Source organism: Cytobacillus sp. NCCP-133 (assembly GCF_026011715.1).
Classification (GTDB): domain Bacteria; phylum Bacillota; class Bacilli; order Bacillales; family Cytobacillaceae; genus Cytobacillus.
The window spans coordinates 3,297-60,967 of the sequence record NZ_BRVM01000003.1; the positions used below are offsets into that span (position 1 = coordinate 3,297).

Annotated in this window: 39 protein-coding genes; 11 read left to right on the plus strand and 28 right to left on the minus strand. The window is 41.1% G+C overall.

From position 1 onward, the window contains the following. Window positions 1-96: 96 nt before the first annotated feature. From recF to NCCP133_RS05775, 6 genes are all read left to right on the plus strand, one after another. Window positions 97-1,215: a DNA replication/repair protein RecF gene (gene recF / locus NCCP133_RS05750; protein ID WP_264803987.1), complete on the plus strand. Its 1,119-nt coding sequence runs from the start codon at window positions 97-99 to the stop codon at window positions 1,213-1,215. A 9-nt stretch (window positions 1,216-1,224) separates the two neighbouring features. Beyond that, complete coding sequence (remB, locus tag NCCP133_RS05755; protein ID WP_264803988.1) at window positions 1,225-1,473, plus strand: extracellular matrix regulator RemB; 249 nt, start codon at window positions 1,225-1,227, stop codon at window positions 1,471-1,473. Between the two features lie 99 nt (window positions 1,474-1,572). Further along, window positions 1,573-3,495, plus strand: coding sequence for a DNA topoisomerase (ATP-hydrolyzing) subunit B (gene gyrB, locus NCCP133_RS05760; RefSeq protein ID WP_264804217.1), 1,923 nt, complete (start codon window positions 1,573-1,575; stop codon window positions 3,493-3,495). 276 nt (window positions 3,496-3,771) lie between these two features. Continuing rightward, window positions 3,772-6,294 carry a DNA gyrase subunit A gene (gyrA, locus tag NCCP133_RS05765; protein ID WP_264803989.1) on the plus strand — a complete coding sequence of 841 codons (2,523 nt, stop codon included), beginning with the start codon at window positions 3,772-3,774 and terminating at the stop codon, window positions 6,292-6,294. Between the two features lie 92 nt (window positions 6,295-6,386). Continuing rightward, entirely contained in the window at window positions 6,387-7,472 is a 1,086-nt protein-coding gene (locus tag NCCP133_RS05770; protein WP_264803990.1) for an HD-GYP domain-containing protein, read from the plus strand. A 640-nt stretch (window positions 7,473-8,112) separates the two neighbouring features. Further along, window positions 8,113-8,511 (plus strand): hypothetical protein, encoded by a 399-nt coding sequence (locus tag NCCP133_RS05775; RefSeq protein WP_264803991.1) that lies wholly within the window; start codon window positions 8,113-8,115, stop codon window positions 8,509-8,511. A 205-nt stretch (window positions 8,512-8,716) separates the two neighbouring features. Here NCCP133_RS05775 and wecB read toward each other — a convergent pair whose 3' ends face one another. From wecB to NCCP133_RS05840, 13 genes are all read right to left on the minus strand, one after another. Further along, window positions 8,717-9,811: a non-hydrolyzing UDP-N-acetylglucosamine 2-epimerase gene (wecB, locus tag NCCP133_RS05780; RefSeq protein ID WP_264803992.1), complete on the minus strand. Its 1,095-nt coding sequence runs from the start codon at window positions 9,809-9,811 to the stop codon at window positions 8,717-8,719. Window positions 9,812-9,989: 178 nt separating this feature from the next. Next, window positions 9,990-11,267 carry a nucleotide sugar dehydrogenase gene (locus tag NCCP133_RS05785; RefSeq protein WP_264803993.1) on the minus strand — a complete coding sequence of 426 codons (1,278 nt, stop codon included), beginning with the start codon at window positions 11,265-11,267 and terminating at the stop codon, window positions 9,990-9,992. 50 nt (window positions 11,268-11,317) lie between these two features. After that, window positions 11,318-12,628, minus strand: a complete 1,311-nt coding sequence (locus NCCP133_RS05790) for a lipopolysaccharide biosynthesis protein (RefSeq protein WP_264803994.1) — start codon at window positions 12,626-12,628, stop codon at window positions 11,318-11,320. Window positions 12,629-13,068: 440 nt separating this feature from the next. Next, window positions 13,069-14,247: a hypothetical protein gene (locus NCCP133_RS05795; RefSeq protein WP_264803995.1), complete on the minus strand. Its 1,179-nt coding sequence runs from the start codon at window positions 14,245-14,247 to the stop codon at window positions 13,069-13,071. Window positions 14,248-14,292: 45 nt separating this feature from the next. Continuing rightward, window positions 14,293-15,351, minus strand: a complete 1,059-nt coding sequence (locus tag NCCP133_RS05800; RefSeq protein ID WP_264803996.1) for a glycosyltransferase family 2 protein — start codon at window positions 15,349-15,351, stop codon at window positions 14,293-14,295. A gap of 79 nt (window positions 15,352-15,430) precedes the next feature. Then, window positions 15,431-16,540, minus strand: coding sequence for a glycosyltransferase family 4 protein (locus tag NCCP133_RS05805; RefSeq protein ID WP_264803997.1), 1,110 nt, complete (start codon window positions 16,538-16,540; stop codon window positions 15,431-15,433). 28 nt (window positions 16,541-16,568) lie between these two features. Then, window positions 16,569-17,186, minus strand: a complete 618-nt coding sequence (locus NCCP133_RS05810) for an acetyltransferase (RefSeq protein WP_264803998.1) — start codon at window positions 17,184-17,186, stop codon at window positions 16,569-16,571. Then, window positions 17,183-17,827, minus strand: coding sequence for a sugar transferase (locus NCCP133_RS05815; RefSeq protein ID WP_309298037.1), 645 nt, complete (start codon window positions 17,825-17,827; stop codon window positions 17,183-17,185). The genes NCCP133_RS05810 and NCCP133_RS05815 overlap by 4 nt, the downstream gene beginning before the upstream one ends. Then, a complete protein-coding gene (locus NCCP133_RS05820; protein WP_264804219.1) occupies window positions 17,827-18,942 on the minus strand; it encodes a DegT/DnrJ/EryC1/StrS family aminotransferase in 1,116 nt (371 codons plus the stop codon). Before NCCP133_RS05820 ends, NCCP133_RS05815 begins: the two co-directional genes overlap by 1 nt. A 359-nt stretch (window positions 18,943-19,301) precedes the next feature. After that, complete coding sequence (locus NCCP133_RS05825) at window positions 19,302-19,667, minus strand: type II secretion system protein (RefSeq protein WP_264803999.1); 366 nt, start codon at window positions 19,665-19,667, stop codon at window positions 19,302-19,304. A gap of 197 nt (window positions 19,668-19,864) precedes the next feature. Beyond that, a complete protein-coding gene (gene galU, locus NCCP133_RS05830; protein ID WP_264804000.1) occupies window positions 19,865-20,749 on the minus strand; it encodes a UTP--glucose-1-phosphate uridylyltransferase GalU in 885 nt (294 codons plus the stop codon). Between the two features lie 195 nt (window positions 20,750-20,944). Next, window positions 20,945-22,765 (minus strand): polysaccharide biosynthesis protein, encoded by a 1,821-nt coding sequence (locus tag NCCP133_RS05835; RefSeq protein WP_264804001.1) that lies wholly within the window; start codon window positions 22,763-22,765, stop codon window positions 20,945-20,947. A gap of 394 nt (window positions 22,766-23,159) precedes the next feature. Then, window positions 23,160-23,924: a tyrosine-protein phosphatase gene (locus NCCP133_RS05840; protein WP_264804002.1), complete on the minus strand. Its 765-nt coding sequence runs from the start codon at window positions 23,922-23,924 to the stop codon at window positions 23,160-23,162. Between the two features lie 412 nt (window positions 23,925-24,336). On the opposite strand from NCCP133_RS05840, the gene NCCP133_RS05845 reads away from it, so the two are divergent. Then, complete coding sequence (locus NCCP133_RS05845; RefSeq protein ID WP_264804003.1) at window positions 24,337-25,095, plus strand: SGNH/GDSL hydrolase family protein; 759 nt, start codon at window positions 24,337-24,339, stop codon at window positions 25,093-25,095. Window positions 25,096-25,246: 151 nt separating this feature from the next. On the opposite strand, the gene NCCP133_RS05850 is transcribed toward NCCP133_RS05845, so the two are convergent. The 7 genes from NCCP133_RS05850 to NCCP133_RS05880 form a co-directional block, all read right to left on the minus strand. Continuing rightward, window positions 25,247-25,405 (minus strand): hypothetical protein, encoded by a 159-nt coding sequence (locus NCCP133_RS05850; RefSeq protein WP_264804004.1) that lies wholly within the window; start codon window positions 25,403-25,405, stop codon window positions 25,247-25,249. Between the two features lie 108 nt (window positions 25,406-25,513). Beyond that, the gene (locus tag NCCP133_RS05855) at window positions 25,514-26,215 is read right to left on the minus strand and encodes a CpsD/CapB family tyrosine-protein kinase (RefSeq protein ID WP_264804005.1); all 702 of its coding nucleotides are present in this window, start codon (window positions 26,213-26,215) and stop codon (window positions 25,514-25,516) included. Next, window positions 26,199-26,945, minus strand: a complete 747-nt coding sequence (locus NCCP133_RS05860) for a YveK family protein (RefSeq protein WP_264804006.1) — start codon at window positions 26,943-26,945, stop codon at window positions 26,199-26,201. Before NCCP133_RS05860 ends, NCCP133_RS05855 begins: the two co-directional genes overlap by 17 nt. Window positions 26,946-27,324: 379 nt before the next feature. Next, window positions 27,325-28,092: a hypothetical protein gene (locus tag NCCP133_RS05865; protein ID WP_264804007.1), complete on the minus strand. Its 768-nt coding sequence runs from the start codon at window positions 28,090-28,092 to the stop codon at window positions 27,325-27,327. Window positions 28,093-28,376: 284 nt separating this feature from the next. Then, complete coding sequence (locus NCCP133_RS05870; protein WP_264804008.1) at window positions 28,377-31,559, minus strand: S-layer homology domain-containing protein; 3,183 nt, start codon at window positions 31,557-31,559, stop codon at window positions 28,377-28,379. A gap of 571 nt (window positions 31,560-32,130) precedes the next feature. Further along, a complete protein-coding gene (locus NCCP133_RS05875; protein ID WP_264804009.1) occupies window positions 32,131-34,593 on the minus strand; it encodes an S-layer homology domain-containing protein in 2,463 nt (820 codons plus the stop codon). A 176-nt stretch (window positions 34,594-34,769) separates the two neighbouring features. Next, window positions 34,770-38,231, minus strand: coding sequence for a S8 family peptidase (locus NCCP133_RS05880; RefSeq protein ID WP_264804010.1), 3,462 nt, complete (start codon window positions 38,229-38,231; stop codon window positions 34,770-34,772). Between the two features lie 358 nt (window positions 38,232-38,589). Between NCCP133_RS05880 and secA2 the strand changes: the two genes are divergently transcribed. Further along, window positions 38,590-40,971 (plus strand): accessory Sec system translocase SecA2, encoded by a 2,382-nt coding sequence (gene secA2, locus NCCP133_RS05885; RefSeq protein ID WP_264804011.1) that lies wholly within the window; start codon window positions 38,590-38,592, stop codon window positions 40,969-40,971. After that, window positions 40,971-41,870: an accessory Sec system S-layer assembly protein gene (locus NCCP133_RS05890; RefSeq protein WP_264804012.1), complete on the plus strand. Its 900-nt coding sequence runs from the start codon at window positions 40,971-40,973 to the stop codon at window positions 41,868-41,870. The genes secA2 and NCCP133_RS05890 overlap by 1 nt, the downstream gene beginning before the upstream one ends. Before the next feature lie 367 nt (window positions 41,871-42,237). On the opposite strand, the gene NCCP133_RS05895 is transcribed toward NCCP133_RS05890, so the two are convergent. From NCCP133_RS05895 to NCCP133_RS05915, 5 genes are all read right to left on the minus strand, one after another. Continuing rightward, complete coding sequence (locus NCCP133_RS05895; protein ID WP_264804013.1) at window positions 42,238-42,954, minus strand: WecB/TagA/CpsF family glycosyltransferase; 717 nt, start codon at window positions 42,952-42,954, stop codon at window positions 42,238-42,240. A 21-nt stretch (window positions 42,955-42,975) separates the two neighbouring features. Further along, entirely contained in the window at window positions 42,976-44,265 is a 1,290-nt protein-coding gene (locus NCCP133_RS05900; protein WP_264804014.1) for a nucleotide sugar dehydrogenase, read from the minus strand. Between the two features lie 464 nt (window positions 44,266-44,729). Next, window positions 44,730-46,025 carry a hypothetical protein gene (locus NCCP133_RS05905; protein WP_264804015.1) on the minus strand — a complete coding sequence of 432 codons (1,296 nt, stop codon included), beginning with the start codon at window positions 46,023-46,025 and terminating at the stop codon, window positions 44,730-44,732. Between the two features lie 262 nt (window positions 46,026-46,287). Next, window positions 46,288-46,413, minus strand: a complete 126-nt coding sequence (locus NCCP133_RS05910; RefSeq protein WP_264804016.1) for a hypothetical protein — start codon at window positions 46,411-46,413, stop codon at window positions 46,288-46,290. Window positions 46,414-46,443: 30 nt separating this feature from the next. Continuing rightward, window positions 46,444-47,658 (minus strand): MFS transporter, encoded by a 1,215-nt coding sequence (locus tag NCCP133_RS05915; RefSeq protein ID WP_264804017.1) that lies wholly within the window; start codon window positions 47,656-47,658, stop codon window positions 46,444-46,446. Between the two features lie 308 nt (window positions 47,659-47,966). Here NCCP133_RS05915 and NCCP133_RS05920 point away from each other — a divergent pair, with 308 nt between their 5' ends. Next, entirely contained in the window at window positions 47,967-49,589 is a 1,623-nt protein-coding gene (locus NCCP133_RS05920; protein WP_264804018.1) for an SWIM zinc finger family protein, read from the plus strand. Continuing rightward, window positions 49,582-52,401, plus strand: a complete 2,820-nt coding sequence (locus NCCP133_RS05925) for a DEAD/DEAH box helicase (RefSeq protein WP_264804019.1) — start codon at window positions 49,582-49,584, stop codon at window positions 52,399-52,401. Before NCCP133_RS05920 ends, NCCP133_RS05925 begins: the two co-directional genes overlap by 8 nt. Window positions 52,402-52,793: 392 nt before the next feature. Here the strand turns inward: NCCP133_RS05925 and NCCP133_RS05930 are convergent, their stop codons facing one another. The 3 genes from NCCP133_RS05930 to ssb form a co-directional block, all read right to left on the minus strand. After that, a complete protein-coding gene (locus NCCP133_RS05930; RefSeq protein ID WP_264804020.1) occupies window positions 52,794-56,621 on the minus strand; it encodes a S8 family serine peptidase in 3,828 nt (1,275 codons plus the stop codon). A 241-nt stretch (window positions 56,622-56,862) separates the two neighbouring features. Then, window positions 56,863-57,054 (minus strand): hypothetical protein, encoded by a 192-nt coding sequence (locus NCCP133_RS05935; RefSeq protein WP_264804220.1) that lies wholly within the window; start codon window positions 57,052-57,054, stop codon window positions 56,863-56,865. A gap of 5 nt (window positions 57,055-57,059) precedes the next feature. Then, entirely contained in the window at window positions 57,060-57,428 is a 369-nt protein-coding gene (gene ssb, locus NCCP133_RS05940; protein WP_264804021.1) for a single-stranded DNA-binding protein, read from the minus strand. Window positions 57,429-57,671 lie beyond the last annotated feature (243 nt).

Consider the following 57,671-nt stretch of genomic DNA (forward strand, 5'->3'; position numbering starts at 1 on the left):
CGGGGAAGAAAGCTAAGAACAGGAGATAAGGTGGAAATTCCCTCTGTAGGTGAATTTACGATTGTGCAGCTTATAACCTAAAAGGATGTAGCGTCTATGTATATAGAGCAATTGCTTTTGAAGAATTACCGGAATTACGAAGAGCTGGAATTTAACTTAGAGAATAAAGTGAACGTTATCTTGGGAGAGAATGCCCAGGGAAAGACAAATGTCATGGAGTCGATCTATGTACTGGCTATGGCGAAGTCACATAGAACATCTAACGACAAAGATCTTATTCGCTGGGATCAAGATTATGCTAAAATAGAAGGAAGGGTCCAAAAAAGCAATGGATCCCTTCCCATGCAATTAGTAATAAGCAAAAAAGGCAAAAAGGCTAAATGCAATCATATAGAGCAGCAAAGATTAAGCCAGTATGTAGGCAATATGAATGTTGTGATGTTCGCGCCTGAAGACCTCCATCTTGTAAAAGGGAGCCCTCAAGTAAGGCGTCGTTTTATTGATATGGAGATTGGGCAGGTTTCACCTGTCTATTTGCATGATATCAGCCAATATCAAAAGATTCTTCAGCAGCGGAATCATTATTTAAAGATGCTGCAGATCAAAAAGCAGACTGATCTTACCATGCTTGAGATTTTAACAGAGCAATTCATAGAAATGGCTGCAAAAATTGTTTCCAAGAGATATGAATTTCTCAAATTGCTTCAAAAATGGGCACAGCCGATACATGAAGGGATTTCAAGAGGGCTGGAAACTTTGAAAATTGAGTACAAGCCTTCCGCAGATGTATTAGAAGAACAAAATTTGTCGAAAATGGTTAAAGTATATCAAGAAAAATTCGAAAAAGTAAAAAACAGGGAAATCGACCGTGGAATCACTATGTTTGGCCCTCATCGGGACGACCTTATTTTTCATGTGAATGGACGGGACGTGCAAACTTTCGGCTCTCAGGGCCAGCAAAGGACGACGGCTCTCTCCCTTAAGCTTGCCGAAATTGAATTGATCCATTCTGAAATAGGAGAGTATCCCATTCTCCTGCTTGATGATGTCCTATCAGAACTGGATGATTTCCGCCAGTCCCACCTATTGAACACCATTCAAGGGAAGGTACAGACATTTGTCACAACGACAAGCGTCGACGGAATTGACCATCAGACACTTAAAGAGGCAGCAGCCTTCAGTGTTGAGACAGGAAGAATCAATAAGATTCAGTGAGGTGATCGCATGTATATCCATGTTGGTGAAGATGTGTTAGTCCGGGCAAGTGATATTGTGGCGATTATTGATAAAGAAAGTGCCACTTCTTCTGAATATGCACAAGAGTGCTTAGAACAGGAAGACCATTTAGTTATTAACCTCGCAAAGGGATCTTATAAGTCTGTAGTAGTAACGACTGATAAAATCTATTTTTCCCCGCTGGCTTCCGGTACGTTAAAAAAACGATCGCATAAATTAAGTGTCCAGGAGTTTTAGTAAAGTCTACAGTTTGGTGCATCTCAAAGTTTAGCCAAGCTTTTTAATAGATTATTGAAAATGGAATGCAAATGGAAAGTGTAGGTGACCGATGTGGCAATGGAGCAAAAGGCAGTGGAGGAACAATCCTATGATGAGAATCAGATACAGGTTCTGGAAGGTCTGGAAGCGGTTCGAAAGCGTCCGGGAATGTATATCGGTTCAACAAGTGCCAGAGGGCTTCACCATCTAGTATGGGAAATAGTTGATAATAGTATTGATGAAGCACTTGCTGGATACTGTTCAGAAATCAATGTCATTATCGAAAAGGATAATAGTGTGACAGTGGTTGATAATGGCCGCGGCATACCGGTGGGAATTCATGAGAAGATGGGCCGTCCGGCAGTTGAAGTCATTATGACTGTCCTTCATGCCGGAGGAAAATTCGGGGGCGGAGGATACAAAGTTTCCGGAGGCTTGCATGGTGTAGGAGCTTCTGTAGTTAATGCACTTTCAACGGAGCTGGAGGTAGTTGTCTATCGCGACGGAAAAAAATACTATCAAAAATTTGAACGTGGAGTTCCAAGTGCTGATCTCGAAGTAATTGGAGAAGCTGATCATACAGGAACAACAATTCATTTTAAGCCGGATAGTGAAATTTTCACTGAAACACTTGAATATGATTTTGAAACTCTCGCAAACCGTATCCGTGAATTGGCTTTCTTAAATAGAGGGCTAAAAATTACGATTGAGGACAAGCGTGAAGAAAACAAGAAAAATGAATATATGTACGAGGGCGGTATTAAATCGTACGTTGAACATTTGAATAGAACAAAAGAAGTTCTTCATGAGGAACCCATCTATATCGAAGGCGAACGAGAAGGGATTACTGTTGAAGTATCCATTCAGTACAATGATGGATTTACGAGCAATATTTACTCTTTTGCTAATAATATCCATACGTATGAAGGCGGTACACATGAATCCGGCTTTAAAACGGCATTAACAAGAGTCATTAATGATTACGCCAGAAAAAACGGTGTCTTTAAAGAAAGTGATGCGAACCTTTCCGGAGAAGACGTCCGAGAAGGATTAACGGCGATCGTATCAGTTAAACATCCGGATCCCCAGTTCGAAGGTCAGACAAAAACCAAGCTAGGGAACTCTGAAGTACGTACTGCAACGGACACTATTTTCTCTGAAGCTCTTGAAAAATTCATGCTGGAGAATCCAACGGTAGCAAGAAAGATTGTTGAAAAGGGTCTTATGGCTGCGAGAGCAAGACTGGCTGCCAAAAAGGCGAGGGAGCTTACGAGAAGGAAGAGTGCACTTGAAGTCTCCAGCCTTCCTGGCAAGCTGGCAGACTGTTCTTCGAAAGATCCTTCAATCAGTGAAATTTATGTGGTTGAGGGCGACTCTGCGGGCGGTTCTGCTAAGCAAGGGCGTGACCGGCATTTCCAGGCAATCCTTCCGCTAAGAGGTAAAATTCTAAATGTGGAAAAGGCCCGTTTGGATAAAATCCTTTCAAACAATGAAGTCCGTGCAATCATCACAGCGATCGGAACAAGCATCGGCGAAGATTTTGATATCTCTAAAGCCCGGTATCATAAGATTGTCATTATGACTGATGCGGATGTCGATGGAGCACATATCCGAACACTGCTTTTAACATTCTTCTACCGTTATATGAGACAGATTATTGAAGCAGGCTACATTTACATTGCCCAGCCGCCGCTTTACAAAATTCAGCAGGGAAAACGCATCGAGTATGCTTATAATGAGCGTGAGCTGGAAAAAACACTTGCTGAACTTCCAAGCCAGCCTAAGCCTGGGATCCAGCGCTACAAGGGGCTTGGGGAGATGAATCCCGGACAGCTTTGGGAAACCACAATGGATCCGGATACGAGAACACTTCTGCAGGTGAACCTTGAAGATGCCATTGAAGCTGACGAAACATTTGAAATCCTAATGGGTGACAAGGTAGAGCCGCGCCGTCATTTCATTGAGGAAAATGCGGTATATGTAAAGAATTTGGATATCTAATTGTAAAAGGAAAATTTTTGGGACCAGAAATTTTTATAGCAGTGGCGCTGCATCAGGTGCCTCAGCTTTATTTCAGGATAGGGTTTCTCTATCCTGCTTTTACATAATAAGCCATTCTTATATTTTTAGTTTATGCCCATCCTTTGCGGATTTATTAAATAAATTGCATTGACTGCTGAAACGTCTATTTCTTCAGATTAAACTTAGCAACAGTTAAACGATAAGTAACGAGAGATGCAAAAGCATCCTAAGTTTCTTTAAAGGAGGTTCCTTTAAATGGCCGACACACCTAATTCTCAAGTAAAAGAAATTAATATCAGCCAGGAAATGCGTTCATCATTCCTGGACTATGCCATGAGCGTAATTGTTTCACGTGCTCTTCCAGATGTACGGGATGGATTAAAGCCGGTTCATCGAAGGATTTTATACGCAATGCATGATTTAGGAATGCATTCAGATAAAGCATTTAAAAAATCCGCCCGTATTGTCGGAGAAGTGATCGGTAAATACCATCCACATGGAGACTCTGCTGTTTATGACACTATGGTTCGAATGGCGCAGGATTTCAACTATCGCTATATGCTGGTTGATGGTCATGGAAACTTTGGTTCTGTGGATGGCGACGCTGCTGCTGCCATGCGTTACACTGAGGCGCGTATGTCAAAAATCTCAATGGAGCTGCTGCGTGATATCAATAAAGATACAATTGATTATCAGGATAACTATGATGGTGCAGAAAAAGAACCTGTTGTGCTTCCGTCACGCTTCCCTAATCTGCTGGTAAACGGAACCTCTGGTATCGCGGTAGGTATGGCTACCAATATTCCGCCTCACCAGCTTGGAGAAGTTATTGATGGGGTTCTTGCAATCAGCCAAGAACCAGATTTAACAGTTCAAGAGCTGATGGAAATCATTCCTGGCCCGGATTTTCCTACCGCTGGATTAATTTTAGGCCGGAGTGGAATCCGCAAAGCCTACGAAACTGGACGTGGTTCCATTACATTAAGAGCTAAAGTGGAAATTGAAGAAAAGTCCAATGGGAAAGAAGTTATCATCGTTAACGAACTTCCTTACCAGGTCAATAAAGCTAAACTGATTGAAAAAATAGCAGAACTTGTCCGCGATAAGCGTATTGACGGCATTACGGATCTGCGTGATGAATCTGATCGGAATGGTATGCGTATTGTTATTGAAGTCCGCAAAGATGCCAATGCCAATGTCCTGCTGAACAATCTTTATAAGCAAACAGCCCTGCAGACAAGCTTTGGGATTAACTTGCTTGCACTTGTAGATGGCCAGCCTAAAGTACTTAATTTAAAACAGTGCCTTCAATATTATCTCGATCACCAAAAGGTTGTTATTCGCCGCCGTACTGAGTTTGAACTTAAAAAGGCTGAAGCCCGGGCACATATCTTGGAAGGTTTAAGGATTGCACTAGACCATCTTGATGAGGTTATTAATCTTATTCGCAGTTCCCAAACCACTGATATTGCACGCGAAGGCTTAATGACAAAATTCAATCTTTCCGAGAAACAGGCCCAGGCTATTCTAGACATGCGCTTACAGCGTCTAACAGGTTTGGAGCGCGAAAAGATTGAAGACGAATATTCTGGCCTTGTTGCGCTTATTGCTGAATTAAAAGCTATTTTGGCTGATGAAGAAAAAGTATTAGAGATCATCCGTGAAGAATTAAACGAGATCAAAGAGCGGTTTAATGATAAACGCCGTACCGAAATTGTTGCTGGCGGCATCGAACAAATCGAGGACGAAGATTTAATTCCGCGTGAAAATATTGTCCTCACTTTAACTCATAAAGGTTATATAAAACGGCTTCCTGTCTCGACATACCGTGCTCAAAAGCGGGGCGGCCGCGGAATCCAGGGAATGGGAACAAATGAGGATGACTTTGTGGAGCATCTCATTACCACTTCCACGCATGATACAATTCTTTTCTTCACAAATAAAGGAAAAGTGTATCGCGCCAAAGGGTATGAAATTCCTGAATTCAGCCGTACAGCAAAAGGAATTCCGATTATTAACCTTCTTGGAGTAGATAAAGATGAATGGGTTAACGCCATTATACCGGTTGAAGAGTTTGTCGACGACTGGTTCCTGTTCTTTACCACTAAGAAGGGAATCTCAAAACGCTCGCCTTTATCCTCCTTTGCGAATATAAGGAATAATGGCTTAATTGCATTGAATCTCCGCGAAGATGATGAATTGATTTCTGTACGTTTAACTGACGGCAGCAAGGAAATCATAATTGGTACAAGCCACGGTATGCTGATCCGATTCCCTGAAGAGGATGTTCGTTCTATGGGCAGAACAGCTACAGGGGTAAAAGGAATCAGTTTAAGTGGGGATGACGAAGTAGTAGGCATGGAAGTACTGGAGGAAGGCACAGAAATTCTGATTGTCACAAAAAATGGCTACGGTAAACGTACTTCTGCTGAAGAGTATCGTGTACAAGGCAGAGGCGGAAAAGGAATCAAGACATGCAATATAACAGATAAGAATGGCAGCCTTGTTTCCATGAAAGCTGTTACCGGTGAGGAAGACGCTATGCTGATTACAACGGGCGGTGTATTGATCCGCATGGCTGTAAGCGATATTTCCAAAATGGGCCGAAATACGCAAGGTGTCCGCTTGATTCGTTTAAACGAAGATACCGACGAAGCAGTCTCAACAGTAGCTAAGGTTGAGAAAGAGGATGAAAAAGGCGACGACGAACTAACGAAACCAATAGAAGATGCTGAATCTCTTTCTGAAGAAGAAGTTATTGGAGAAGGCGAAGAGTAATTTTTTCAGGAACACATTATTTGTGTTCCTTTTTTTTGTCCAATTAATGTAAAATAGTAAAAAAGACTCATTTTATATGGAGTGTGGAAACGGTGCGTGTACCTATTCAAGAATTGCAAGAAGGCTGTATTTTATCAGAAGATGTATTCAGTATGACTAATCGTCCCATCGTTAGCCGAAAAACTGTCCTTACAAGTGAACTGATCGGGATATTAAAAGCATTTTTAATTGAGGAGGCTGTGGTTGAGCGAACATTGGTTAACGGAATGGCATTTATCCCTGCTGAAGGAATTGTAGAAAATCCGAACATCTCTGAAACAAAGGAAAATGACTCCAGCTTTTTAGACACATTTTTAATTGGTGTCAAAAAATATAAAAAAGAATTCCAAGCTTGGCAGTCAGGGCTGCCGATTGATATAGCAAAAATAAGGAACATCATGATTCCGCTTATTGATAAGATGGAAAAAAGCCCTTCTGATATTTTTACTTTGCATCATTTTTCTACTAATGAAGATTATTTATTTCAGCATGCGGTTGCTGTAGGTCTTATAAGTTCGTTTATCGGAAAAAAATTAAACCTTAATAAAGGGGAGGTTGTCCAATTAGCTCTTGGAGGCTGTTTAGCGGATTCAGGAATGGCAAAAATCAGCCACGGGATTCTGCAAAAAAGCACTTCATTGAGTTCGGAAGAATTTGAAGAAATAAAAGGGCACTGCTCTCATAGTTTTAAAATGGTACAAAATCTCTCACTTTTAAGAGAGAGTACAAAGATCGGGATTATCCAGCATCATGAGCGTCTTGACGGAAGCGGTTATCCGTTTGGCGAACAAAGCAGTAAAATTAATCAAACAGGAAAAATAATCGCTGTAGCAGATGCATTTCATGCCATGACTTCCCAGCGCCTTTACAGGAGAAAACAATCTCCATTTAAAGTGCTGGAGATGCTTATTCAGGATAGCTTTGGAAAATATGATATTCAATCCATTCAGGCATTAGGATCCGGCATCATGACTTTTTCTATTGGAAGCCGTGTAAAGCTTTCAGATGGGCAAATTGGCGAGATTCTATTTGTGGATGATAAATCTCCAACAAGACCTTTAGTTAAAATTGAAGAGACAGATGAATTGGTCCATCTTGAAAAAGACCGCCAGCTATTTATAGATGAAGTATTAAAATGACCGGTTGATTCGGTCTTTTTTGTTGTTTACAAAATTATAAAATTCGCTATGTGTCATAACTTGTTAAATAGTTTATCTATGTCTAGCGCAAGCAGCCTGCCCCCCTCGTCTTGTGTTTGGGGTTCCCAGAAAAGACGTTGCCGCAGGATGTTGCGCTATTAATCTGCGTTCCTTCGTGTGCAGGGTGCCCTGCGCTTTTCTTAATTTTCGTAGAAAGTAATTCTACGTTAATATGTGAAATTATAATTTATTTTAAAAAAATACTTGCAATAAGTGTGATAGGCTGATATAATAATTCAAGTCAGCAAGAGATGAGTAATGTTAGAAAACAACTTAAAACAACTTGTTGACATTGATAATCAGAAATGATATATTAATAAAGTCGCTTCTGAGCGTCGGATTGATCTTTGAAAACTGAACGAACAAAAACGTCAACGTTAATTCTTTAGTCTTTTTTTAAAAGACAAATCGAGCTTAATCAACTCTTATATGGAGAGTTTGATCCTGGCTCAGGACGAACGCTGGCGGCGTGCCTAATACATGCAAGTCGAGCGGACGGATGGGGGACATTATAATCGACTAATTCTGGACAGGCAATACCGTCAACTTTCGGAAATTTAAGGGTGTCAAAAACAATACTATGATTTATGACGATGGAGTACAAGTTGATGAAAACATGCGTGTAGTGGAATGCCCACGTTGTGAGAATGAAGTGTTCAGTACAAATGCCGGTCACTGCAAGATTTGTGGAATATCTTTGTATAATGTTTGTGAAGGTGAACCCGAGTTTGACTCTAACGGATACCAAATCGATACAATCTATCATCAGAACCCCGGTGACGCTCGCTTTTGTGAATCCTGCGGCCGTCCTACTACTTTTAATAAAACAGGAATTCTAAAGCCGTGGGATGTGGTAAGAGAACAGGCGTTTAGTCAGCAACAACATAATTCAAATGTCATTCCAATTGATCCGTTTGCTAACCAGCAGTACCAAACGTCACCGCCGTTACCTATAAGTGATGATGACTTGCCATTCTGAAAAATTAAAATTACTATTCTCTAAAACGTAAACTTCAAATAAGCCCGCCAAGCCTCTCTAGGCCCAGCGGGTGAATACTAAAAACTCTTACTAAATCACACTATTCTTATAATTCTTCTCAAACCGCCAAACATTCCTGCACATTGCTATAATTTCACATTTTGCAGTCCAACCTAGTTCCTGCTTTGCTTTTGTCAAATAAAAGTTAACCCTCTAACACATCAGCAATTCTCTTGCTTGCGGAACCATCACCATATGGATTGCTTGCTTGACTCATTTTTTCATACTCTGTTTTATCTTCAAGAAGTAATTTAAAGGTCTTATATATATTCTCTTCATCTGTCCCAACCAGCTTTAATGTTCCAGCTGCTATACCTTCCGGGCGCTCAGTTGTATCACGCATTACCAACACTGGCTTACCTAAGCTTGGAGCTTCCTCTTGAATGCCACCACTATCAGTCAATATTAAATAAGATCTTGATAAGAAATTATGAAAATCTAATACTTCCAATGGCTCAATGATTCTTACCCTATCGTTATTTCCTAGTATTTCTTTAGCGGCTTCTCTTACTACTGGATTCATATGAATCGGATATATTGCTTTAATATCAGAATGCTCATCAACAATCCTTTTAATAGCCTTAAACATACTTCTCATTGGTACACCTAGATTTTCTCTTCGATGAGCTGTTATCATAATAAGTCTGCTGCCTGATGCCCAATCAAGTTGTTCATGAGAATAATCATCTCTAACCGTTGTCTTAAGTGCATCAATGGCAGTATTTCCTGTCACATAAATAGTAGAAGGATCTTTTCCCTCTTTTAAAAGGTTTTCTTTTGACATCTCCGTTGGCGCAAAGTTATACCCCGCCACAATTCCTACAGCTTGCCTATTAAATTCTTCTGGATATGGAGAATAAACATTGTACGTTCTAAGTCCCGCCTCTACATGTCCAACAGGAATTTGTAGATAAAAACATGCTAAAGACGTTACAAATGTAGTTGAAGTATCACCATGAACTAAAACTACATCAGGCTTCACTTCTTCTAATACATTTTTCATTTTTTCTAGGATATTTATTGTCACATCGAATAGCGTTTGTTTCGCTTTCATGATCGATAAATCAAAATCCGGGACCACACTAAATGCATCCAACACTTGATCCAACATTTCTCTATGCTGACCTGTAACACAAACAACGGTATCCAATTTATCTCGTGTTTTTAGTTCTTTAACTAAGGGACACATTTTAATAGCCTCTGGCCGTGTACCAAATACAACCATTATTTTTTTCTTCATATATATCAACCCTATCTTATATTTAAAACCTTTGTTTATTGATGACCTTATTTTAATCCTAATTTATATATCGTAATGATTTTTTTGAAAAGTATGGTAATGGTAAAAGATTCACAATAAATTAAAAGGTCACTACTAGGCTCCACAGGAACATAAAAGTGACCTTTGCTTCATATAATTATACTAAGGTTTCTACTTTTCTACTCATCTCGTATAAATTACCATAGTTATAGTATTTAATCGCTTCACTATTAATATTGGTACAATTTTTTGTATCAAAAATTACCGGATTTCTCATTTTTGAATGAATTTTCACTTCGTCTAAGCCTTTAAATTCATTATGATCAGTAAGTATTAAAATGCAATCTGCTTGATCAATTGCCTCATCAAAAGTTGATAATTTAAAGTTAACTTGAGCTTGTTTAACATGGGGATCATAAATAGACAGATTATAATTTCTTTCTTGTAATAAACTTAATACATCCATAGCTGGACTTTCACGAATATCATCAATATTTCCTTTATAAGTTAAGCCAAAAACAGCTATCTTTCCACCGCTCTCAACAATTTTATCAACATGTCGAATTACAAACTCCGGCATAGAGTTATTTATCCTTCTAGCATTAATAATAAGTGGCGACTCATCTGGAGCCTTTTCTATAATAAAATAAGGATCGACAGCCAAACAGTGACCACCAACACCCGGTCCTGGTTGATGTAAATTTACTCGTGGATGTCTATTTGCCAATTCAATTACTTCCAATGCATTTATTCCAAGTTTATCTGATATTTTTGCTAATTCATTAGCAAGAGCAATGTTTACATCACGATAAGTATTCTCCATTAGTTTTGACATTTCTGCAGTAACTGCACTTGTAACAATAATTTCTCCTGTTACAAATGAGTTATATACCTGTGCAGCCTTTTGTGCAGAAATATCATTAATCCCACCAACAATACGTGTATTTTCAACTAATTCAATTAAAATTCTCCCTGGTAATACTCGTTCTGGACAATGCGCCAAAAAGATATCTACTCCTACATTCCAACCTTCAGCCTGAATAATCGGTGCAACAAAGTCATCAATTGTACGAGGAGGAATAGTAGACTCTACAATGACTACATCACCCTTTTTCAGAAAAGGTAGGATACTCTCAGTTGCCGATTTTACGTATTCTAAATTCGCTGTATGGTCGGGATAATTAGGTGTCGGAACTGCGATAATGAAGACATCTGCATGTTCTGGTAAAGTAGCAGCTCTTAATCTATCTTCTCGAACTACTTTTTTAACTAATTCACCAAGCCCTAATTCTTCAATATGAATTTCCCCCCGGTTTAAAAGACTCACAGCATTTTCATTTATATCAACACCTACAACTTCAAATCCTGTTTTTGCAAACATTGCTGATGTAGGTAGTCCAATATATCCTAATCCAACAACACAAATCTTCTTCATATAAATTCACCCCTAGATAAATTACTTATTCATTAATACAGGTCTTAAACTTACCAATCTAGTTTCCTAGAAATGGCCCCTTTTTTTAATTCATCATTTATTACTTTATTAACTAACAAAAATGTTACTAAGTACACTATAGACATAACTAATGTATACAACCCAATTGTTAAATAGGCATTTAAGGAAAATAGTTTAGCAAACCAAAATACCCCTAAGACTAAGATCAATCTAAAAGAATCTAAGATAAGCTCTATTTTTTGCCTTTCAAATACAGAAAAAACTCTTCCAAATGGGGTAAAAATAAATCTAGTAAATACTAAAAAAGCAATTATTCTCGAATAAACCCCTGCCTCGTACCAATTATGTCCAAAAACTAATGAGAACAAAAATGGACCCAATATAATTAGTACTATTAAAGGGACTAAGCCTATAATAAATAATTTTCTAAATAACTTTTTAGTTAAATCTTTAAGCCTTTCCGGATTAGAACGGCCAATTGTGGCAGCTTCTCCATAAAAAACATCTGCGACAGCTCCCCCTATTAAAACCATAGGTAGATTTACTATTGTATGTGCCAGTGCGTAATATCCACTTACAACACTTCCATACATGGATGCTATAAATAACACTGGTAACTGAAGTCCAGCTGTATTTAATAACTGACTTGGAGCTGAGTATACGGGAAAACGAATATATCTTTTAAAACATTCTATTATATCTCTTCTATTGACTTTATTTATAAAACCTTTACTCTCTTTAATTAACGGAGTCGCTAATGTTACCGTCCCAGAACTCTGACCAAAAATGTTTCCCAGAATTAGTCCTATAGGACCAAAATGTAAGAGACCCATTAGAATTTTAATAGCATTTTGTACAACACTTTGGTTTATTTTTGTTTTTGAAAGTGATGTATAATTTTTTTTCCTCAATGCCCATTGAGTAAATATATTATATAAACCCGCGAAAAAAACACCTAACGGAATTAAATATTTATACTTAAGTATTAAATCACCAGAAATAAACCCCAGGAAAAATTCCGCCCAAAAAGTCAATGCAAAAGTAATTATTCCTACAAAAAAAGTCAAAACAAGTAAACTTAAAAAAAGTAGGTTAATCGCTTTTGTATCATTTTCAGCAATCGGAATTCCCCACTCGTATCTAAGTGAACCTATTATAACTACCATTCCTAATATTGCAGCATATACTGTAAAAACCCCATATTCTTCAGGAGTATATATTCTCGTTATTATTGGTGATAGCAATGAATTCAATAACTGTGCTCCAGCGGTACCACTAGCAATAACTGCCACACCTTTTGCAAAACTATTACTTAATATCTTCTTTATATTATTTTTCATTTTTGCACCTTATCTAACAAATTTAATACACTCTTAAAGGCTTCTTAAAAATACTACACTTTATTGCTTTTAAGTGTTTTAACTGCTTTTCTTTTTGCAATACGATTTAAAATAGGTAAAAATAAAGACAATAATAATTAATAACCATGCCACTGGACGGAGACGAGTTGCTGTTCCTACATTATCATTCGTTATGGCAATCAAGCTAATCCATATAAAAGCGTGAAGAAGGATATATGATTGAACAGGTGATAATAGGTTACCAATATAATGAATCCAACAAAATTAAATATCTCATCGGAACTTCACCTACTTAATTATGTTTCCTTTAATAAAAAAGTATAGATTTTAGCATATTTTATTTTGTTAAAAATATCACTATAATTATTTGTTATTTTCATTGAAAGATAAATTATTCTGACCTTATAAGAATTATAAAATTATCCAGTTATTACATCTTTGATAATTTCTGATGCAATTTTATGTCCACTAAAATCTTCAATTGGCTCATTCTTGACTAAATTGTTAAGTTCCTGAATTTTTTCTAGAGCATTTAGAATTGATTGCTCATTATTCTCACAAAAAATGTACCTATTATATTTCATAAATGTTTCTCTCAAATCTTCTGAATCACCATCAAGAATAAATAATATTGGTTTATTAGTTCCTGAATACTGATATATTTTTCCTGGTATTTGTGTCCCTCTTAGGTTGCTCAAATGAATTAATACGTCACTATTAGCTTCAATTTCTTTGACTTTTTTAAAATTAACTCTTCCATTTATTTTGACATTTGGAGTATCTTCTAACTTGATATCACTATTACCACATATGATTAGCTTATGTTTTGACTTATTAATACCGTTGTATAATGGTAAAATATCCCTTATCTCCTTGGAATATTCACCACAATAAGTAAGTGTCTGCCCACTATTTTTTATTTCCTTCTCTGGATAAAATTCTTTTTTAACAAAAGGTATCGGAATATACATCATTTTACCGGCATATTTTGAGTACTTATTCTGTTGATAATTTAAAGTTAGTTTAGAAACATAGACAACTCTTTTCGCATATTTAATTAATTTTTCCTCTTCTTGTCGTATCCTACTGCTTAATAATTTATTTTTTCTACTTATATCAGAAAAGAATGGATCTCCCCATATTTGTATCCAAGGTGTTTTATTCAATATATTATTCTCATACATTTTTAAAACAAATAAATGTGAAGATTTTGGATCGGAAGAAGAGATTACTATATCATACTTATTATCATCTATATTAATTTCTGACATACAATTAATAATTCCCTTTAAGTTATCATATATCTCAATTTTATTTAAAATTTTATAACCTATTTTCTTTATTAGTTTAAGTGATTTATATTTTCTTCCTATCTTTGCAATATTTTGTAATCCACTTAATTTTAAATATTTGACATTAATATCTTCATCATTAAGCACCATAGAACTATCATAACTCGGGTGGTTTTTATCATATTCTGTTGTAATCAAGTCTACTTTGTGTCCTAACTCAACTAATCCGTTAATGGTTGCCAGATTTCTTATTGATGCTGAGGTATTAATTTCTAAAGGCCGCGAAACTATAAACAGTATATTCATTTGTTCCCCTCCAATCTATATCTATACTAGTAACTGATTGTATTTTCACATAGCTTTTTTCATAAAAGAAAGCAATGTATAAATTCCAGTGGCAAAATTTAATTTTGCAAAGGTAAAAAATAAAGCCCAATGAATAGGAAAGTACCTAATAGGTAATTGTCTATATGCTTTCCTATATCTTCCCGTAGATAAAATTTTCTTTATTTCTCTAACCTTGGCAATACCGCTTTTGTCACTGTCTAGTATATTAAGTCCTAAACCTATAATACTTAGAGCAATCCTATTATTTAAAGCTGTATGATGTATGTTATCAAGGTTTTGTTGCATTATATATGTTTCCATAACATCAAATAAATGCTGCCATTGGTGATACTTTTCTGTATTATATTTTGTAGTTATGGATTCAGTATTTGACTTCCTATAATGATAAAAGTATTTATTTATAAAAACAGCTTTTTCAACATACTTAAATAGTTGAAGATTAAATAGTCCATCCTCCCCCGTTCCAATTTTTTTTATATCATAAAGTTCAATATTATTCTCTTTAATCAAGCTAGTTTTATATAATTTCATGCAAACAGGGTTCAAGGATTCCATATTTTCAGGTTTAGATAGTTCTTTACCTAACGGACCTAAATAAAATCTGAAAAGTTTTTCTTTAACCTCTTCCTTATCAAATTCTATTAGATTTTCAGTAAAAATAACCTTTGGTTTTGATTGTTCTTGGTATTCTCTTACATATGACCACATAACTACATCCGCCATATAGTCTTTTGCAATACGGTATGCAGTTTCACAAGTTTCTAAATCAAGCCAATCATCACTGTCAACAAACATAATATATTTTCCGCGACTTATCTTCATACCTGTATTTCTAGCCCCAGATGCCCCGGTATTTTTTTGACTTACTACTACTATTCTGTGATCATTTTTGGCATACTCTTCAAGGATTCTTCCACTATTATCGGTACTTTCATCATCCACACATATTATCTCAATGTCAGTAAATGTCTGTCTAATTAAGCTATCAAGACATTTCCTAAGATACTTTTCTGCGTTATATATAGGTATTATGATACTAATAACAGGACATTTGTTTATCATATACTTACTCCATTTTTTTGTTTATTAAATTACTACAGCAGGATATAAAGATTTAGAAAATAGCCATAGTAATAAAATTTTATGCTGTTTCCATAACTTCTGTATAAATTCTTGCCATTATTTTTTTCACATTACGTGTATCAAACTTACTTGCAACTTCAACATTATTTTTCCCAATTATTTCTCTTAGATCTTTATCCTTGGCTAACTTATCCATTGCTTTAGAGAAGCCATCAACATCATAGGGCTCTAGACAGAATCCAGTTTCCCCATTTACCGTATAATCCCTTATGCCATTTATATAAGAGGAAATTAATGGTAATCCCCCTGCCATACCCTCAAGAGCTGCAATACCGAGCCCTTCTCTTTGTGAGGGGAACACATAAATATCTGCACACTTAATAAGCTCTGCTATATCTTTTCTAAATCCTAGAAATAATATTTTATCTGATACACCAAGTTCTTTAGATAGATTCTTTAGATATTGTTCTAAATCGCCTGAACCACATATTACATAATACAGATTTTTATGCTCTGCTTTTGCAAGAGCTCTAATTGCGACTTCATGGTTTTTTCTACTGCCTAGTTCACCTACAGATAGCAACATAATTGCATCATTTGGCACACCAATTTCCAGACGTTTTGAATATATATCTATGTTTATATGGTTAAACACTTCTGTATCAAGTCCTATACCTGGTATATACTCAACTTTTTTTGCATTAAACTTCTGTGCTAAGTTATAGTCTTCCTTATTAATAGTAATAAGTCTATCAGTATATCGAGCTAAAAATCGTTCAACAGGATAATACAATACCCAGTCCTTAAACGGTCCTCCTTTATAAAAATGGAATCCATGAGCAGTATAAATTAGTTTGGTTCCTGTTTCACTCTTTGTTGCATTGTTTGCTAATCTTGATAACACACTACCCATTGGGGTGTGACAATGAATAATATCATACTTCTCTCGTTTCAATAATTCCTTGAGTTGTTTATAGGCTCCTATATTCTTAACACTATATGGTGACCTTTCAATTGGTAAAATATGCTTTTTATCGTAGTATGGTAAATTTAAATCTCCATTTGCTGCTACATGTACTTCCCATCCCTTATCCTGGAACCACTTCATATAAGGTAAATGGAAAGCTTTAAAATGCAGCATAACTGTTGCCACAAATAATACTTTCATTGTTTATCTTTCCTCCAACTATAAGTTTTCAAATTTTCCTTACCGGAATCCCTACATAGGTTCCAGGCCTGTCGATACTCTTAACCACAACAGAACCAGCACCCACTTTGCATCCACTGGTGATGTTTACGTTATTACTTACCACACTACCAATACCTAACCAAGAACCTTTTCCTACCTTAACTGTTCCTGCTAAATGCACGCCTGGCGATATATGAACAAAATCTTCAATTTTATTATCATGGTCTACTGTAGAACCAGTATTAATGATGCAGCCTTTCCCAATGCTTGTACAACAGTTAATAACCACTCCTGCCATAACCACTGTCCCAAATCCTACCTCTACTTGTTCTCCAACCACTGCATTAGGATGAATCAAAACAGGGATACTGGCACCAAATGTTTCAAGCATCTCATGAATCCTTTGTCTCGTAGTGTTATTACCAATACCAACAAATATTTCATACTCATCTATATGTGTAAAAACATCATCTGAAGTGCCAATGACTTCTAAACCCATTGATGTTTTAATGCTTTTATCGTCATCTAAAAAAGCAATGCTCTGCCATCTATTCATTTTCAATGCAATATCTGCAACAACTTTTCCGTGGCCGCTAGCTCCAATTATTAAAAGTTTGTTTTTCATATTTCCATTCTTTCCTTTTTGGTTCCCTTAAATGGCTCAATCGTAGCAGCAGTTTCTGAATTAATGCCCTCTCTGACGAAAACCTTTTTTATGGTTAAAAAAATTATCTTCCAATCTTCAATGAATCGTACATTGTCGACATACTCAACATCGAGATTAAATTTATCTTCCCAACTAATCGCATTTCTACCACTAACCTGCGCCAAACCAGATAGCCCAGGTCTTACTTCATGACGTCGTTTTTGATGATTGTTATACAACGGTAAATACTGCACCAATAATGGCCTAGGGCCAATAATGGACATATCACCCCTCAAAATATTAAAAAGTTCCGGCAGTTCATCAAGTGAGGTTGATCTTAATAGCTTCCCAAACTTCGTCAGCCTAATACTATCAGGCAGTAACTCACCTTTATCATCTCTTTCATCCGTCATAGTCCTAAACTTATACATCATAAAAATCTCTTCATTCACCCCCGGTCGTTTCTGCTTAAATAGCACAGGGCTGCCTAACTTCGTTCTCACAAGTAATGCAACTATTAGTAATACCGGACTCAGAACAATAATAGCTATTAAAGAAAGTATAAAATCCATCGGTCTTTTTACAAACTTTCTATAAATACCACATTTGGAGTTCTTCATTATTCTAACCACAACCCTTTAATAGTCTTAACGACTCTTTCTAAGTCCTCATCCGTCATCTTCGTATCAGATGGCAAGCATACACCATTCTCAAACAATTTCTCCGATACACTTTCACCAATAAAGTCATATTTCTCAAAGAAAGGCTGTATATGCATTGGTTTCCATACTGGTCTTGACTCGATGTTTTCAGCTTCCAATGCTTCAAATATATCAATAGGCCTTACTTTACCAGACAATGTTATCGAGCTTAACCAATAATTTGGTTCATCCCATTCATTGCTAGGCATGAATTCAATGCCTTCAAGCCCACCAAGCTCTCTTTTATAAAACTCAAAAATATAGTTCTTCTTGGCAACTCTTTTATTTAACACTTTAAGCTGTCCTCTACCAATCCCAGCAACAACATTACTCATACGATAATTAAATCCTAATTCGCTATGTTGATAGTGTCTTGCTTGATCTCTGGATTGAGTTGCCCAGAATCTTACCTTCGCAATTCGTTCTTCATTATTAGAAACTAGCATTCCACCACCAGAAGTTGTGATAATCTTGTTTCCATTAAAAGAGAAGATACCATAGTCACCGAAAGTCCCGGTATGCTTACCCTTATAGTAAGTACCTAAAGACTCAGCGGCATCTTCTATAACCGCTACGTTATGTTTCTTACAGATCTCCATAATTTTGTCCATATCTGCAGACAAACCATATAGATGAACGACCAGAACCGCCTTTACTTCTGGATATTTTTCAAATGCTTCTTCTAGTGCTTTTGGACTCATGTTCCAAGATTCATAATCACTATCGATAAATACAGGAATAGCATTTTGATAGATGATTGGATTTGCAGTAGCAGAGAAAGTAAGTGTTGGACAGAATACAATATCACCTTCTCCGACTCCTGCTGCTTTAAGAGCTAGATGAATAGCAGCTGTTCCTGAAGACAGTGCTGCAGCAGCTTTAGAACCAACCTTCTCAGCAAGCTCTCTTTCAAATCCATTTACGTTTTCACCAAGGGGTGCAATCCAGTTTGTATCAAAAGCTTCCTTTACATATTGCATTTCATAACCTTCATCACTCATATGTGGCGAAGAGAGGAATATTCTTTCTTTCACTTTTGTTGATTCCATCATCTAGACTTCCTTCCCTTGTTAAGTTAATATTTTAGTGGATTAGGACTTAATTAGGAGATCTACCTCTAACCAACTACTAAACCACTAAAATTGTTATCTACTACTGATAGCCACCTCGTAATATCTATTCAATCTACCAATCAAATACGAAATAGATATTCACTTCATAACCACTCTAAACCGAGTTTCTTCCTATTATATAAACCATTCAATCAATCTATAATTCTCACTAAAAACGCCTCAAACCCTTATCCCGCACTTATCCCGCAAGGTTTCTAACGTTGAATCTAACTACGATAGTCAGTTCCCCACCACCATCCAATCCAACTATAGTGCTGCTCCTACAAATAAGGCACATCGCCATCATCTTCATCAAGATCCCTACCACCATCTAAATCCTCAGAATGCAAACTGCATTGAACTCTCTCATCCACATAACTGATAACCCCGCCCTCAGGACAAATTTCTCCATCATAAGAATGCAAATATTGTACAAACACTGCATTCGAATGCTCTACAGACTCTAACTCCAAATAAGCTTCATAATGTCTTTCCACCTCAGAAACATTAACATGACAGACATCAACCTTTGACGTTTCAATAATGCCAAGTACAGAAGGCATCGCAATTGTTGCAATTATACCTAAAATAGCAATAACCACAATTACTTCAACCAAAGTAAATCCTTTTATATCCTTATAATTCACCTCTCTCTCTCCTCCCAACTAACTAACAACCCCTTAATCTTTATGCCATCTAGCCCCTCAAAAAAAACTCGAAGAGCTCACCCCTAAAACATAACAAATCAAAAAAAACATCACGTTTGCACCAAACACAAGAACCCTAGATACACCCAATAAAAAAGGCATATCTAGAATTCCCCCATGATCATCTTATCTCTGTCTTAACGCTCAATGATCTTGAATTCACTCAGCCTTTCATCCATAAACCGAACCAACTCATCCCTTAAGCCTTCATCTTTCAAGGCCATCTCAATCGTCGTTTTAATAAACCCAAACTTCTCCCCGACATCATAACGTACCCCTTCAAAATCATAGGCAAATACACGCTGGATTTGGTTCAGCTTCTGAATCGCATCTGTCAGCTGAATCTCACCGCCTGCTCCAAGCTCGTGCTGTTCTAGGAACAGGAAGATCTCTGGAGTTAAAATATACCGGCCCATAATCGCAAGATTGGAAGGAGCAGTCCCCTGCTTTGGTTTTTCAACAAAATGATTCACCTGATACCGTCGTCCACTTTGATCCGAAGGATCAATAATCCCATATCGATGAGTCTCTTCAGCTGACACTGTCTGCACCCCAATCACAGACGAAAGCGTACTCTCATACTCATCCATCAACTGACGCAGACAAGGTGTATCACTCTGGACAATATCATCCCCAAGCAGCACGGCAAACGGCTCATCCCCGATAAACTTACGCGCACACCATACGGCATGCCCAAGCCCTTTAGGCTCTTTCTGCCGAATATAATGAATATCCACCTTCGAAGGCTCCTTCACCTTCTCAAGCAAATCAAATTTCTGCTTTTTCATTAAATTCTCTTCCAGCTCAAAGGAATGATCAAAATGATCCTCAATTGCCCGCTTCCCTTTACCAGTAACAATAATAATATCCTCAATCCCCGATGCCACAGCCTCTTCCACTATGTACTGAATGGTCGGCTTATCTACAATCGGCAGCATTTCTTTCGGCATCGCCTTAGTCGCCGGCAAAAACCTCGTGCCTAACCCCGCAGCTGGAATAATCGCCTTTCTTACTTTCTTCATATTAAAATCCTCCTCAACTATCAAAAAGTCTTTTTTCAACCTGAAAGGGTTAATGACCCTACACAACCCGAAAGATAGATCTGGCAGGAATGTTCTTCTTCTAACAGGAGCCCAATTAGCGACCATCCAAAATCCCTCAGTTCAAGACCCTGAAGGGGGCATGGTAAAATTTCCCGTCTGAAGAATAACAGCTATTTACTCCATCCCAACAGCCACTTTATTCCCTCGTCTATTCGCCAAATTCAACACAAACTCCCTAATCTCTTCACTGCTCATATCCCCAAACCGCTCAATCAAATAATGAACCTCATCTTCCTGATCCAAAACAGCCTTCCCAATAAAAATCTTCGGAAACACCGCTTCCTTATGAACTTCTTTTTCATTCAAAAGTTCCTCATACATCTTCTCCCCAGGACGGATCCCCGAGAACTTAATCCCGATTTCCTCTTCAGAATAACCCGAAAGTTTGATTAGGTTCTTAGCCAAATCCACAATCTTAACCGGCTCACCCATATCAAGCACAAATATCTCTCCGCCGCGGGCGAGTGCCCCAGCTTGCATCACAAGCCTAGATGCTTCCGGTATCGTCATAAAATACCTCGTCATATCCGGATGTGTAACCGTAACCGGCCCGCCTGCCTGAATCTGCTTTTTAAAGAGCGGAATCACACTGCCACGGCTTCCAAGCACATTCCCAAACCGCACTGCCACAAACTTGGTCGCACTGTGCTTGTCCAGCTCCTGAATCACCATCTCCGCAATCCGCTTCGTTGATCCCATTACATTCGTTGGATTTACAGCTTTATCAGAAGAAACAAGGACGAAATTCTCCGCCCCGAAGATATCCGCCGCCTCCGCAACGTTTTTGGTCCCCAAAACATTATTTTTCACAGCTTCCTTCGGATTGTATTCCATCAAAGGCACATGCTTATGTGCCGCCGCATGGTACACAACTTCCGGCTTATACGCTTCCATCACTTCAAATATCCGGTACCTATCCTGTATATCAGCAATGACCGGCACAATCTCCATTTCATCTTTATGCTTATTCTTTAGCTCCATATCAATGAGATAAATCGAGTTCTCCCCATGCCCTAGCAGAACGAGCTTCTTCGGATTGAACTTGCACACCTGCCGGCAGATTTCAGACCCAATTGATCCGCCTGCGCCTGTAACTAAAACCGTTTTCCCGGTCAATTTCACCGAAATACTTTCCATATCCAGCTTAACAGGTTCCCGGCCCAAGAGGTCTTCCACCTCGACATCCCGGAATTGGTTAACGGATACATTACCGAGCATAACATCCTCAATCATCGGCATGATGACTGTCTTGGCCTTTGTACCGGCACATTCCGCATAAATGCGCTTCATTTCTTCTTTATGAAGAGACGGAATCGCAATCACAATTTTATCAATATTTAAGGTTTCCACCGTCTTTTTAATCTGTTTAAAGTCACCCACAACAGGTAAGCCAAGTATATGTAGCCTATACTTTTTCGGATCATCATCAATAAATGCGACCGGCAAAATTTCTGTGTCTCTATTTTTAATCAGCTGCCTCGCAAGCATGGTTCCAGCAGCACCAGCGCCAATAATCAGCGCCCGCTTTAGCTCTACCCGGGGCTTAATATAGCGGTCCCGGTATACACGCCAGGAAAAACGCGAACCACCGATTAGAAGAACATGCATCATCCACGCAAGCATTAGCGCCCTGAAATACGTATCCTCAACCAATAGCTGCTGCACAATCCCTGTAGTCATGATGGACAGGCTGACTGCCTTTACAATGGCAACCAACTCACCCACGCTTGCATATTCCCATGCTTTGTTATATAAACGATAAAGAGAAGCAAACAAATGATGGCTAATAAGAAGTGTAATCGAACTAATTAAGATAAATTCCGATTTGAAAATCTCAAGTGTCGGATGAAGTGTGAGCACACTTACATAAATCGCTGATAATACAATCAACGAATCCAATAAAACCAAAAATGTCAGCCTTTTTTGATAGGTCAACCAAAAAGCCCCCTTTTAATTCTTCTATCCGTATCCATCACGATTGGATGGTTGATGAGTACTAACCAATAAATACCTAACGGAAAAACACGCAAAAAAGGCATGTACTTCCGTTATATATTTAAAAAGTGGGCATCGAACCCGCCCTCACACCATGCCCCTGACAACAAACGTGTCTAAGGCGGATTGCTCCCCCCACAGCATGGCCGAGTGCCTCCGTTGATAACGGCCAGGAGGCATCGCCATAGATCAATTATAGAATAGAACCTGCTTGAAAAATCAGAAGGGGCATTCTGCTGGATTCTAAAATGTCCCCCTCACGCAACGCAGGCCTTTTTACCTATACGAAAAATAAATAGAATGTAAAGAAAAATCCGCTTTGAAGGGAGTGATTTTAAAACAACCCCAAAAACTTCTTTCTCTTTACTCTCTCGGGGATTTCCTTCATGACGTTTCTCCCGTTTACAAGCAGCTCTGCATTCTCTGTAAACAGATAGACCATATCATCTCCAAACTTAGAATCTACTAAGTCAATGGCTTCTGCCATCATGAAGGAACGACTTTTTAGATTGTGAGCATCAGATGCTATGAAATGAGTTAAATTCGCTTCGATTAATTGATGTGAAAAGCTTTTGATTTTTTTTCCGAAATAGCCACATAAACTACCGGCAGTCACCTGGGTAAGGGCGCCTTTTTTTACAAGCTGATAAAGCCTGTCAGGGCGTTCAATCAGTTCAGAATTCCGTTCAGGGTGAACAATGATCGGCACTAGTTCCTTCATCTGTATATCAAACAAAAGCTGTTCCGTATATCGGGGCACATGCCCGGAAGGAAGTTCGATGAAGACATACTGTGACTCAGCCAGCGGCAGCAATTCATCTTTTTGATAGTCTTCGAGATATTCTCCGTATATTCTAGTTTCCTGTCCAGCCAATAGCTTAAGGGGTATTCCTTCTCCCTGAATCGCAGCATTTGCTTCCCTTACCATTTGGATAATATCTGTTTTTGTATTTTCATATTTTCCGTTTTTATGGTGTGGAGTTGCGATAATTGTGTGAATCCCTTCCTCGACGGCTTTCTTCGCCATCCCGATCGTTTCACTCATATGCTTAGCCCCATCGTCAATACCCGGCAAAATATGACAGTGTATATCAATCATTTCGGTATTCCCCCATTTTTCTAGCCATTCCTTTTAATCATACATTATCCAAATAAGGCTTTGAAGGATGCCTTTGTCGCATTCTGTTTCATTTTCTGCAAATCATGAAATATTATAGCATATTTATAGATAAAAAGAAGGGTTATTGAATAATATGGAAATTCCTTGGTGAAGATGTCGATTAATCCGTTTATACTGTTTGAATTAAGAAATGAAGAATCTCTATCTATCCCACTTAATAAACCTTCTCTATTTTACCAGCAAATTGTAAAGAATTTGAAGCACCATTGTCACATTGGCATAAATTACATTATGCATGGCGAAGTGAAACCCCTTCCATAATCAGGTTTTGATTTCAATGAGTAACAGCGGTACAATCATTAGGATATAAGCATCAAAAGGAGGCATCACTTTGAGAGTCGTACTTACATTTTTATTAGCGATATGCTGTATCGCCGTTATTATAGCAGGAAGTCAGCACTGGAATAATAGAAGCTTCGATCTTCGCCAAAACCAGATAAAGGAATATGGACAAGGTGGTACAGATCCACTATTGAACTATGCCAGCAATTGGCCAAAAGAAAGCTATCAGCAATTTGAAAACCTCTTACAAAAAAAGAAACCATTTAAAATTCAAATTGCCGGGTCCGCAGCTATGGGAAAAGGAGAAGATTCCTGGCCTGAAATGGTAGAAGAAGAACTTATCAAGACCTACGGAAAAGCTGTTGAGGTGAAAATAAACAGGTATGATCTAAATTCCCTCGAATTTATTCAGCAAAACAAGCAGAAAGAACTCATTGATTCTTTTGCTAACTTAATACTCTTTGAACCGTTTTTTCTAAAAAATAATGGAGAGATAGCCATTGAGGATACCCTGCTGAGCCTGGATACAATTATTAATGAAGTAAAGCAGGCTAATCCGAAAACCGTCTTTGTGCTCCAGCCCGCTCACCCATTATTTAACGCAAACTATTATCCCCTGCAAGTAGAGGAACTAAAACAGTATGCCGAAGACAACAAGATTCCGTTTCTAAATCATTGGAAAGCCTGGCCCGATCAACAGGATGAAAGCCTTATCGCCTATTTATCAGAAGACAATAATGAGCCCAGCAAAAAGGGACATCAGATCTGGGCAGAGTTCATCACTAATTATTTCATTAATAAGGAGTAGAACATCATAGGATCCTGGACAAAAGCGTCAGGCATTTCAGTCCGCATGTTCATGCCGGAAAAAAGAATTTGAAAGGGTCTTCCCTTTTACACCATTTTAACTTCAGCACGGATGAATTACGCCAAGTAACTTAATACCTGCTTGGCGTTTTTTACAAGGGAGCAGCCTCCGTTTGATTGTCTATCATGTTCTTTAATTGTTTCGTTAGCTCTTCCATTAATTCTGAAAGGGTTATATCCTTTTCCAGCTGGCCTTTGTAAAACGCCCTTTCAAGGATTAAAGCGAATTCGGCAGTATTCATACCTTCCATAAGATCACCTATAACGAATGTCATTATGATTGAAAATAAGTAAAATATTGTCATTATCTGCCTAGTAAAGAAGCCTTAATCCTTTGTTGATTAAGTCTTCCGAAGCAATCAGTTCGCTCCGTAGTAATAGTAATACGGACTATCTTTAACTTTTTTCTGATTCAGTACAACCCCCAGCAGTTTTCCTTTCGCCGCCTGCAAATGCTCTTTCGTTTTGACGGCTGCTTCCGTCTCTGTTTTTCCGCTGCTGACGACAAGAATGGTTCCGTCACACTTATTGGCAAGGATCTGCGCATCTGTTACAGCCAATACGGGAGGTGTATCAAATAGGATCATATCGAATTCTTTATAGGCGGTTTCCATGAACTCTTCCATGGCCTTTGAACCTAGCAATTCTGCAGGATTAGGAGGAATGGGGCCGCTTGTCAGCACAAAAAGATTTTCCTGATCCGTTTTGTTTACCGCTTCTGAAATGGCAGACTGCTTTGTTAATACGTTCGTCAGTCCCATATGATTCTGCAGCTGGAACGTATAGTGCACTGTCGGCTTTCTCATATCTGCATCAATCAGGAGAACCCGCTTATCCTGCTGGGCAAATACAACGGCCAGGTTGGCAATGGTCGTTGATTTTCCTTCTCCAGGGCCTGAAGATGTGACCATTAAGGAACGAATGCTGGAATCGACAGATGAGAATTGGATATTGGTTCTGATTGTTCGATACTGCTCTGAGATCGGTGAACGGCTATTCGTTAACGTAATTAAGTTCCGTTTATTCGTCACTTGTTTCGACTTTTTAGTTTTGAGAACCAATGGTTTCACCTCTCACTTCTGCTCTTTCATTTCGCTTGCGTGCACTTCTTCCATCAGCTTCTATTACAGTAATAGCCCCTAATACCGGCAATTCTAATAATTTCTCAATATCCTGCTCATTCTTAAGGGTATTATCCAAATACTCCAGCAGGAACGCCAAACCTACTCCCGCCATCAAACCCACCACCAAAGCAATCGCTATATTCAGCAGTGGCTGAGGCTTTATTGGTGCTGGTGTTTCCTTAACTGCCGCTTTTGCCAGGATGCTAACATTGTCAACATTCATAATCGTAACGATTTCCCGCTGAAAAACATTTGCTGTTGTATTGGCAATATCAGCAGCCATATACGGATCGGCATCTTCGACTTTAATCGACAATACCTGGGAATCCTTCTCACTGCCTACAGTAATCTTTGCGTTTAACTCTTCAATACTCATATCCGTCCCCAGGTCTTTTTTTACGAGCTCCAGGATAGCCGGGCTTTTGATGATTACATTATAAGTATTCATCAATTGTAGATTGGTCTGAATTTCGGCAGGATTATATACAGGCTGTTCATTCTTGGCCTGATTGATTAATAACTGTGTAGATGAAGAATAGATAGGGGTCATTACGAAGTAGCTTAAGATCCCACTGACTAACACAGCTGCAAACGTTATGGACAAAATAATCCATAATCTTTTTCGCAAAGCTTGAAAAAGTTCTTTAAGACTGATTGTTTCTTCCATCTTTTCCTCCTATGATATATATCTATAAATTCACTTATATTTTTCTTGATAAAACGACAAAATACCCTAATGTTTATTATACCGAGTTTATCTTCCTTTCTCTACCTTTTCTGCGCATTTTTAATAATGTTATATTTTGCAAATTCGCATTGAAGCTGCATCATAAAAAAAGAGCTGGCAAGATGCCAACCCATATATCCTGTTTGCAAAAATGAAAGGGATCGGGAAATTGTAATTCATGCGGAATCTACAATCACTTTTATCGGAGTGTTCTTTTAAGATTCCCATCCCTTTCATCACCTTTTCCTATCTTACTATATCTTTTTATTTTTGGAAATATTTTTAATTAATTTAGGTCTTTTTTACTCTAATTTTTTCCCTATAAAGCTTCTTTAGCTTTCGAAATGAGTGCAGACTCTCTTGCTTCTTTAGCAGTCTCATACTCTTTTTGAAATTCTTCTGCATGAGAAGGACTAAAACCATTTTGCTTCAAATCATTCTGCAGGGCACTATAAATCGTTTGGAAAGCAGCATCTGTCTTGCTTTCAAGCTCACTTCCGGCACCGCTGTATTTTTGATAAAAGTATGCGACAGAAATTTTCTCTCCGCTCTGCTTCTTTTCCACATACTCCGAAGCTGCACGGGAAACAAGTGCATTGATTTTTGCATCTGCCTGGCTTTGGAGATTTTCAAATGAAGGACGATACTTATCTTTTATAGATCCTATCGTTACTTCATTCGATTCAGGAGTAGTAGTAACACTTCCCGATTGTCCAGCAGCTGAAGATTCGCTGCTAGCTTTACTTCCACTGCTTTCACCAGTACCTGTGCTTATCTCACTGCCCTCATCAGCAGAATAGGAAGCTACGCGAACATCTTTACTTCCAGTGGAATCCTGTGAATCCGTTGCTTTACTTTCATCACCTTCTGCTGCATCACTGCCCTGCCCGCCACTATCATTGGAGCTCTGATCGTCCGCTCCGCTATCACCTGGGAGGATGATTTCATACTCACTCTCCGTAACCTCTTCCAACTCCTCATCTGCCACATCATAGGTTTTCACTTTTAAAAAGTAATATGCCGTTCCTGCTCCTGCCAAACCTATGAGTAAAATGGCAGATATAACAATCTTCCAAACCTTTTTCATTTTTCTAAGGTTCCCCTTTCATTCCATTAACAGTACAATTTTACCATATTTTTTATAAAAGTATATTAAAGTTTAATAGTGTACTAAAAATTACCAAAAATAGGACCATTTAATACAGCTTTTATGTAATTGGGCTCTCCTGTTACTGACTTTCATACAAACTAATTGCTGGTATTTATACTCAATAACTTCCAAAACAAGATCTTATAATGGAATACGAACAAATATAACGCAAAAAGGCTGGGTTATTAAACCCAGCCTTCTTAATTAACACTAGATGAATATTATCCAGCAACTACATCAAATGTAAGTGTAGTGCCATCTTCTTTTACAAAAGATATGCTAGTTAATCCATTTTTAACAACTTCTGCAAGGATAGCAGACTTCGCAGCGTCTTGGTCGCTTAAATCAATGCTCTTATTGTTAACAACAAGATCAGTAACATCAAGCGCATTTAGGTGACCGAAGAAGCCAGTGCCAGTCGCATCTGCTAAACCAGCAAGCTCATCTTCAGAAAGCTCGATTGTTTGATCATCGAAGTTAATCTTTTCTAGTAGGCCAGTGTCATCAGTTTGATTTGCAAGATATGCTTCCATATCTTGTGCAAATTCAACTTCGCTGCTAACAACGAAATCTACTGAATCTAGAACAGCGCCATTGTATAATACTGTTGCAGTGTATTTACCGTCTTCAACATCTTCAAATGTAGCACTGAAAGTATTGACATCAGTAGTAGCAACCGTTTGAGTAACACCGTCTAATGTAATTTCTAAATCTTCAATATTTACACTTGAACCAGAAATAGTAACTTCATCACCGTCAACATCAGCAGCCGTGATTGTAGCTTCTGGAGCGTCAACTGTTTCCAGGATATTGAATGTAAGTTTGTCTTCGCTATCTCTAGATACAGTCACGCGTGCAGACTCACTGTTTACAAGTCTTTCGAATTCAGCCTTCGTGATTACTTGGCCTTTTTCTTTGTACGCTGCACCAGTATATTTGAACGTTTGATCAGAAACTGTAATTGTTTCGGCATCAGTGTCAACTCCAGTTACAAATCCTGACACTAGAGTACCAGTTGAATACTTAGAGAATGTTGCAGTTGCAGTATGGTTACCAAGATATTTAGACTCTTTGCCATCTACTAACTGGTATCCATTTGCACTTACAGATACAGAACCGTCATTACCATTTGAAGTAACAGAAACGGATGGGTTGTATCCTTCAACTTTAACAGTAGTTCTTCCGTAAGCAGCAACAGTCTTACCTGCAACCTCAATTTCTGCAGAACCGTTGTTTACTACTTCAAAAGTTACTCGAGAGTAAACATTTGACATAACTTTGCCACTTTGGTTAAGAGCATTGTATCTGAATTCTGCTACTTCAAGGCCAGTAAATGTTTTGTCAAACGCTTTGCCATCTTTGTATGTTTTCAGCTGAGAAGCTTTTACAGATGCTGCTTCAAAGAAAGTCTTTTCGCCAACCAATGTTGGTTCTCCGCTTTCTAGAACGCCAGTTTGATAGTTTTCAGCCCAGTTTTGGTCGATCCATACTACTGGAGTAGCATAGTCATTTTCCACATTGCTGTATACAATGAACTCAGCTTCACCTTTGTCATTTAGCTTAAGCTGTCTTTCAGCTTCTCTAACACCTGACAATAATTCACCTTCTAAGTCATCGTTAGAAGTGAATGCTGCATTAGTATCAGTACCAATCACACGGTCAAGATCTTCGTTGAATGCCAGGTTAATGATTCCGCCTTTGTAAGCTTTACCATCTTTATCAGAAACGGCTACTTTGTAAACACGTCCATTTGATAAGCCTGTTGCAGCATGGTCAGAACCTTCTGCAGTGATCGTGAACTTGTGGTTTAATTGAGCACCAGAGAATACAACTTTGTCAGTTGCATCTTGTAATTCGGTTGCTTCTACTTTATCACTGTCGTTCGCATCCCAGAATACGATTGGAGTCGCTTCGGTGTTTGTTCCAGTAACTGTGAATGTAGCAATTCCATCTTTATCAGTGGTAATTGTTACTTCCTCAGTCTTACCATTTGATAATTGGTAAGGAGTTTTAGTTACTCCCGTTCTAGGATCAGTGATAGTAGCTTTAGAAAGTTTATCAGCAGTCACACCAATGTTTTGTGCAAAAGTTACGTTAACAGTCTCATTTGATAGACCTTTACCGTTCTTTCCATCAACAAGTGTTACTTTGTATACTTTCTTCTCACCGTTTGCTAAAGCCGTACCTTTGTTGTCATCTGCAGCTTCAACAGTAAGAAGCTGGCTAACACCCCAGTATACCTTTGCAAATTGACGCTTAGAAGCATCACCAGTCGCATATACTGCTACATCATCAGTATATCCGCCATTGTATTGAGTGTATGTGAAAGTAGCGATACCTTCTTCATTAGTCATAACTTCTTTTACAAGATCTTTGTTTAGGCTGTTGTTAGCAGCATCAACGTTGAAAGTGATTGGAATATTCTTTTCCTTCACGTTAGCATCAACAGTTAAAGTTACTTCTTTACCTACAACACCTTGAACAGATGTAGTTTTCACTTCGAAATTAGCCGGAATTACAGAAGAGATACCTTCGAATGAACCAGCAACTTCACCTTTATGTTTAACAGTATATTTCTTTCCGCCTTCTTGACCAGAAGTTGTCAGAACAACTGTTTTCGAATTTTCTTGTTTAAGTACAGCATTAACAACTGTTAAGCCATCAACTGTGAAATCAGAAGCTTTCACTTCAGAAACCGCTTCTTTGAAAGTCACTTCAACAGTAGTACCATTAATCGCCTTAACACTCTCAACAGCTGGATTCTCAGCAAGCATTCCAGTTGCTACCATTGAACGGTATAGGAATGTAGCGAAGTGAGCACGGCTTACAGGATCTTTCGGATCGAAAGTCTTGTCTTCGTTTACAGAGATGCCGTTTTGAGCAAGGATTTTGATGTTTTCGCGGTGAGAAGAATGAGCCTTATCAAGGTCGATTAGGTCAACTGCTTCACCAGTTGCTTCGAAGTCAAACGCGCGAACTAGAACAGAAGCCATTTGCTCACGAGTCAGGTTGTCTCCAGCACCGAAGTTTCCATCTGCATATCCGCCAAATACTCCAGCAGCTTCAACAGCAGCAGCGTATTGAGCGAAGTATGAAGTTGATTTAAGATCCTTGAAAGTGTCTAACTTTTCAGGAATTTCAAGGCCTAGTGCATTTGTGAATAATGCAGCAGCCTGGCCGCGGTTAAGCAGTTGGCTTGGCTTGAAAGAACCATCAGTGTAACCATTGATGATATCCTTTGCAGTTAGAGTAGTAATTGCATCGTACGCCCAGTGTCCTTTAGGAACGTCCGGGAAATCAGCTGATGCAGCTGATGCTGCTGGAGCTACTAGAGCAGAAGCGACTACTGCTGCACTAACGGAACCAGCTAAGAATTTGCGATAAGACTTTGGTTGGTAAGCCATCTTGAATATTTCCTCCTTTGGTATGTTCAATAGGAATATAGTAACTAAGATTAAGAGTTTTAATGGTTCTTTTAATCTATGTATAAAACCCTCTCTCAAACCTAGCTAATAACAAATACAAGTTTTATTATAGTTACGAGATAAATAAAAGTCAACATGTAAAGGGTTAATTTATACCATTTATTCCATATATTTTCCCTATAGGTACATTTTAACCTAAATTTACAATGTTTTCTTCTATTATTCTACAGATTTTTCCACAAAGCGCAACTGTTTTCCTGATTATTTTGTATTTTTTACTAATTATTTGTAAAACATGACTAAAAGTCTCACAAGATTTACTATATGGATCAGGTGGTTAAAATATACCGGCAAAATGAAATTGTTGCCAACTCGTAATCCCTTAGTCCTTCCGCTAGCTTGTTAGGTTTATGTGATTTTTTAAAGGATTACGATTTGAAAACCCCTTGCAAAAACCTAATAAGTTTGACCGGCTCTTCTACTCATGCCAGCTATATTAATAGAAAAAAGCTGTGATCTCATCTGAGATTCACAGCTTTTCTTTTGACTCCTATTTTCTTTCCAGCACCCTCTGCAGAAATAAAGCGAACTGCGATCTGGTGACCTTCTCGCTCGGGCCGTAAGCATCACGCACGGTTATTTCATTGAAGCCCAGTACGTTTATGTCTTTATAGTTCCAAAAGCTTTCATCAATATCCGTAAACTTGGCTTTTGTAGTGGGATTTTCAAGGTACTCCCCGTATGCTCTTACGAGAATGGAAGCCATCTGTGCACGGGTCAGGTTCTCGTTCGGGCGCAGGCCATCCCCTTTGCCCATTAAGCCGTGGGCTTCTGCAATGACCATTGCCTTGTAGCCAATCGAGTTCGGATCCACCGTTTTATCCTTTGTTTCATACCCTGCCGGCAATGTCAGTCCAAGCTCCTTCACCAGGATCGCCGCTGCATGCCTGCGAAGCAATGGCTCGTTCGGCTTGAATGTTCCATCATGATAGCCGTTTAGAATATCTCGCACCTGCAGGTATGCAACTGCCAGGCGGACTTCTTCTCTGTTCACATCAGAAAATACTTTTACTTCACCCTTTTGGAGGAGAGAAGAAGCGATGTAGCCATGAATATTCTCACCCTTTACCTCATAATAAACAAAGTGATTATATGGATTGGCTGATTCATAAGGTCCGGAAGCGATTGTTAATGGGATATAGTGCGGGAGGGAACGCAGCCTATTTCCATCAACGCCATCTCTCAGATTGCTTGTTGACTGGATATGATTCCAGGTGTAGACAGCTTCACCTTTTTGATAAAGATGGGATGTTTTGGTATCCATGCCTTTCCACTTATAAGACAGTTTATCTTTAGGGAAACTCATGAGTTCAGGACGGGAAGGATCAAGATATTCCACTTCAAACGCTGGAATTTCCGTCAAGTCTACTAAACTGCTGTCCTCAATCATTTTAAATATTTTTTCCTGATAAGGCACTTTTCCCTGCTCATTGTTTGGATCATTGCGCATGGAAAGTCCGTTGTAAGCCATGATGGCAAAGTACCAGTGTTCAATCTTTTTAGAGTTGTGCTCATTGATTCTCGGAATGAATGTCCAATTCCATTTCTCTTTTAGAATTCTCGCACCGATTTCTACATTATATGCTGTATCAGTAATCAGCTTTTCCTTGCTGATTCCCTTTTGCTGCATTTCTTCATCCGATAGCGTTACTTGCATCATGCCCATTCCGCCATCATCTGTAATGAGGGCAGTGCCATCTTTTTCAAACTGATTCATACCCGATTCATTGTAAGCGATCGCCTTAAGAATCTCAGCAGGAATATCATATTTTTTCGCTGCCGCTGTAATCAATTCTTTTTTCTTGGTGATCGATAGCTCCTCAAATGTCTCTTCATCCGCAGATGGTTCAACAGGGGAAGCAACACTCGCTTCAACATTTTGATACGACACACTCAGCGTCTTGGATCCTTTATTAAAGCCGTTTGCTTCATGCTGTATCAGGCGGTAATGGGCGCCTGCCACATCATCAGTGAAAATCCGCGCTTCGGCCGGGTGGAATTCATCCGCTGAATACCATTGGCTCAAGCCATTGGTGCCGCCTAGTTCCCCCATTGAGACAGGGGGATAGAATTCACTCATGGCTTGTCCTGATAAATACGCATTATTTCCTGTTTCTTCATTGGTAGCAAGCTGAAAATCCCAGCTTTCCGCATGCTCCCGGTAATCCGTTAGCTGCAAAGACAGCCGCTTTTGTATCGCATAGTCCTTGCCAAGCAGGGATCCCCAATAGGCTTCAAGCGAGTTCAAATCAAATGGAGTAGGCAGCTCTCCATTAAATTGAACAGTCTCTTTCACTGCTTCCCGGCTGCCTAATAGCTGTACATAATCTTCCGCCAATACCTCAGGCAAATACCATTCATAAGCACCGCTGGGATTGGTGTGTACCTTCGGATACTTCGCCAGTTCCCTTGCCTTGGCATAATCCGATTCTAGCCATTGATCAGGATCCAAATCTTCCTTTTCTATGAGTAGATAGAAAGTCAGATGATGTCCATATTCATGCGAAAGTGTCCGGGCAACGGAAGAAACATCCGTAAAATCATCTCCTCCATATAAATGGATAACCCGATCAGGAAGCAAATAGCCGTTTCCGCCAGAAAATTGATATTTGGCAAAGTACTGGCCGACGACCCTTTTGCCAGCAGGATAATCCGGGTAAATCAGAACCTTGCCCAGCTTCTTATACTCTTCTCCGTGCTTATTCTTCAACAGCTCCGCTTCTAATGCAGCCAATTTCTTCTGATCTTTCCATTGGCTGCTGTAGCTTTCAATCACGACACCACTTGTGCCTTTGTATGTAGCCACAGGCGTTTTTTCTATTTCTTCTCCACCAGCCTGATAGTGGACACTCATGCCTTTTGTCTCATCTGTTACATGCGCATCTGCGGTTTGTCCAAACCCGAATGCAGCTGCTCCCATCAGGAAGAACAGCATGAACGCTCTTTTCACCATAAACCCTCCTCTGATTATCTCTTTCTGCTAGTATCTTAACATATTTTTCTATTAATGCAGCTTTCTATTTTGTTATGAAAATTTTTCCATAATGGCAAAGCTCTTTTTTCCTAGATGGCTGTTTTTACTCTCTAAACAAAAACAGCCCGGCTCCCTCGAGCCGGACTGCTTCATCATTATTTTGCTGTGATCGTTAATGTATAAGGGTCATCACTGCTGTTTTGGTTAGCGTCTTCTGCTTTTATAAAGTACTTGCCTTTATCCAGATCCGCATAGCCTTGCTCTGCTTCACTGAATCCATAGTAGTCGAATTCTTTTACAAGCGCGCCCTTACTTGTATATACAGAGACTTTCCCGTCAATGCCGGCAGGAACGTCCATTTTGATCTGGTAGGATCCTTTTTTAGGTGCGTTAAAGGCATAAAAGTCGCTGTCTCCAAATGGCACACCAATGTTCAGGTATGCGGATGCTGACCAGGCAGCACCATCCTTTTTAAAGGAAAGAGGCTTGGAAGGAATATTGCTGCTTGCCTTCGAAGCAGCATCTTCATCCTTCCTATTTCCCGCTTCATTAAGCTGAATCTCATATTGTGTAAAGCTCAGCCCCATGCCATTTAAGTCTGCAATATTAATGAAGTAACCCTTATCCTTTTTCGCTTTGAAGGTTGCATTTAATGGCTTATCCCCTACCCAGACACCTTCCATTAATTCGTCCAGGCGCAGATAAGCAATTACTTTATTCATCTCGCTGCCGTCGATTTCCATGTTGCCGTTTGTATCCTCAAACACTTCCGCCAATAGGACCAGCTGCTGCGACAGTTCCTTTGGCAGGCGGATCTGATCATTCAAGCTCATCGGCTTTGGTGTAATCGACGCATTCATAAACTGATCCTCGCTGCGGTTCTTATAATAGAAATAATCAGCATCGTTGCCAGTCAGGTGTCCCGTTTTCTTCATTCCTTCTTTTAGGACTGTTGCATTTAAATAGCTGTCATTGCTTTCATTCTGATCAATGGGTGCATCGGCTACTTTCTTGATGCTGAATTTATACGGATCAAGGCTCAAACGGCCATTGTTTGTAACCATCGCATAATATTTCTTATCCGCTTTTAATGCAGCTTTCAGCGACGGCTCGGCCATTTCGCCAAATTCCCCGTAATAATAGGTGCCTCCGATCGGAATGAGGTCATTCATTCTTTCATCATACTCAAAGAGTTCAATCGCAGGACGAAGGGTTTCAGCCTGATTGATATCAAAAGAATACACCGCATGGCTGTCGGCTGTAAAACTGAACCAATCCTGGTCTTCTGCCATTTGGATATACCCTTCTGCTGGTGCTCCGGCTTCCATTTCCCTTGCAGAAGCTTTAATCTCTTCAACCTGTGCCTGGTCAAACATGCGGAACATCTCTTCTATGAAAATGATTTCAGCCGCTTCCTGCTTCGCTTCCACATATTCCTCTGTGGTCATTTCTTCTTCCATAAACATTTCTTCCATACTAGGAATTTGCGGGAACTGGTCCTCATCTTCCGGAAGGGTAGCTGTATTCAGTTCCATTGTGTAAGGATAAAGCGAGTTTGTATTCTGGTTAGTGAAATCCACTCCGCCCATCATAAATAAGTAAAAAGGATCAAAATAAAAATCCTGTCCTGACGAAGAAACTTCTAGAACATATTCCATGCCCGGAAGTGCTTCAAACTCCATCGTTTCGCCTTCACTTACACCGTGGCGGTTGGCGGCTTCAAATGGCCATGGCTCATACATCGCCTTTTCCCACTCAGGCATTTCCGGAGGAAACTCTATCATGAAATCTTCCTTAAAGTAGACCCCTAATGAAAGATCCACACCTGGAAGGCCGTTCACATTCATCTGCACTTTTGTCGGTTCTTCCACTGTAAAGCTGTAATAGTCTTGATCCGCTTCTTCCCGTGAAGATAAGTAGCCTGGATGGCTGCCGGTTAATGACTGCAGTTCAATCGGCATGTCAAGGGAGGACTCATCCTCAGGAAGATCGGCTGTTAACAGCTTTAAGGTATAAGCAGAGTTTCCGGATGCGCTGTAGCTTCCGTTTTGATCCTTCACTTCTACAACAAATGTCCCGTTAGCTTCAGGGATATAGACATACCCCTCTGTCTGGCCTGCTTTCGCTTTATTAACGGTTATAGGATCAGCCGCTTTTTCAGACCCCTCAGGGTAGAAATGAAGCTTAGCTGCATAGTCATATAGATCCGTTCCCTTTAGCACAAGCTGAATAGGCTTGCCTGCTGTAGCCTGTACTTTATAAGCATGGGATTCATATGGCTTTGTTATTTTGCCGGACTGTGAAATTTCCCCGTCTTCTAATCCAACCTCTTTGGCATTTGCAGCAAGATTCTTGTCAGCAGCCGGCTTCACATCCTGAAGCTTGGAAATGTCATAGCTTAAAGCAGCCACCGGATTAACGAGTCCGCTTCCATATGTAAGATCATAGCCAACCCCGCCTAGGTCCGATGCTGTCTGCCTCAATAATGCCTCCATTTGATAGGAATCAAGATCCGGATACTTCGACTTCACCAATGAAGCAACACCTGCAACAATGGGAGAGGACATTGATGTTCCGCTCATTTCGACGAATGAAGCTTTATTTTTTTGCAGGTAGTGAACCGTACTGTAGATATCTTCACCTGGAGCAACCACATCCACATAGGGCCCAAAGTTCGAAAAGCTTGTTAGCGTCTTTTCGTCATTTGTGGCCCCAACAGTGATGACGCCATCATAAGACCCTGGATACGTATAGTCATCCGTTGTTTCATTTCCCGCCGCAACAACCACGACCACTCCGGCATCTACTGCCTTTTTAACCGCATCCCGGAGGATTGGCGTGTCACTATAGGTTCTTAAGCTCATATTAATAACATCCGCTTTTTGTTCAACGGCATAAAGAATTCCTTCTGCAATGGTATAGTCTGATGCATTTAAGCCGTCAAGAACATTGATCGGCAGGATTTTCGCATGGGGATTGATTCCATATCCGCCGATTCCATTTCCTTTTTCCGCCCCGATGATTCCCGATACATGTGTGCCGTGTGCATCTTTTATCCCCGAACTTGCCGGGTTGGCAACATTATACGCAGGCAGCACACGGTTTTTCAGTTCAGGGTGGCTTGTGTTTGTCCATGTGTCAACCACAGCAACCGTCACTTCATGTGTCCCGGCCATCTTTTGGGCTTTTTCCACATTCAGCTGCTCCAGATGATACATATCCTTTGCCTTTGGATCCTGCTTCGGGGCAGCTGCCAGTGAGGCAATGGCGCTTGGAGACACATGGGTCACCTTAGATAATGAAGCATATTTTTGCAGGACTTTTGTGCGTTTTTGGCCTTGATTGATTTTGACCACATCATAGCCGAGCGACGGGTAGGATTTGATCACTTCCGCTCCCGCTTGTTTATGTTCGGAAGCAGAAATTTTATGTGAGTATTTAATGATGAGGGTATCTTTGCTGAAATGCTCTTTCTGTGATTTAAATTGGGAGAGATCCATGCCGGGTTTTTCGCTCGTGTTATAGACCGCCGTATAGCCTGAGGCCCCTGCATATCCAGGAACCATTAAAGTCGCCGCGACACCCAGTGTCAGGGCTGTTTTTTTCCATTTTTTCAAATTTCCTTCCTCCTTATGTATAAAGAATTCAAGACTGAAACAATCCTCCTCTCTCTTTTCCTCTCCTAATATACGAATAGGAAAGGCTGAATGTTTCATTTTTACCAATAAAAATGTAAATAGTGGCTTAATTGGCATGATTTTCTAATTACCATTCTACTTTATCGTATATTTCTGTCTATGAAAAGGTCTATTTTCCTACTATTCTTCAACATTTTTTTACAATTGGGCGATTAAGTCTGGCATAATTGTCTTTTTTTGTATTTAGGTGAAAGATTTATGAAGGAATGATATACTAGAATTGGAATAAAAGGCATTTTTATTGAGCTAGATTGCAAGTCTTTAAGGAGAGAAACCGATGCTTACCTACATAAAAAAAATAGTTGGCGACGATCAGCAGCGCCGATTAAAGAAATATATGAAGCAAGTAGAAAAAATTAATGCTTTGGAGCCTGAATTTGAAAAGCTATCTGATGAAGAGCTGCGACTAAAGACGGAGATTTTTAAAGAGAAGGTCCAAACCAGCAATTCAGTTGAGGACGTGAAATTGGAGGCTTTTGCTGCCGTCCGTGAAGCCTCAAAACGCGTTCTAGACATGCGCCATTTTGATGTTCAAATGATTGGCGGGCTCGTATTGAGTGAAGGGAATATTTCCGAAATGCCTACAGGGGAAGGAAAAACACTTGTTGCTTCCCTGACAAGCTATCTGCAGGGCTTAACAGGCAAAGGCGTTCATGTGATCACCGTAAATGATTATCTGGCGAAGCGCGACCGGGAACAGATTGGCCAAATTCATGAATTTCTTGGCCTAAGAGTCGGCCTTAATATTTCAGGCATGTCGCTTGCAGAGAAGCAGGAGGCGTATCAAGCTGATATTACATACGGTGTGGGCAATGAATTTGGCTTTGATCATTTGCGGGATAAAATGGTCTTCGATGTCAAACAGCGCGTACAGCGCCCCTATCACTTTGCCATCATTGATGAAGTGGACAGCATTCTGATTGACGAAGCGAAAACACCTCTTATCATTGCCGGAAAAACAAGTGTCAGCAAGGATTTCCACTCTCTATGTGCCCGAATTGTAAAGACGTTCAAAGAGGATGTTGATTATATCTTTGACCGTGAAACGAAAAGCACCAACCTGACAGAGGAAGGCATTGCCAAGGTGGAGCGCGGCTTCGGGATCGATAATATGTATGATTTGGAGCACCAGACACTCTATCATTATATGATTCAGGCCTTGCGTGCACGCGTAATGTTCCAGCGTGATGTTGATTATATTGTAAAAGATAACAAGATTATGCTTGTTGATATGTTTACAGGCAGGATTATGGATGGCCGCACATTGAGCAATGGCCTTCATCAGGCTCTTGAAGCCAAGGAAGGCGCCGAAGTGACAGAGGAAAACAAAACACAGGCTTCCATCACCATCCAAAACTACTTCCGCCTTTATCCTAAGCTTTCCGGGATGACCGGAACGGCGAAGACAGAAGAAAGTGAGTTCCGTGAGCTGTATGGGATGGATGTGATCCAGATTCCGACTAATAGACCCATTGCCCGCAACGATTATGAAGACAGAATTTTCATGACACCTGAGCAGAAATATGATGCTGTAACAGAAGAAGTGAAAAAAATCCATGCAACCGGGCAGCCAATCTTAATCGGGACAACCTCTATCATCCAATCAGAAGAAGTTGCCAAATACCTGGATAAAGCCGGACTTGCTTACGAGCTTCTGAATGCCAAAACAGTTGAACAGGAAATCCGTCTGATTACCATGGCCGGGCAAAAGGGACAAATCACGATTGCTACCAATATGGCGGGACGCGGAACCGATATTAAGCTAGGTGAGGGTGTCGCTGAATTGGGCGGTTTATATGTCATCGGAACGGAAAGACATGAAAGCCGCCGGATCGATAATCAGCTGAAAGGCCGTTCAGGCCGCCAGGGAGATCCGGGCCGTTCCCAGTTTTTCATTTCCATTAAAGATGAAATGGTTACCCGCTTTGCTTCTGAGGATTTGGAAAAAATGGAGCCGAAGCTTGTGCCTGATGAAAACGGCGAATTGACAGGAAAGAAGATACATGAGTTTATTGACCGGGTGCAGCGTGTTTGTGAACACAGCAATTATTCTGTACGCGAATATAATTTGAAACTCGATAATGTCATCAATGAACAGCGGGGGGTCATTTATGAGCTCCGGGATAAAATTTTATTAAGCGAAGATGTTGTGTCCATCATTGAGCCAATGGTGATGGATTATGCACGCCATATCGTTGAAACCCATTGTGACGGGGAAATGATTCCTGAGGATTGGAATATTAAGGCGATTGCCGATGAACTAAATGAGGTTCTTCCGGCCCGGATGATTGTTTTCAAGGAATCCAGTGTGAGTGAGCGGGAAACGGTCGAAAATGCCGTCTACCCTGTGTTCGAAGAGTATGTAAAGCAGGTGGATGCGCTCAAGGAAAATAGCGCTCTGCAGTTTACGCTAAAAACGCTTCTATTAGGTTCGATTGATAAACGCTGGATCCTCCATTTGGAATCCATGGAACGCCTGAAGGAAGGAATCGGGCTGAGAAGCTACAGCCAGGAAGACCCGATGCGCCAATACGCCCGCGAAGGCCTTCAGCTATTCGAAATGATGTACCACAGACTTGAAAAGAATGCCTGCTACCATTTAGGAACAATGGCCGCTGCAGAAGCAATGAAATTTGAAAAAACAGGGGGTAAAAGGTAATGTTCCCTTTCTTTAGAAGAAACAAAAATAAAAAAATGGTTTCAAAAGAAAGTGTCGTTTCATCCAAGGAGCTGACAGGAGAAGACAGCAGCCTGCAGGATGACAGCGAGGTTCCAACGGACTTGAGCTTCCCTCCTTCCTGGAGCCAAATCAGTGACGAAGATCAATATATCTATCGCTTTTTAAATAATGAATGTGCACCTTTAAAGCCATCACAGTTATCGCTATCAGGGATTGACCATCAAATCGATCCTGATAACGGCAGCCTTGTTGTCACAGCTTTCTTGCGCAACAGCTTGAATAAGCCTTTCAGCCTGAAGGAAACGCCGCTAGTCGTTCTGAACGAAAAAGGAGAAAAGGTTGCAAGCAAAAAGTTTGACTTAAAAGAGCTGGGACAGCTGGAGCCAAAAACAAGCAGACCGTGGCATTTCGTTTTTGAATGGAAGCATGTGAATGAGAAATTCCTGCCCCTTCCTGAAGAAGGCTGGAAAATCGCTTTTGAAGTAAAACCAAAGCATAAGCTGGAGCTTCACCAAAGCTGGGAAGAGAAGCTGCCAGCTGAAGAAAAAGCAAAGCTCGCAGAAATCGTGGAGAGAAAAATTCCTGCTCCGAAAGAAGGAGAAGTCAACTTCATGGGATTGCAGGCTAATATGAAAGAAGACAACTTAACGATTACCTTGCTTATCCGCAACGGCTCTGACAAAAACGTCTCTCTTCAACAGGTGCCGCTCATTGTGGAAGATGCCGCTGGAGATGTCGTGGCAACGGGCGGGTTTAAACTTGAAGACTTTGAAGTAAAAGCCCATACCACAAAACCATGGACATTTATCTTCCCGGGCAGCATGATCCAAAAGAATGAGCCTGATTTCAGCAAATGGCGTGCGTACGCTAAACAATAAGAAAAGCGCAGGGGCGACAAGCACAAAAAGCGAAGGGCGCCTTTCAGACACTTTGTGAAGCTGAAAAAACATTAAAAATGAGCGTGCCGGTTCATTGCCGGGCACGCTCATTTATTCTATATGAAACGGTTCCAAATTCCAGATTGATATAAAGATAGAAAAACACCTATCACTACTTAAGTGATAGGCGCTCTCCAGAAGGCTACCAACCGAGGAAAATCTTTTTCTATTATTCTAAGCAGAAGGAAATAATTCTCTCTGCTTCCATTCTATCATCTTGTTGTCAATCACACAATTTGTTTTTTAGTCTTTTTACAAAAAGAAATGACTTTTTTACCTATATTCCGAAAAAACCCCTTCTTCGTGCCTATCTCGACTTGTCACGAAGGACGGCCATCAGGAATTTCGGGAGATCCATTTGCCTTTTTAGGCGCCACGGTTCTTTCATTAAGCGATAGAACCATTCAAGTCCCAGCTTCTGGAATCCTGCAGGCGCCCGTTTGATGCGGCCGGATATCACATCGAAGGAACCTCCGACTCCCTGATAAACCTTTGGCGCGAGCTGATTCATATGATCAATAATCCAATTTTCCTGTCTGGGGCTGCCAAGCGCCACAAAAATAATATCCGGGGCTGCATTATTTATGGTTCTGACGATTTTAGCTTCATCTTTCTCATACCCATCCAGAACACCCGCCACATGAAGGCCTGGAAACATTTCCTGCAATTTGGTTTTTGCTTCAGCTGCTATCCCTGGCTTTGCACCATAAAGGAAAACACTTTTATTGTTTTCTGCTGCTAATCTGCAAAGGCGGAGCATCATATCAATTCCTGTGACACGCTCGCTTATTTGGCCTTTCTTCAGCTTGGAAGCAAGGATAATCCCAATCCCATCAGGTATTTGATAGGTTGCTTGATTCAGCAGATCCCTCAAGGCCGGGTCATGTTGAGCTTTAACCACTTTTTCAGGATTGATCGCCACAATAAATGACTTTCTGCCTTCATTTATATCATTTAATAAATGGGCGCTTAGTTCTTCATAGTTTTCTGTGCAAACCTCTACACCTAAAAAGCGTTCTTTCATTCGATCACCTTAATTTTCTGCTTATTGAACACCTGGGATATGTTTCGAGTCACCCAGTGTGTAAACAGCAAATCCGGCATTTTCCCATTTGCTGCGGTCTAAGCAATTTTTTGCATCGAAAACGATTTTGCTGCGCATTTTTTCTGCAACCGTTTCCGGGTTAATTTCCTTGAACACTGTATGATCTGTCAGAACGACCAGCATGTCTGCATGATCTGCTGCTTCCATCAGCTCCTGTGTTTGGCGAGGATGCTTGATTTCTTTGATATGCGGATCATAAGCAGTGAAGTCAAGGCCCAATTCCTCTAGATGGCGAAGAACGTCCATTGATGGACTTTCACGCATATCATCGATATTGGCCTTGAAAGCAAGACCCAAAACAGCGGCTCTTCCCTGCTGGATTCCCTGCTCCTTCAGGATTTCCTGAATACGGTTAGCAGTGTGCTCAGGCATTCCATCATTTGTACTTCTGGCCAGATGAATCATTTTCGCCAGATCCGGCTGAAGCTCAACAAGGAACCAAGGGTCAACTGCGATACAGTGTCCGCCCACTCCCGGACCAGGCTGATGAATATTTACACGCGGATGATAATTAGCAAGCTTAATGGCTTCCCAAACATCGACATTGATTTTCTCACTGATTTTCGCCAGTTCATTCGCAAAAGCAATATTGATGTCGCGATATGTGTTTTCAATCACCTTCACCATTTCGGCAGTCGTCGCATTTGTAACATGGATTTCGCCTTTTACAAACGTACGATACAGCTCCACTGTTAAGCGGCTGGATTCCTCATTGATCCCGCCGATAATCCGGTCATTGTTCACAAGCTCTTCAAATACCTTGCCCGGAATCACCCGCTCTGGAGAATGGGATACAAAAAGCTCTTCTCCAAGGTTAAGACCCGTTTCTTTTAACACTGGAAGCATTACATCCTCTACCGTGCGAGGAGGAACAGTTGATTCAAGAATAACCAGGTTCCCCTTTTTAACGAAAGGAACAATCGACTGTGTTGCCTTCCTTACATATTCAAGGTTAGCCGTTTTATCATCATTTATAGGTGACGGCACTGCAATAATAAATACATCCGCTTCCTCAGGGGATAAAGAAACCGTTAAGTTCCCGCTGTCAATCGCCTGATTCAAACGTTCCTGCAGCCCGTTCTCTTCAATATGCAGCTCTTTATTATTAATCATTCCTACAGCTTTTTCATTAACATCCATGCCATGGACCTTCAAACCGTGATTAGCAAACATTACTGCAGTCGGCAATCCGATATAGCCAAGCCCAATGACGCATAATTTTTTTGACATCATGAAAACTCCTTTTCCAAGAAAAAGTGACTTTTTTGTCATTATTATAGATGAAAGGCTTCTCTGCCCTACAAAAACCTACCCCTAATTATAACGAAAAAGGAAGAAGATGAATAGCAGAAACCATTTTGTCTATAAAATGTAATATTTCCTTTTGTGCGTTTTGCCAGAGGATAACTGCATTTATTTTGTGTATTTTGCCCTGTCCTGAGGGATTTCATTAGATTTTCTTTTAACAAGAGAGAAGGCAGAAGGAAGATGGGGCTGGCCTTAGCTGCAATTTTCTCCGGTTTGCGGATTTGAATGGTCTATTTTCAGAATTGTATGTTCGGTTTACAGCTACCCGGGCTCAATTTGTAGAAATTCAAGTTCGATTTGCAAAAATCCAGACCCTATCTGCAATGTTCACAATTAAGCCCCCTCACAAAAAAACTGCCCTTTTGAAAAAGGCAGTTTGGGTATATTTATTTTGTTTCTTCCTCTTTCTCTTCCCGCACAGGGTCTTTGGATTCTTCAGATGGCTTGTTCTCTGCTGCAGGTTCTTTTTCTTCTTTAGGAGCAGGCTCTCCGGAGTTGCCGTTATCTTTTTCTTTTGGCTGTTGACCTGCTTCATTCTTTGGCTCTTGTTTTGGCTCTTGTTTTGACTCTTGTTTTGGCTCTTGTTTTGATTCATTTTTCGCATCCTCTTGCTGATCTTTTGTTCCCTCTTGCGGCTGTTCTTTTTCTGCTCCATCTGAAGGTGCCTGGCTATCTTCACCTGGTTTTGCTGCTCCATTTTCTGCTGGCTTTTGAGCAGTGGCGGCTTCCTCTTTCTTTTTCTGTTCTGCTGCCGCTTGATCCTCCATTGCTTTTTGTGCTTTTTCTTTTGCTTGGATCCTGTCATTTATATCTGAAATCCTGCTCTGTAAGTGTTCAATGCTGCTTTTGAAGTTAGCAATAGCCGTTTTAATTTTATTTGCTGATGCTTCTAATTCGCCCAGCTTATTATTATAGCTGCTGATTTTCTCCTCTGCCTTTGTTTGTTCATCTGCTGTCTTGCTCAATAACTCAGCTGCCTTTTCCTGTAATGCACTTATCTTTGAAATTCTTTCTTCGAAGAAAACATCTTCATAATTGCATTCTTCAATAGCGCGTTCCTTAAAGCCCGTTATCTCCTCTACTAATGCTTGAATTTCCTCCATTTTGGGCTCTGCGTTTGCTGCTGCGGAATCCAGGGCATTTTGATAAGCTTCGAGCTGGCCGATCAGATTGGACAATTCACTGCTGACCGAACGTATATCATCCAGGTCCTGCTCTGCTGATGAAATTCGGCTTTCAAGACTGCTGATTTTTGATTCTAAAGATGATCTAATGGCTTCGAGACCTTGAATGGAAGCATGGTCATCTGATGAGGGATCGGAAGGGTTTGTATGACCATTGGAGTAAGAAGGCTCCTTTATATGCTTTAATTTTGCGTCCATATCAATCGTAAGAATATCTGCTTTACGAGCCAGCGCCTGCTCTATTTCCTGGCTTAATTCTTTATAAAGGTCTTCTGACGCTGTTACATAATCCTTATCAATCACACTCGGAAAGATAAAACATGCCTGAATCGTCGTTTCCCCTTCCGCTGTACTATTGAATTGTGCATATGTAGGTGACGTCAAATGCGCGCCAACAACGATAGACGAAGAGAGAGCAAAGCTTGTTGTAAAAGCTTTAGCAATCAGTTTCCTCTTCTTTCTTCTCATTCTTTTTATCCTCACCCCTCTCGGTTCCATTTCCGTGCCCCCTTTTTCTAAAAGTTCTTTATAAAAAAATATTTTTATGTTTTTTGTTCATTATATAGAATATATTGTCATTATAATCCTTGATAATTTTAAAGAAAACCAGCAATTTTTAACGTTTTTCCAACAAAACCCACTTTTTTCATTGCTTATCTCATGTTTACGCTGATTCTCATACATTTATTCTTTATAAAGAACATTTTTCCTGCATGGAATTCGAAGAACTCTAACGGCTCAAACCTTTTAGCCCAAATTCTTACACTTCCATCTCTTCCGCATGCGCCATCATGATTTCATCCATGGCTTTCACAAGCTTTAGATGGGCAAACATGGTTAAGACAGCTTCCCGCAAGTCATCTTCCACATGAATCCCGGCTTCCATGCGTATCTAGATCCCTGACTTAATGAGACCTTATGAAACGATGTATCTGCTATAACTCCCTATCAGCCACAGCACCACCGGCACCAGTGCCAGTGAAACCACGGTAACCCCTATCCAGCCGGCAGTCTGCCAAACAAGCCCGGCAAGTGTCCCGCCTGTCGCCACACCAAGGTAATAGCTTACCAGGTAGATACTCGAAGCTCCTCCTTTATGATGGGTGGCCCGTTCGTTCACAATCGCAGCCATTAAGGAATGGGCCACAAAGAATCCCAGGCAGGTCAGACATAATCCGACCACTACTGCCGACAAGGAGTGAACATTGGTCAGCAGGGTTCCTCCTATCAAAATAAGGGTTCCAACTGAAACCAGTGTGGTTTTTTTGAACTGAGCAGACAGCCGCCCGCCCAAAAGGGAGCCGACGATCCCGAAGCCATAAGCAAGATAGGTAAAAGAGATATTTTTTACCGAAAGATTAAAAGGAGGCTGTTCCAGATAAAACGGCAGGTACGTCCATGCTCCTGTAAATGAGAATTGGAGGAGGATTCCCATTGCAAACGCAGGAAACAGTTTCGTGTTTTTCAGGTGGGATCCCATACCGAACAGATCTTTTTTAATCGGCTTTTTACTAGACTTGAAAAAACGGGATTTTGGCACCGTGATAAAATAAACGGCGAACAATAGAATGGAGATGCCAAACAAGAAATAGATGGACTTCTGCCAGCTGGCGATATCCGCTAGGTACCCGGCAAAAACGCGTCCAGCCATTCCGCCGATTGCGTTGGCTGCGATATACATCGAAATGCCGAGACTGATACTTCGGGAATCCAGCTCCTCCCCTAAATAGGCAATCGCAGCGGCAGGCAAACCCGCTATAAAAAAGCCCTGCACAAAACGCAGCACCAAAAACAGCTCAAAATTTGCGGCTATCGGCATGAGCGCAAGCGGGATCACGGTACAAATCAGCGTACTAGTCATAATCGGAACCCGTCCAATCCGATCCGATAGAAATCCAAAGAATAGTAACCCTATCACCATTGAAATCACGGCCGCTGACAGGGATAGTCCTGCTGCGGCGGACGTAATTTCATATGATTGAACCAGCAGCGGCATGATCGGCTGCACAAAATACAAATTAGCGAATACCAATATCGACGCACTGGTCAAGGCGGTCATGATTTTCAAAAAGCCAGCATCGCGCAATGAATATTTAGTTGGTTCCTGTTGAAATTCTTTTACTGCCGTCATGTTTCCACCCAGTTCCTTTAACGCATAAATATTCTCTTATCATACCATTTTCTTGAAAAGGAATCGAATATTCAGACTATATTGATTCCTTTTTACCATAAATCGATCACAGATCATCGCCATACGTTTTTCAAACGAACCTAACCTTCATTCCCTCCCTCCTAAATGCTATAATAAAGGAATGTACTTTTACAGGGAGGCAAACCACCACAGAGCGGCGATTTCACTTCGGTTTTTCCGCTAAGTTATTCGATAAAATTCAGGTGGTGCCTGTCACCACAGGTGGTACCAACAAGGAGGGTATGAGGATGATTCCGGAGCGGTTTTTGGAGCCATTGCAGTTTGCGGCGAATGAGCTGAAGGGTTTACTGCGGGCTGAGAATGAGGAGGATGTGCGGCTTGTGCAGAAAGGGCTGATGCTTTTTCGGCAGGGACTTGTGTCTCAGCTTCGTTTTGAAGGCGATAAGGCTGTTGCGGCAGTCCAGGATGTTACGCCTGCCAAGGTTGAGCTTGATTTTGAATTTATTCATTTAAGTGAGTGTTCCTGTCCTGCGGAAGGCTTTTGCCGCCATCAGGTTGCCGTGTTCCTGCAGCTTCTTTCGAAAGCAAGAAGTGTTTCGATGTGGATTGAGGAATGGCGGAAGCCGATCAAGGAAAAGCAGACGGCTAAAAATTGGGGCCTTCAGCGCGCGAAGGATCTTCTCAAATCCTCAAGGCTCGAGAAAGCGGATTATGACCGCTGGATTTCAGCCTTTGACGAAAGCTTTACGGAGCTAATGGAAAAGCAGGGCGAACCGCGGCCCTATGTGCTTCCTGAACTATTTCATGTTTACCTGCGCCGCATGAAAGCAGGAGCACCCGTTGAGCAGGAATGGAAGCTGCTCTATCTGCTCGTCGGTTATGTGTTTTCCTTTAAAAAAATGATGTCGCTCAGCATGAAATACGGGCATGGCGAAGAATTGATTGACCGCTATTATCGCCATCTCTACCAATTGCTGATGGAAGAATCGGTTGAAATCATGAACAAATTATCGGTGCATTCCCTTCCCTTCGCTTTCGATCAATTTATTGAAAAGCTAAAAGAGGATTCGACGGGTCTTGTCACCGGACATTTTAGCCTGGAATACGAACGGGCCCATTTATACCGGCTGTTATGGACGCATTTTTTCAAAAAGAAAGAATGGCGTGATGCGGAAATGAAAAAAATCGAAGCCTTAAACAAAGAGGGCAATACACCAAGTCTTCCCTTGATAGTCGGGTATACCCACCTCAACATCCTCGAACGGAATGAGGACCGGGCACTCAGTATTTTAAATGTGCCAAACGAAATGATGACACCCTACATGCTCGACTGGCTCGACTATTTTTCAGCCCAAAAGGAATGGAACCGGATGACTCCTTATGTGGAATCCTTTATCCATCAATTGCGGGATTACCTAAAGCAATCCGAAGATTATTATGCCTGCATGGATTTCACCCGGATGGCCATCAAGGCGATTTCTCCATTTTGCCTGGAAAACAGCAAAATGGACTTATACGAAAAAGCACTGATGGAAACATTGCCGTACAGCTATTCTGATTATGAATACCTGCTGTTTGAAAGAGGCGAATTTAATAAGTGGGCCGATTTGCAGGCGTTCATCGGCTTTGATATTGACATGCTTGGCCATGACCGGATCAAGGAAATCAGCAAACGGGAGCCGGCGATTCTGCTGCCGCTTTACCACCATGCAATCCAGAATCATATTGCTATGAAAAACAGGGACCATTACCGCGAAGCCGTCCGGAAAATGAAAAAGCTTCGCACGCTCTACAAAAAGCTGAAACGCCAGGAAGACTGGCAGCTTTTCCTTGAAATGCTGCTGAAAAAAACAAAACGTCTCCGCGCTTTTCAGGAAGAATGCAAAAGGGGTAAGCTAATCGATGCTTAAAACGAGATTTCTCCATGTGAAAGTCAAACCAATAGACAATGACAAGTATCTGATTTTTGCTGTGAATGAAGAAGGCCGCCTTCTTTCCCTGGAGGAATGGAAGCCGCTTCTTTTTAACCATCATAGGGAAAGCTTCTTCGGAACAATGCTCGATGTTGAGAATATCGGCGGAATTAACGGCATCGCCGTCAGCGGCTGGCAGCTTGTGACCCTTTTTGCCGCTGAGCAATTTAACCGGCTGATGGACTGGGATTGGGACGATACCGCCCAGATTCTTCTGGCTGCATCCCATGCCCTTTATGATTCAATCATTGACCGGGAATGGATGCCGGACTTTGCCGCCTGGGAAAACGATGAGTTCCGCTGGGCACTTCCGGAAAGTGTCGTTTCAGAATTCGGCTCAACCTTTTGGGAGCAAACCGTTGAAGACAGTCCTGTCAGGGTCTTTATCGGGCATTTATTTCACCATTCCCTTGACGGCTACATGAACCAAAACCGCGAGATCAAGGCCCAATTTGGCGAAAAACTTGAAGCATTAAGGAGTGAACACCTCTCTCCACGCGATCTCGCTGCCTATTTTGATGAAGAAAGCTGGCAGGAATGGATTGGGGTTAAATCAAACGAAGCTCCTTTTTCAATTGGCTTGAAGCTTGAAGAGCCAGCTGACATCGACGCCAGTTGGGATTTGAATATCTTCCTCCGCGGGAAAAATGATCCTGACGTATTTGTCGATTACAAAGACCATTCGAATGATCCGCAAGCCTGGCACGAGTATGAAGAGGCAATTGAAAAAGAAATAGGGCGCTGGCTTGAGCTTTTTCCATGGCTTGAAGGCAGAACGGGCCAGATTTCAACCCGGCTGACTGAAGATGAAGCCTGGACATTCCTGACTGAAGCGAGCGAAACCCTGCTGGCGCTTGGCGTGGAAATCCTGCTCCCATCCTGGTGGCAGGCCATGAAAAACGCCAGCCTGAAGGTTAAAGCGAAAGTTAAAGGAACCGGCAGCCATCGTCCATCCTTTGTCGGTCTGCAGTCGATGCTTGATTATGACTGGCGCTTCAGCATGAACGGAGTGGATTTATCCGAGGATGAATTCCGCGGAATGGTCGAGGAAAAGAGGCGGCTTGTCTACATACGGGGCCGCTGGATCAAGCTCGACCCGCACTTCGTCCGCCATATCCAGGATTTAATGAAGAAAGCCGAAAAAGAAGGCCTGCATGTCCGCGACCTGATTGAGCAGGAATTAATGGCAGACGAAAAACAGCCAGAAGATGAACTCGACAACCCAAAGGCCTTTGCCCGCATCCAAATCGAGCTCAACCGCCAGTGGAAGCAGATGGTCAAACAGCTTCGCGATGTAAAAAACCTGCCGCTTGAAGAAGTGCCTGCCACCTTCCAGGGCGACCTTCGTCCCTATCAGAAACTCGGCATGAGCTGGCTCCTGTTTTTGCGCCGATACGGCTTCGGTGCCATACTCGCCGACGATATGGGACTTGGGAAAACGATTCAGCTGATCTCCTATCTTTTAACAGTAAAAAAAGAGGAAGAAAGCGGCCCGTCGCTCATCATCTGCCCAACTTCTGTGCTCGGAAACTGGCAAAAGGAAATGGAGCGATTTGCACCCGGTTTGAGTGTGTATCTCCATTATGGGCCGAACCGGCTCAAGGGCGAGAGTTTTCATGAGAAAGTTATGGAATTTGATATTGTCCTGACATCCTACGGGCTGACCCATTTGGATCTGGGCGATTTCGAGACCATTGAGTGGAGCTCCATCAGCATTGATGAAGCCCAGAATATTAAAAATGCCCAGACGAAGCAATCACGGGCTGTTCGCAAATTAAAGGGCAAGCATCATATCGCTTTAACTGGTACGCCAATGGAAAACCGCCTGACCGAGCTTTGGTCCATTTTCGACTTTACGAATCACGGGTACCTCGGCAGCATCGGCCAATTTCAAAAGCGCTTTGTGCTGCCGATTGAAAAGGATGACGACAAAGAGAAAGTCAAGCAGCTGCAGGCTTATATTCGCCCATTCCTGCTCCGCCGTACGAAGAAGGACGAAGAAGTGGCATTGAATCTGCCTGATAAGCTTGAGCAAAAGGAATACTGCCCATTAACAGCCGAGCAGGCTTCCCTTTATGAGCAGCTCGTCCAGGATACGTTCGCGCAGATTGAAAAGCTGACCGGATTTGAGCGCAAGGGCTTGATTTTACAATTGCTGAGCCGGCTGAAGCAGCTGTGCAACCACCCGGCCCTCTATTTAAAAGAGGAAAAGCCGAAGCATGTGCTCGAGCGCTCTGTTAAGCTTGAAAAATTAAGCGAACTGGTTGGTGCCGTTCATGAACAGGGTGAAAGCTGCCTGATTTTTACCCAGTATATCGAAATGGGCAACATCATCGCCCGCCTGCTCAAAAAGCAATTCGGCTTCGATGTGCCATTTTTAAACGGAAGCGTGCCAAAGCAGGAACGCGATCAAATGATTGCCCGCTTCCAGAATCACGAATTTCCAGTGTTTCTTCTCTCATTGAAAGCGGGCGGAACCGGTCTGAACCTGACAGCCGCCAATCATGTCATCCATTATGACCGCTGGTGGAACCCAGCAGTTGAAAACCAGGCCACCGACCGCGCCTACCGGATTGGGCAGAAGCGCTTTGTCCACGTCCATAAAATGATCGCAACTGGTACGCTGGAAGAAAAAATCGATGCCATGCTCGAGAAAAAGCAGTCGCTGAACGACCAGATTATCACGAGCGAAAATTGGATTACTGAACTATCTACTGATGAACTGCGGGATTTAGTTCATCTGACATAAAGACTGGAAACCTTGATCTTATGCGAAGTGACCGATATATTGAAAATCTGACCGATATATTGGAAAAGTGACCGATAAAATCAAATTTTGGCCGATATATTGGAAAAGTGACCGATAAAATCAGATTCTGGCCGATATAACTGGAAAAGCAACCGACAAAATTAAATTCTGGCCAATTTATCTCGAAAAACAACCCGACAAATTCAAATTCCGGCCGATTTATCTGGAAAAGCAATCCGACAAATTCAAATTCCGGCCGATTTATCTGGAAGATGCACCCTTAATAGGCCGGCTGATGTACATTTACAACTCTTAAAGCAAAGAATGCGAAACAATAAGATCATGAAAAACCCGGTTTCCTTTTCAGGAACCCGGGTTTCTTATGAACAGACTTATTTTTTATCTTTTTTTCCTTTTCCTGGTTTAGATGGCTCATCAGGAGTTTCTTCATTTTTCGGAGGTTTTTCTCCTTTTTTCAGCTTGTAAAGCTCAACTGTCTTGGCCGTTTTATTGCCGGCAAGGTCCTCTGCTTCGAATGTAAAGACATTTAAGCCTTCTTTCAAAGCGAGGTTAATCTTTTTGAACTCTTTCTCGATGCCTCTCATTTCATATGGCTCTTGAAACTCCTGATAGAATAGCTCGCTGCCATCCTGATAGAATCGGATCTCGTCAAAGTTATCCGTCACAGTGATATCAATGACAGGGTCTTTCTGATTGTGCTTAATATACTTGCTTGAAGGCAGCCCGCCGATTTCTACAGTCGGCCCTGTCGCATCTACAATGATCGTGCGCTTGAAGGAAGTGGCATTATTCGCATGATCCACTGCTTTCACTTCCAAACGATGAACGCCATCTTCAAAAGTCATAGTCGTTTCAAACTCATATTGGCCTTTCTCTCCATTGAAGGTGGTGTCAACAGGAGTTCCGGCAATCGTGAACTCTTTTAATCCAGACGCCTCTTTAATGGATCCATTTACGGTTAGTTCGTTTGTATTATAGATTTCAAGTGCTTCGGGCTGCTCGAGATAAACGGCTGGCACTATCTTATCTGGGCTTTCTTCGCCCACTTCCACAGTTGCCTCTGAAGAGTTTCCGGCAAAGTCATAGGCAATCACTTTAACATTTGTACCTGCTTCCAGTTCTTCCGGAAGCGCAAATTCTTCTGTATCCCCGCTTAGCGCTTCTGCGAGAATAGACTCTTCATCTACAAAAATATCAATATACGAAATGCCGGAACCACTAGGGTTATCAGCAGCTTCCAGCTTTAATGCCGTGCTGCCCTCCGTAAGTTCTGCCTGAACGCTTGGCGCAGCTGTATCCACTTTTACAGGAATTTTCACTGATTGCCAGTCCGCCCCTGCAAAATCAATGATAGACTTAATCTCAAAATAATATGGTCCATCTTGAGCAAGCTGGCTGCTGATTTTTCCATCCCAGCCCCAATTCGGGTTAAGCGTATAATTCGCACCGCGGCCCCCATCGTAATAATGCTTGCGGAGGCTGTTTTCCGTGCGAAGCTTTCTTAAAATTTTTCCATCCTCGTCTGTGATGGAGAATTCTGCTTGTTTCGCATTTCGCAAGAAGGATAGAACCGGGATCAATTGGTCCTGAACATTGTCTCCATTTGGAGAAATCGCAATCGCGTCTCCGCTGAATGCATCATTTACCGGATCATATCCTAAGTAAGAATAGCCTCCAGCTGTTTCTGAAACAGCTCCTGCCATTCCGTAGAAGGAGCTTTCGTCATATTTCATGCCGTCAAGAATCGGTGCACTGTCCCATTCTCCATTAAATCCGACATACGGTACTGTTAATTGAGGATTCACATCAGATGAATCTGTCAATGTTACATATCCCTCAACAAAGTATCCATTCGGGAACACCTCGCTGATGTCTACAGGTGTTTCAAAATCGCCAGTCAATGAAGGATCTACCACTTTAGCCTTGCTGACATCCACACTTACTTTAAAGCTTACAGAACCATTCGCAGGAACGGTTACCTCTGCTGAATCCTGGCCTTCAACCTTTACAGAAGCATCTAGAATCTTCTGTGCTTCAAGCCCATCTGCAGCCCAGCCCAGTTCTCCATAGGCAGCAAAATCAGTCTGCACATTGACTGCCGCATCATAAGCCACATCTTCATCACTAAAGTTCTGCGCTTTTAACGTAAAAGTGAAGGTATCTCCCACTTCTTTTAATGCCACTTTCCCTTCATTCCCTGATGCTTCCGTCACGATGACCGGAGAGGATAATGCCGAATGAAGGTGCATGATGCCAGAACCCTGGCGGCGGGGAGAATAAGGAATATTCCAGCCAAATGCCTCATTTATCATCCCTTTATCGATGACCGGCACTGCCGTATTCATCATCAAATTCTTCGCAGTATTGACACGATCAAATCCGTCTATGCCGAATTCGGTGTCAACACGTTCAAGAACAAGTGCCGCACCGCCCGAAACGTGAGGCGCAGCCATGGATGTTCCGCTCATCATCCCGTACTGGTTATTTTCCAATGTTGAGTAAATTTGACCTCCCGGAGCTGTAATTTCAGGCTTAAAATCCAGGTTAGGCGTTAATCCCCAAGAGGTGAAGGCACTCATCTTACCTGCCTCAGGATTGGCTGCCTTCGTCTTTTCTCCGTTAAAAGAAAGATTGACTGTCAAACCATCCTGAATGGCAGCTGCCAGCTTATCACCATCCGCTTTCAGCATGAATAGCTGCGGAATTTGAATAGCCGGATCGCTTGCCATGTTCACATAGCCATCCGCATTATTATAAATGATCACGCCAACCGCTCCAGCTGCCTGGGCATTTAAGGCTTTATCAACAAATGCCAGTTCACCGCGCTGGATTAATGCATATTTTCCGTCAACCCCTGAAAGCTCTTCAGGCTTGCCCAGCCCGCCGTAGGCTACTTCAAAAGACTTTGTTTCAATATCGTTCGGGTGAACACTTCCAGCAGATAAAAAAGCTGCTTTTCCGGATTCTTCACCGAATTGGTATTGAGCTGCATCCAGATCCATGAAAGTATTTTCAATGGACGCTACCTGCAGGGAGTCATAAGATACTCCAGGTGACCCGGAAACGCCAATATCAGGATTTTCACTGCTTGGATTTGCAAATCCATTTCCGAAATGCGCTGAGTTCCCGGCAGAAATAGACATCAGGATGCCATTTTCCACCGCTCTGGCAATTGCTTTTTGCTCAGCAGATTCAGGGCTCACAAAGCCTGCAGTAGCTCCAAGGCTCATATTCAGTACATCTGCGCCCAGAACAATGGCATCATCAATGGCTTTTACATAAATATCACTGTACGTAGAAGGCATATTTGGATCATTGCCAAATACCTTAAGCGCAAGGATCTGGGCTTCAGGGGCTACCCCTTTAATGCCGCCGTTTTCTTCATCTCCATTTGCTCCGACCGTTCCGGCAACGTGCATGCCGTGCATCGAAGCATCCGGGCCGATATCGCGGATGGTGTCATTTTCATCCATGTAGTTATAGCCATATGGTACTTTTTCAGAATAATATTTTCCAAGAAGGCCATTGTCTTTTTTAAACTTAGAGATTTCTGCATTCGTTAATTCCTTTTCTGATTCAGCTGCTAAAATCATGTCACGATGAGAAGGATCCATGCCGGTGTCAATGACGCCGACAACCATTCCTTCTCCTTTAAAGCCGTAATCGCGCCATGCTTCTTGTGCTTGAACCAGCTCCTTGCTGTATAGCATATCCGGCTTTTCCTCCGGCCTTTCGTATTCATGAACCACTTGTACTTCGGCCACTTCCGGCATTTCTTCTACAAGCTCGATATCTCCATACATCAACTCAGCACTGAATCCGTTTACTATAGTCGTAAAGCTTTCGCGCTCAATCAGCTTTACCTTATTCCTTTTAGCACGATCCTTTACTTTCTGCTGTTCAGCCAGCTTTTCATTTTTCAGTTCCTTCTTTGTGTCATCTGGCAGCTCCTTATACCTCTTTTTTTGTTTTTGGGCATAAAGGACCGCTGGCTCAGATTTCATCTCCACAATGACCCTGACAATATCTGTGTTCTTATACTGCTTGTCCAGTTCGCTTTTCTTAATTTCCTGGATGGTTTTGCGATTCTCTTCCCCTTTCGTATTCTGCTGTTTTTCAGGTACTGCTGCCACCGCTGCAGAACTCGAAAACATGAAACTAAACATTAATAAGACCGCTGCTGCTCTTCTTATCCTCATCCCTTACCTCCTCTGCACTATTCAGAATTTTCCTTCATTATAAAGGTACCATATTCCAAAATTTTCATATAAGGTTCAAAAGACCTGTTAAGAAAACTTCTATACCAGTTAAAAAGAACCATTTCTTGAATAAAAAAATCCCCGGCACACAAGTACCGGGTTCAATGATGAGGAAGGATCGAGGATATTATTGATTCTCTATAAGGAAGGAGTATTTGCGGGAAAATATTTTGCAGGAAATTTAATTGATTGCAGTGAAGCGGCGTTGCGCGGAAGGTTCTTGAGGGTACCCGTTCGCCATTACATTTTCCCGGATGAAGAATTCAAGCTGTATGACGCGCTTGCTTAGGTCGTCCACCCGCTGATTTGACCTGCCCAGCATTTTAATTAGGCTTTCAAGCAGTGATTCAAGTGTTTTCTCTCTGTCCGACACGCTGTTCAAAATGGCAGCTCCTCCTTTATGACTGCCACTGGAACTTCTTCAGCCCTTCGCGGTTCCAGGAAACGGACCATTTCCGCTACCACTTCGGTCACATAGACCCGCTTGTTTTCCTGGTTATCATAATGCCTTGTTTGGATTCTGCCGGTTATTCCAATCAGCGATCCCTTTCGGCAATATTGGGCAGTGTTTTCGGCTGTCTTTTTCCATAGCGTGCATGAGACAAAATCAGCTTCAATTTCACCCTTTTGGTTGCGGTATTGGCGATTAACAGCCAAAGTTACATTTGTAACAGGCGTGCCTTCCTGTGTTCGTTTCACCTCCGGATCCCTAGTCAGCCTGCCAACGAGTGTAACTTGATTGATCATGTTATCAACTCCTTTCTTTGATGAACCCATCATACTGCCTATTACCGCTATATGTAAAAATGCTAAAATTAGATTTTATTCGCATTTTTTCAACAAAAACATCCCCAAAAATTGAATTTTCCCCCACTTTCTTCGGAAAAAGCCTTCGAAAATTCAATTTCCGCCTTCTCTAAAAAGAAAATTCGACAAATCGCCCAATTCGCTTTCAGCTGAGCCTGTGTTATAATTTTTATATACATTTAT

Bases quoted from the DNA above. Each gene is read 5' to 3' on its own strand.
- NCCP133_RS05910 (WP_264804016.1), bottom strand. From the start codon at position 46,413: ATGGAAGCCGGGATTCATGTGGAAGATGACTTGCGGGAAGCTGTCTTA.
- NCCP133_RS05805 (WP_264803997.1), bottom strand. From the start codon at position 16,540: ATGAAAGTATTATTTGTGGCAACAGTTATGCTGCATTTTAAAGCTTTC.
- galU (WP_264804000.1), bottom strand. From the start codon at position 20,749: ATGAAGAAAGTAAGAAAGGCGATTATTCCAGCTGCGGGGTTAGGCACG.
- NCCP133_RS05875 (WP_264804009.1), bottom strand. From the start codon at position 34,593: ATGGTGAAAAGAGCGTTCATGCTGTTCTTCCTGATGGGAGCAGCTGCA.
- ssb (WP_264804021.1), bottom strand. From the start codon at position 57,428: ATGATCAATCAAGTTACACTCGTTGGCAGGCTGACTAGGGATCCGGAG.
- NCCP133_RS05890 (WP_264804012.1), top strand. From the start codon at position 40,971: ATGTTCCCTTTCTTTAGAAGAAACAAAAATAAAAAAATGGTTTCAAAA.
- wecB (WP_264803992.1), bottom strand. From the start codon at position 9,811: ATGAAGAAAAAAATAATGGTTGTATTTGGTACACGGCCAGAGGCTATT.
- NCCP133_RS05915 (WP_264804017.1), bottom strand. From the start codon at position 47,658: ATGACGGCAGTAAAAGAATTTCAACAGGAACCAACTAAATATTCATTG.
- NCCP133_RS05930 (WP_264804020.1), bottom strand. From the start codon at position 56,621: ATGAGGATAAGAAGAGCAGCAGCGGTCTTATTAATGTTTAGTTTCATG.
- NCCP133_RS05840 (WP_264804002.1), bottom strand. From the start codon at position 23,924: ATGATTGATATACACTGTCATATTTTGCCGGGTATTGACGATGGGGCT.
- recF (WP_264803987.1), top strand. From the start codon at position 97: ATGTATATAGAGCAATTGCTTTTGAAGAATTACCGGAATTACGAAGAG.
- NCCP133_RS05895 (WP_264804013.1), bottom strand. From the start codon at position 42,954: ATGAAAGAACGCTTTTTAGGTGTAGAGGTTTGCACAGAAAACTATGAA.
- NCCP133_RS05865 (WP_264804007.1), bottom strand. From the start codon at position 28,092: ATGAAAAAGGTTTGGAAGATTGTTATATCTGCCATTTTACTCATAGGT.
- NCCP133_RS05800 (WP_264803996.1), bottom strand. From the start codon at position 15,351: ATGATAAACAAATGTCCTGTTATTAGTATCATAATACCTATATATAAC.
- NCCP133_RS05810 (WP_264803998.1), bottom strand. From the start codon at position 17,186: ATGAAAAACAAACTTTTAATAATTGGAGCTAGCGGCCACGGAAAAGTT.
- NCCP133_RS05920 (WP_264804018.1), top strand. From the start codon at position 47,967: ATGATTCCGGAGCGGTTTTTGGAGCCATTGCAGTTTGCGGCGAATGAG.
- NCCP133_RS05790 (WP_264803994.1), bottom strand. From the start codon at position 12,628: ATGAAAAATAATATAAAGAAGATATTAAGTAATAGTTTTGCAAAAGGT.
- NCCP133_RS05860 (WP_264804006.1), bottom strand. From the start codon at position 26,945: ATGGAAGAAACAATCAGTCTTAAAGAACTTTTTCAAGCTTTGCGAAAA.
- NCCP133_RS05785 (WP_264803993.1), bottom strand. From the start codon at position 11,267: ATGAAGAAGATTTGTGTTGTTGGATTAGGATATATTGGACTACCTACA.
- NCCP133_RS05870 (WP_264804008.1), bottom strand. From the start codon at position 31,559: ATGGCTTACCAACCAAAGTCTTATCGCAAATTCTTAGCTGGTTCCGTT.
- NCCP133_RS05900 (WP_264804014.1), bottom strand. From the start codon at position 44,265: ATGTCAAAAAAATTATGCGTCATTGGGCTTGGCTATATCGGATTGCCG.
- NCCP133_RS05775 (WP_264803991.1), top strand. From the start codon at position 8,113: ATGATTTATGACGATGGAGTACAAGTTGATGAAAACATGCGTGTAGTG.
- NCCP133_RS05905 (WP_264804015.1), bottom strand. From the start codon at position 46,025: ATGGAACCGAGAGGGGTGAGGATAAAAAGAATGAGAAGAAAGAAGAGG.
- secA2 (WP_264804011.1), top strand. From the start codon at position 38,590: ATGCTTACCTACATAAAAAAAATAGTTGGCGACGATCAGCAGCGCCGA.
- NCCP133_RS05850 (WP_264804004.1), bottom strand. From the start codon at position 25,405: ATGGAAGGTATGAATACTGCCGAATTCGCTTTAATCCTTGAAAGGGCG.
- NCCP133_RS05925 (WP_264804019.1), top strand. From the start codon at position 49,582: ATGCTTAAAACGAGATTTCTCCATGTGAAAGTCAAACCAATAGACAAT.
- gyrB (WP_264804217.1), top strand. From the start codon at position 1,573: ATGGAGCAAAAGGCAGTGGAGGAACAATCCTATGATGAGAATCAGATA.
- gyrA (WP_264803989.1), top strand. From the start codon at position 3,772: ATGGCCGACACACCTAATTCTCAAGTAAAAGAAATTAATATCAGCCAG.
- remB (WP_264803988.1), top strand. From the start codon at position 1,225: ATGTATATCCATGTTGGTGAAGATGTGTTAGTCCGGGCAAGTGATATT.
- NCCP133_RS05795 (WP_264803995.1), bottom strand. From the start codon at position 14,247: ATGAATATACTGTTTATAGTTTCGCGGCCTTTAGAAATTAATACCTCA.
- NCCP133_RS05815 (WP_309298037.1), bottom strand. From the start codon at position 17,827: ATGAAGAACTCCAAATGTGGTATTTATAGAAAGTTTGTAAAAAGACCG.